Annotated in this window: 54 protein-coding genes and 1 pseudogene (2 of these 55 running past the window's edge); 24 read left to right on the forward strand and 31 right to left on the reverse strand. The window is 52.1% G+C overall.

Annotation, left to right across the window (positions count from 1 at the left end; all coding sequences use genetic code 11):
- Both HND56_06030 and HND56_06035 read right to left on the reverse strand, forming a co-directional pair.
- Positions 1-1,068: the 5' portion of an insulinase family protein gene (locus HND56_06030; GenBank protein ID QKK05270.1), read on the reverse strand. The gene continues 426 nt to the left of window position 1, outside the view; the window shows 1,068 of its 1,494 coding nt (coding positions 1-1,068); the start codon lies at positions 1,066-1,068; its stop codon lies off the left edge, out of view.
- Between the two features lie 15 nt (positions 1,069-1,083).
- On the reverse strand, positions 1,084-2,394 hold the full coding sequence (locus HND56_06035; GenBank protein ID QKK05271.1) for an insulinase family protein: 1,311 nt from the start codon (positions 2,392-2,394) through the stop codon (positions 1,084-1,086).
- Between the two features lie 108 nt (positions 2,395-2,502).
- Between HND56_06035 and HND56_06040 the strand changes: the two genes are divergently transcribed.
- From HND56_06040 to HND56_06075, 8 genes are all read left to right on the forward strand, one after another.
- Complete coding sequence (locus tag HND56_06040) at positions 2,503-2,814, forward strand: chorismate mutase (protein QKK05272.1); 312 nt, start codon at positions 2,503-2,505, stop codon at positions 2,812-2,814.
- A complete protein-coding gene (locus HND56_06045; GenBank protein ID QKK05273.1) occupies positions 2,811-4,091 on the forward strand; it encodes a methyltransferase domain-containing protein in 1,281 nt (426 codons plus the stop codon). Before HND56_06040 ends, HND56_06045 begins: the two co-directional genes overlap by 4 nt.
- A gap of 13 nt (positions 4,092-4,104) precedes the next feature.
- Positions 4,105-4,782: a ribulose-phosphate 3-epimerase gene (locus tag HND56_06050; protein ID QKK06575.1), complete on the forward strand. Its 678-nt coding sequence runs from the start codon at positions 4,105-4,107 to the stop codon at positions 4,780-4,782.
- Positions 4,783-4,852: 70 nt separating this feature from the next.
- Complete coding sequence (locus tag HND56_06055) at positions 4,853-6,478, forward strand: hypothetical protein (GenBank protein QKK05274.1); 1,626 nt, start codon at positions 4,853-4,855, stop codon at positions 6,476-6,478.
- 29 nt (positions 6,479-6,507) lie between these two features.
- The gene (locus tag HND56_06060; GenBank protein QKK05275.1) at positions 6,508-6,990 is read left to right on the forward strand and encodes a hypothetical protein; all 483 of its coding nucleotides are present in this window, start codon (positions 6,508-6,510) and stop codon (positions 6,988-6,990) included.
- A gap of 8 nt (positions 6,991-6,998) precedes the next feature.
- Complete coding sequence (locus HND56_06065; GenBank protein QKK05276.1) at positions 6,999-7,550, forward strand: hypothetical protein; 552 nt, start codon at positions 6,999-7,001, stop codon at positions 7,548-7,550.
- Between the two features lie 455 nt (positions 7,551-8,005).
- Positions 8,006-9,064: a heme A synthase gene (locus HND56_06070; GenBank protein QKK05277.1), complete on the forward strand. Its 1,059-nt coding sequence runs from the start codon at positions 8,006-8,008 to the stop codon at positions 9,062-9,064.
- 4 nt (positions 9,065-9,068) lie between these two features.
- The gene (locus tag HND56_06075; protein ID QKK05278.1) at positions 9,069-9,827 is read left to right on the forward strand and encodes a leucyl/phenylalanyl-tRNA--protein transferase; all 759 of its coding nucleotides are present in this window, start codon (positions 9,069-9,071) and stop codon (positions 9,825-9,827) included.
- Here HND56_06075 and HND56_06080 read toward each other — a convergent pair.
- The 5 genes and pseudogenes from HND56_06080 to HND56_06100 all read right to left on the reverse strand — a co-directional run bounded on the left by HND56_06080 (position 9,782) and on the right by HND56_06100 (position 13,014).
- Positions 9,782-10,129: pseudogene (locus HND56_06080) on the reverse strand (DUF2155 domain-containing protein). The gene HND56_06075 and the pseudogene HND56_06080 overlap by 46 nt on opposite strands.
- A gap of 133 nt (positions 10,130-10,262) precedes the next feature.
- Positions 10,263-10,751, reverse strand: a complete 489-nt coding sequence (mlaD, locus tag HND56_06085; GenBank protein QKK05279.1) for an outer membrane lipid asymmetry maintenance protein MlaD — start codon at positions 10,749-10,751, stop codon at positions 10,263-10,265.
- A gap of 33 nt (positions 10,752-10,784) precedes the next feature.
- The gene (locus tag HND56_06090; protein QKK05280.1) at positions 10,785-11,180 is read right to left on the reverse strand and encodes an NADH:ubiquinone oxidoreductase subunit NDUFA12; all 396 of its coding nucleotides are present in this window, start codon (positions 11,178-11,180) and stop codon (positions 10,785-10,787) included.
- Between the two features lie 58 nt (positions 11,181-11,238).
- Positions 11,239-12,042, reverse strand: coding sequence for a glutamate racemase (murI, locus tag HND56_06095; GenBank protein ID QKK05281.1), 804 nt, complete (start codon positions 12,040-12,042; stop codon positions 11,239-11,241).
- A gap of 102 nt (positions 12,043-12,144) precedes the next feature.
- Entirely contained in the window at positions 12,145-13,014 is an 870-nt protein-coding gene (locus tag HND56_06100; GenBank protein ID QKK05282.1) for a hypothetical protein, read from the reverse strand.
- Positions 13,015-13,995: 981 nt separating this feature from the next.
- Between HND56_06100 and HND56_06105 the strand changes: the two genes are divergently transcribed.
- Positions 13,996-14,778 carry a TIGR02391 family protein gene (locus HND56_06105; GenBank protein QKK06576.1) on the forward strand — a complete coding sequence of 261 codons (783 nt, stop codon included), beginning with the start codon at positions 13,996-13,998 and terminating at the stop codon, positions 14,776-14,778.
- 91 nt (positions 14,779-14,869) lie between these two features.
- Here the strand turns inward: HND56_06105 and addA are convergent, their stop codons facing one another.
- The gene (addA, locus tag HND56_06110) at positions 14,870-18,415 is read right to left on the reverse strand and encodes a double-strand break repair helicase AddA (GenBank protein ID QKK06577.1); all 3,546 of its coding nucleotides are present in this window, start codon (positions 18,413-18,415) and stop codon (positions 14,870-14,872) included.
- A gap of 391 nt (positions 18,416-18,806) precedes the next feature.
- On the opposite strand from addA, the gene HND56_06115 reads away from it, so the two are divergent.
- The gene (locus tag HND56_06115) at positions 18,807-19,259 is read left to right on the forward strand and encodes a response regulator (protein QKK05283.1); all 453 of its coding nucleotides are present in this window, start codon (positions 18,807-18,809) and stop codon (positions 19,257-19,259) included.
- A gap of 183 nt (positions 19,260-19,442) precedes the next feature.
- Positions 19,443-20,444 carry an esterase gene (locus HND56_06120; GenBank protein ID QKK05284.1) on the forward strand — a complete coding sequence of 334 codons (1,002 nt, stop codon included), beginning with the start codon at positions 19,443-19,445 and terminating at the stop codon, positions 20,442-20,444.
- On the opposite strand, the gene HND56_06125 is transcribed toward HND56_06120, so the two are convergent.
- The 7 genes from HND56_06125 to HND56_06155 form a co-directional block, all read right to left on the reverse strand.
- Positions 20,441-20,620, reverse strand: coding sequence for a hypothetical protein (locus HND56_06125; protein QKK05285.1), 180 nt, complete (start codon positions 20,618-20,620; stop codon positions 20,441-20,443). The two genes, HND56_06120 and HND56_06125, sit on opposite strands and share 4 nt — an antisense overlap.
- A gap of 151 nt (positions 20,621-20,771) precedes the next feature.
- A complete protein-coding gene (nusB, locus tag HND56_06130) occupies positions 20,772-21,236 on the reverse strand; it encodes a transcription antitermination factor NusB (GenBank protein QKK05286.1) in 465 nt (154 codons plus the stop codon).
- A complete protein-coding gene (gene nrdR / locus HND56_06135) occupies positions 21,233-21,706 on the reverse strand; it encodes a transcriptional repressor NrdR (protein ID QKK05287.1) in 474 nt (157 codons plus the stop codon). The genes nusB and nrdR overlap by 4 nt, the downstream gene beginning before the upstream one ends.
- Positions 21,707-21,727: 21 nt before the next feature.
- A complete protein-coding gene (locus tag HND56_06140) occupies positions 21,728-23,041 on the reverse strand; it encodes a serine hydroxymethyltransferase (protein ID QKK06578.1) in 1,314 nt (437 codons plus the stop codon).
- Positions 23,042-23,074: 33 nt separating this feature from the next.
- Complete coding sequence (gene rpiB / locus HND56_06145; GenBank protein ID QKK05288.1) at positions 23,075-23,518, reverse strand: ribose 5-phosphate isomerase B; 444 nt, start codon at positions 23,516-23,518, stop codon at positions 23,075-23,077.
- Positions 23,519-23,577: 59 nt separating this feature from the next.
- Positions 23,578-24,273: a DNA replication protein gene (locus tag HND56_06150; GenBank protein ID QKK05289.1), complete on the reverse strand. Its 696-nt coding sequence runs from the start codon at positions 24,271-24,273 to the stop codon at positions 23,578-23,580.
- Between the two features lie 22 nt (positions 24,274-24,295).
- On the reverse strand, positions 24,296-25,612 hold the full coding sequence (locus HND56_06155) for a DUF2066 domain-containing protein (GenBank protein ID QKK05290.1): 1,317 nt from the start codon (positions 25,610-25,612) through the stop codon (positions 24,296-24,298).
- Between the two features lie 477 nt (positions 25,613-26,089).
- On the opposite strand from HND56_06155, the gene HND56_06160 reads away from it, so the two are divergent.
- A complete protein-coding gene (locus HND56_06160) occupies positions 26,090-29,185 on the forward strand; it encodes a response regulator (protein ID QKK05291.1) in 3,096 nt (1,031 codons plus the stop codon).
- 52 nt (positions 29,186-29,237) lie between these two features.
- Here HND56_06160 and HND56_06165 read toward each other — a convergent pair whose 3' ends face one another.
- The 5 genes from HND56_06165 to HND56_06185 all read right to left on the reverse strand — a co-directional run bounded on the left by HND56_06165 (position 29,238) and on the right by HND56_06185 (position 36,045).
- Positions 29,238-31,670, reverse strand: coding sequence for a penicillin-binding protein 1A (locus HND56_06165; protein QKK05292.1), 2,433 nt, complete (start codon positions 31,668-31,670; stop codon positions 29,238-29,240).
- A gap of 54 nt (positions 31,671-31,724) precedes the next feature.
- On the reverse strand, positions 31,725-32,489 hold the full coding sequence (locus tag HND56_06170; GenBank protein ID QKK05293.1) for an ATP-binding cassette domain-containing protein: 765 nt from the start codon (positions 32,487-32,489) through the stop codon (positions 31,725-31,727).
- A 22-nt stretch (positions 32,490-32,511) separates the two neighbouring features.
- The gene (locus HND56_06175; protein ID QKK05294.1) at positions 32,512-33,297 is read right to left on the reverse strand and encodes an ABC transporter permease; all 786 of its coding nucleotides are present in this window, start codon (positions 33,295-33,297) and stop codon (positions 32,512-32,514) included.
- Between the two features lie 108 nt (positions 33,298-33,405).
- Positions 33,406-34,527, reverse strand: coding sequence for an alanine racemase (gene alr / locus HND56_06180; protein QKK05295.1), 1,122 nt, complete (start codon positions 34,525-34,527; stop codon positions 33,406-33,408).
- Between the two features lie 9 nt (positions 34,528-34,536).
- Positions 34,537-36,045: a replicative DNA helicase gene (locus HND56_06185; protein QKK05296.1), complete on the reverse strand. Its 1,509-nt coding sequence runs from the start codon at positions 36,043-36,045 to the stop codon at positions 34,537-34,539.
- A gap of 95 nt (positions 36,046-36,140) precedes the next feature.
- On the opposite strand from HND56_06185, the gene HND56_06190 reads away from it, so the two are divergent.
- From HND56_06190 to HND56_06225, 8 genes are all read left to right on the forward strand, one after another.
- Positions 36,141-36,923: a hypothetical protein gene (locus HND56_06190; GenBank protein ID QKK05297.1), complete on the forward strand. Its 783-nt coding sequence runs from the start codon at positions 36,141-36,143 to the stop codon at positions 36,921-36,923.
- Entirely contained in the window at positions 36,913-37,311 is a 399-nt protein-coding gene (locus HND56_06195; GenBank protein ID QKK05298.1) for a response regulator, read from the forward strand. The genes HND56_06190 and HND56_06195 overlap by 11 nt, the downstream gene beginning before the upstream one ends.
- A 79-nt stretch (positions 37,312-37,390) precedes the next feature.
- Positions 37,391-38,155: an isoprenyl transferase gene (locus HND56_06200; GenBank protein QKK06579.1), complete on the forward strand. Its 765-nt coding sequence runs from the start codon at positions 37,391-37,393 to the stop codon at positions 38,153-38,155.
- Positions 38,156-38,162: 7 nt separating this feature from the next.
- Positions 38,163-38,831: a phosphatidate cytidylyltransferase gene (locus tag HND56_06205; GenBank protein ID QKK05299.1), complete on the forward strand. Its 669-nt coding sequence runs from the start codon at positions 38,163-38,165 to the stop codon at positions 38,829-38,831.
- 2 nt (positions 38,832-38,833) lie between these two features.
- A complete protein-coding gene (locus tag HND56_06210; protein ID QKK05300.1) occupies positions 38,834-40,057 on the forward strand; it encodes a 1-deoxy-D-xylulose-5-phosphate reductoisomerase in 1,224 nt (407 codons plus the stop codon).
- 50 nt (positions 40,058-40,107) lie between these two features.
- Positions 40,108-41,316, forward strand: a complete 1,209-nt coding sequence (gene rseP / locus HND56_06215) for an RIP metalloprotease RseP (GenBank protein QKK06580.1) — start codon at positions 40,108-40,110, stop codon at positions 41,314-41,316.
- A gap of 61 nt (positions 41,317-41,377) precedes the next feature.
- Positions 41,378-42,247 carry an OmpA family protein gene (locus HND56_06220; GenBank protein ID QKK05301.1) on the forward strand — a complete coding sequence of 290 codons (870 nt, stop codon included), beginning with the start codon at positions 41,378-41,380 and terminating at the stop codon, positions 42,245-42,247.
- A gap of 145 nt (positions 42,248-42,392) precedes the next feature.
- Positions 42,393-42,848, forward strand: coding sequence for a hypothetical protein (locus tag HND56_06225; GenBank protein QKK05302.1), 456 nt, complete (start codon positions 42,393-42,395; stop codon positions 42,846-42,848).
- Positions 42,849-42,860: 12 nt separating this feature from the next.
- On the opposite strand, the gene eno is transcribed toward HND56_06225, so the two are convergent.
- The gene (gene eno / locus HND56_06230; protein QKK05303.1) at positions 42,861-44,129 is read right to left on the reverse strand and encodes a phosphopyruvate hydratase; all 1,269 of its coding nucleotides are present in this window, start codon (positions 44,127-44,129) and stop codon (positions 42,861-42,863) included.
- Between the two features lie 189 nt (positions 44,130-44,318).
- On the opposite strand from eno, the gene HND56_06235 reads away from it, so the two are divergent.
- Complete coding sequence (locus HND56_06235) at positions 44,319-45,032, forward strand: hypothetical protein (GenBank protein QKK05304.1); 714 nt, start codon at positions 44,319-44,321, stop codon at positions 45,030-45,032.
- Positions 45,033-45,042: 10 nt separating this feature from the next.
- Positions 45,043-45,813 (forward strand): squalene/phytoene synthase family protein, encoded by a 771-nt coding sequence (locus HND56_06240; GenBank protein ID QKK05305.1) that lies wholly within the window; start codon positions 45,043-45,045, stop codon positions 45,811-45,813.
- 5 nt (positions 45,814-45,818) lie between these two features.
- Here HND56_06240 and HND56_06245 read toward each other — a convergent pair whose 3' ends face one another.
- On the reverse strand, positions 45,819-47,129 hold the full coding sequence (locus tag HND56_06245; GenBank protein QKK05306.1) for an AMIN domain-containing protein: 1,311 nt from the start codon (positions 47,127-47,129) through the stop codon (positions 45,819-45,821).
- 592 nt (positions 47,130-47,721) lie between these two features.
- On the opposite strand from HND56_06245, the gene HND56_06250 reads away from it, so the two are divergent.
- A complete protein-coding gene (locus HND56_06250; protein ID QKK05307.1) occupies positions 47,722-50,133 on the forward strand; it encodes an Rne/Rng family ribonuclease in 2,412 nt (803 codons plus the stop codon).
- A 99-nt stretch (positions 50,134-50,232) separates the two neighbouring features.
- Here HND56_06250 and HND56_06255 read toward each other — a convergent pair whose 3' ends face one another.
- The 9 genes from HND56_06255 to HND56_06295 all read right to left on the reverse strand — a co-directional run bounded on the left by HND56_06255 (position 50,233) and on the right by HND56_06295 (position 57,328).
- Positions 50,233-50,844, reverse strand: a complete 612-nt coding sequence (locus tag HND56_06255; protein QKK05308.1) for a hypothetical protein — start codon at positions 50,842-50,844, stop codon at positions 50,233-50,235.
- Between the two features lie 250 nt (positions 50,845-51,094).
- Positions 51,095-52,735, reverse strand: coding sequence for a flagellar hook protein FlgE (locus tag HND56_06260; protein ID QKK05309.1), 1,641 nt, complete (start codon positions 52,733-52,735; stop codon positions 51,095-51,097).
- 43 nt (positions 52,736-52,778) lie between these two features.
- Positions 52,779-53,465, reverse strand: coding sequence for a flagellar hook capping family protein (locus HND56_06265; protein ID QKK05310.1), 687 nt, complete (start codon positions 53,463-53,465; stop codon positions 52,779-52,781).
- Between the two features lie 17 nt (positions 53,466-53,482).
- The gene (locus HND56_06270) at positions 53,483-54,862 is read right to left on the reverse strand and encodes a flagellar hook-length control protein FliK (protein ID QKK05311.1); all 1,380 of its coding nucleotides are present in this window, start codon (positions 54,860-54,862) and stop codon (positions 53,483-53,485) included.
- 251 nt (positions 54,863-55,113) lie between these two features.
- Entirely contained in the window at positions 55,114-55,515 is a 402-nt protein-coding gene (locus tag HND56_06275) for a hypothetical protein (protein ID QKK05312.1), read from the reverse strand.
- A 15-nt stretch (positions 55,516-55,530) separates the two neighbouring features.
- Positions 55,531-55,989 (reverse strand): hypothetical protein, encoded by a 459-nt coding sequence (locus HND56_06280; GenBank protein ID QKK05313.1) that lies wholly within the window; start codon positions 55,987-55,989, stop codon positions 55,531-55,533.
- 11 nt (positions 55,990-56,000) lie between these two features.
- Positions 56,001-56,423, reverse strand: a complete 423-nt coding sequence (locus tag HND56_06285; GenBank protein QKK05314.1) for a hypothetical protein — start codon at positions 56,421-56,423, stop codon at positions 56,001-56,003.
- 23 nt (positions 56,424-56,446) lie between these two features.
- Positions 56,447-56,875: a hypothetical protein gene (locus HND56_06290; protein ID QKK05315.1), complete on the reverse strand. Its 429-nt coding sequence runs from the start codon at positions 56,873-56,875 to the stop codon at positions 56,447-56,449.
- Between the two features lie 24 nt (positions 56,876-56,899).
- Entirely contained in the window at positions 56,900-57,328 is a 429-nt protein-coding gene (locus HND56_06295) for a hypothetical protein (protein ID QKK05316.1), read from the reverse strand.
- A 71-nt stretch (positions 57,329-57,399) separates the two neighbouring features.
- On the opposite strand from HND56_06295, the gene tsaE reads away from it, so the two are divergent.
- Positions 57,400-57,671: the 5' portion of a tRNA (adenosine(37)-N6)-threonylcarbamoyltransferase complex ATPase subunit type 1 TsaE gene (tsaE, locus tag HND56_06300; GenBank protein ID QKK05317.1), read on the forward strand. It continues 211 nt past the right edge of the window; only the first 272 of its 483 coding nucleotides appear in the window; its start codon is at positions 57,400-57,402; its stop codon lies beyond the right edge, outside the window.

Raw genomic sequence — 57,671 nt, forward strand, 5'->3', positions numbered from 1 at the left:
CAGCCCGTGCTCCTCACGCAATGAGGTCATCAACCGCGAGGCAAAACCGCCGCCTCCCAGAATGTAATTCATCACGCCTGCGGCCATATAATCATCATCCTGCGGCGAAATGCCCTGATGCGCGAATTGGATAATGCTTTGCGGAATTTCCATGTGATAGACATAGGTTTTGCCCAGCGCCTTTTCATTCAGCGCGGATTTATGCTCTTTTTCTTCCGCGGGCGTGCCTTTTTGCAGCCCGCCGAAAATATCATCCAGCTTTGCCGCCAGCTCTTCCGCGCTGATATCTCCTGCGACCGAGATTTGCAGACCTTCGCGCACAAACTGCTTTTGCGCCAGTGCTTTTAAATCAGCCGCTGTGATTTTTTCGACGGTTGCGGGATTGCCTTGCCCGGGGCGTTCATAAGGGTGTCCGGCAAAGATTGTACCATTGAACAGCCGCGCTGTTGTCCAGCCCGGATTGCCGAGATTTTGGCGGATGCTGTTCAGCGTGGCGCGTTTCATCCGCGCCAGCGCATCTTCTTCAAAACGCGGCTGTGTCAGCGCCAGATGCGTCAGCGCAAAGGCTTTATCCTGATATTTTTTCAAGGTTTTTACCGAACCGAAAAAGCGGTCGCGCCCTGCGGAGAAAGACAGGCTGATGACATGATCGGCCAGCTCTTTCTGAAAAGCCTGACTGTCGTAAGATCCCGCGCCTTCATCCAGCATAATCGACATCATATTGGACAATCCGGCAGCGGCAGGGTCTTCCAGCGTCATGCCGCCGGGAAAGGAGAAATCAATGGAAATCACGGGAACGGAGCTGTCATTCACCAGCCATGCTTTCAACCCGCCGGGGCTGGTGACTTCTTCAATCGGTACGCGGCTTTTATGCTGCGGCGTTTCCGCACCGTCTTTCAGCATCTTTGCCAGTTTTGACGGCACGGCGCTTTGCGGCGTTGTCGCGGTTTTTTGCAGGAAAACAAAACCGATAATCAGTGAAAAAATAGCAATACCGACCAGCACCCAGGAAAAGGGGGATTTCTTCCATGCATGCGCCGGATGCGTTTCTGCCGTTTGCGTTGTCATGTCTATCTTGTCCCGTTATTGTGTCGTTTTTTGTGTCTCTGGCAGCAGAATACCGGTAATGGCGGCTTTGCCGTCACCCAATATATCCCGCGCGGCGGCATTTACATCTTCCAATGCGGCATTTTCGATACGCTCCGTCCAGTATTCGACATAGTCCATATCAAACCCTGCCGTCAAAGCCTGCCCGAACACCATCGCCGGATATTGCAAACTGTCCCGCGCATAAACCGCGCTGTTAATCATGCGGTTTTTCGAGGTCGTCAGCTCTTCCTGTGTGACGCCGTTTGCGGCAATCTCGTCAATTTCCGCCAGCAGGGCTTTTTCAACCGTTTCAATCGCGACACCGGGGGCGGGAACGGCATAGAGCACAAAGCTCGACGGGCCGCGCTGCACGGCGTCATAGCCGCTGCCGATGCTGGTGGCGATTTTCATCTCGATCACCAGTTTACGGTAAAGGCGCGAGGTCGTGCCTTCGCCCAGAATATCCGATAACAGCTCCGCCGCTTCCGATCCGTGCGGAGCGCGGTAATAACGGCGATAGGTCGGTGCCTGTACTTTTTCATCTTTCAGCACGATCCTCTGATCCGCCAAAAGCGGCGCGGGTTCAGTCCATACACGCTGATAATCCGCTGTTTCCGGCGGGTTCGACAGCACGCCGTAATAGCTCTCCGCCAGTTTGCGCAGCTCCTCCAATATGATATCGCCCGCAACGATCAAAATCGCATTGGCGGGGCGGTAATTGGCGTGATAAAAATCCAGCGCATCCTGCCGCGTCAGCCCTTCCATTTCATGCCGCCAGCCGATCACCGGAATGCCGTAAGGATGGTTGACGAACAGCGCACTGTTCACGGCCTCACCCAGACGGGCGGAGGGGTTGTTATCCGTACGCTCGCTGCGTTCTTCCAAAATAACCTGCCGCTCCCGCGTCACCGTTTCTTCGGACAATATCAGGTTTTTCATGCGGTCAGCCTCCATCGCCATAATCAGCGGCAGCTTTTCCACCGCGATATTTTGGTAATAAGCGGTGAAATCCTGCGAGGTAAAGGCGTTATCCTGCCCGCCGTGACTTTTGACGATTTTTGAGAAACTGTCGGGTTCAATTGTGTCGGTTCCGGTAAACAGCAAATGTTCCAGAAAATGCGCCACGCCCGATTTGCCGCGTTTTTCATCCGCCGCACCGCTTTTATACCAGACCATATGCGACACAACAGGCGCGCGGTGATTGGGGATCAGCACGACCTGCATACCGTTCTCCAGCGTAAAGCTTTGCGCGCCAAAGCTCTGCGCCTGCGCCGGATTGATGAAAATCAGGCTGCACAAAACCATGCATAGCGTCAGCGCCGTGTAAAAAATCTTTTGACAGTGTACGGGTTGAACCGATAGAAAGAGCATGAAACATGTCCCCTTTAAAAAAACCGTGTAACAGGAACAGTTATGAGCAAAACAGACAGCGCTGTAAAGGAAATTCTGGCTCCGTACCGGAAGGAGATCGACGCGATTGACAAGGAATTGGTCGCGCTGCTGGTGCGCCGCTTCCAAATCGTGCAGGAAGTCGCAGGCATCAAAGGCCGCCACGGCATCCCCTCCGTGCTACCGGATCGCGTTGATGAAGTGCGGAATAACGCCGCCGATATGGCTGCCGCGCAAGGGCTGGACAGAAAATTTGTCTATGACCTTTACACCCAAATCATTGATTACGCCTGCAGTTTTGAGGACGACCTGATGGACGGGAAGGCGCAGCAGTGAAGCAGGGGCTCGCCGCGCGGATCGCCGCTGCACGCGTTTTGGGACGCATCCTTGAACAGGGTCAGACGATTGATGATGCCTTCGCCGCAGAGCAGGGCGGGCAGCTTTCCCCTTCAGATAACGGCTTTATGCGCGCCCTGGTGATGACAACCCTGCGTCATTGCGGACAGATTGACGCAACCCTGCGCCCGTTATTGCCGCGCCCGCCGCATAAAATCAAACCGCCGCATCTTTTGAACATCCTGCGCCTTGGCGTTGTGCAGCTTCTATGTATGGAAGGCGCGGAACATGCCGCCGTTGATCTGTCGGTCGAGGCTGCGGCGAAAAACCGCAAAACCGCCCCCGCGAAAAACATGGTCAATGCCGTGCTGCGCCGCATCCTGCGTGAGGGCATAAAGCTTGATCCCGATACGCAGCGCAATATCCCGCAATGGATGTATAAAAGCTGGCAAAAAGACTACGGCGCGGAGGTGGCGCAAAAAATCGCCGCCGCCGCTTTGGTCGAACCACCCTTGGACATCACGGTCAAAAACGCGGCGGAGCGTGAAAAATGGGCGGAAAAACTCGATGCCGTCATTCTGCCGACAGGCACCTTACGCTGTGCATTGCAAAAAGGCGATATCACCGCCATGCCCGGCTTTGCCGAGGGCGCATGGTGGGTGCAGGATGCCGCTGCGGCCTTGCCCGCGCAGGTGTTGGCGGAAGGCCATGATTTGAAAGATGCACAAGTCATTGATCTTTGCGCCGCGCCCGGCGGTAAAACCATGCAGCTTGCGGCATTGGGCGCAAAAGTCACCGCCGTGGATAAATCAAAAAAACGGCTGGAGATGCTGGGGCAAAATCTGAAACGCACCGGATTATCGGCAAATGTCACGACGGTCGCAGGGGATGTCACGACATGGCAGCCCGCAGAACAGGTTGATTACGTGCTGCTGGATGCACCTTGCAGCGCGACGGGCACGCTCCGCCGCCATCCCGATCTGCTGCATTTAAAGCAGGAAGAAGATATCGCCGGACTGGCCGCGTTGCAGGAACAGGCTTTGCAAAATGCCGTCCGTATGCTGAAACCCGGTGGCACGCTGGTCTATGCCGTTTGCGCCCTGCAAAGCGCCGAAGGCGAGGAACATGACGCACCGCAAGGCACAACACGCGTGGCGATTGACGCTTTCCCGCTTGCGGCGGACAAAGCCGGAAATCTAAGAATTTTCCCCTTCACGGATGCGGGCGCCGCAGGCGGCATGGACGGTTTTTTCATTGCCCGTTTTCGCAAGGATTGATATGATGAAAGCTATGGAACAGGATATCCTCATCGCACCCTCAATTTTATCTGCCGACTTCGCCAAACTGGGCGAGGAAGTCCGCGCCATTGATAAGGCAGGGGCGGATTACATCCATATTGATGTGATGGACGGGCATTTCGTGCCGAATTTGACCATCGGCCCGAATGTGGTGAAGGCACTGCGCCCGCATACGGATAAGGTTTTCGATGTGCATCTGATGATTGCACCGGTTGACCCCTATATCGCCGCTTTTGCCGATGCAGGAGCCGATATTATCTCTTTCCATCCCGAGGCGGGCGCACATATGCACCGCACGATCCAGATGATTCAAAGCCACGGTAAAAAAGTCGGCATCGCGCTGAACCCCGGTACGCCGGTATCCGTGCTGGACCATATTATCGGCGAGATTGATATGGTGCTGATTATGACGGTCAATCCGGGTTTCGGCGGGCAGGCTTTCCTGCCGCTGGTTGATAAAATTCATGCCGTGCGCAAAATGATCACCGCCGCAGGACGCGACGGTCAGGTCGATATTCAGGTTGATGGCGGTATTACGCCCGAAACCGCGCCGCTTGTCATTGCCGCGGGGGCAAATATTCTGGTTGCGGGAACCGCCGTGTTCCGTGACGGGCCGGAACATTACGCCGCCGCAATCTCCGCCTTGCGCAGCAAATCACTCTCTGCGTAAAGCTCTCCTACCTTTTGCCGGAAACCTCCGGCGGCCATGCGAAGAAACGTAACGAACGGGGCCGAAGCCCATGCAGGATGACAGATCAATGCCGCAGGAAACGGGATTCTTCAAGAATCTCTCTGCCTATGCGCATCAGATCAAATGCCGCTCTCCGCTTTACGACATGGCGCTTGGCCGTGCCGCTTCCGTTGATGACGCGCCATTGGTTATTCCCCCCGATCCGTGGTCGGGCGATGCGGGGCGGGGCTATGATATCGTGCAGGGCTTATATCTGTTCGACGGGCAAAGCTTTCGCAGCATTGATGTATTGTGGGAACCGGAAGGCTTCCATGACGGCTGGCTGTCATCCATGCACGGTTTTGACATGCTGCGCGATTTGCGCGCCTTTGGCGGAGAGCGGGCAAGGCAACATGCCCGTTATCTGATTTCCGACTGGCTTGACCATTACAGCCGCTGGCATGCGCTGTCATGGCGGCCTGATATTACGGCGCGGCGGATTGTGCATTGGCTCTCCGCCTATTCCGCCTTTTGCGCCAGCGCGGGCGAGGAATTCCGCCATGCCATGCTGGAAAGCCTGTCCCGCCAGATCAAACATCTGTCCAAACATGCGGGCGAGGGCGATCTGCTTTATACGGCAAAGGCGTTGTTTTACGGCGGTATGGCGATGGGGCAGGAAAAATACTGCCGTCAGGCACTGCATATTCTCGCTGCCGATATCCAGAATGATATCTTAAGCGACGGCGGCCATAAAAGCCGCGCACCGGAACAGCATCTGGTCTTTTTGCAAAATCTGCTGGATATCCGTGCCGCCATCCATCTGGCAGGGCTGTCCGTACCGGATTTTCTGACCCATACCGCAGGAAAAATGGCGGCGGTGCTGCGCAGCTTGCGCCATAATGACGGCGGGCTGGGACTGTTCCACGGTGGCGGCGCGGCAGGCGGCAGCCTCTGTGATATGGTGCTGGCGCAAGCGGGGGCTTCGGGCGGGCGACCGCTGAAATCGCTGGGCGTGACAGGCTATGACCGTATGTCACAGGGGCGCACGACGATCATCATGGATACGGGCAAGCCCTCGGACAGGCAAAACTATGCCGGATTACTGGCTTTTGAAATGAGCGCGGGGCGTGACCGTCTGATCGTCAATTGCGGCGCATGGGCGGGCCATCCGGCATGGCAGCAGGCACTGGCCTCGACGGCGGCGCATTCAACCGTAACGGTGGAGGAAAGCAACGCATTGCCTGCAAAGGGCGCAGAGATACCGCTGAAAAAAATCGCGGTCACAAAAATACGCGAGGATTTAAACGGCACAGGGCTGATTGATGCAACGCATGACGGCTATCTGGAACGCTTCGGCGTCACGCATCGCCGCGTTATGACGTTAAAAAACAACGGTAACCTCTTGCATGGGCAGGATATTTTATCAGGCATGGATGGCGCCAGCTTTGCCGTGCGCTTTCATCTGCACCCCTCCGTCCGTGCCTCCGTCATCGGTGACGGTACGCGGGTCTTGCTGCGCACAGGCACGGGGCAGGGCTGGGAATTTACCTGTAATGGCGGCGTTTTCGGCTTGGAGGAAAGCGTCTATTCCCCCGGCAGACATGCCGACACCCCCCGCAAAACCTTGCAAATCGCCGTTTATGCCCAAATTTTCGGCCAAAAAACAATCGTGGACTGGAACCTGTCCCGTATATAACCCATCCTCTTAATGAGTAAGGCCGTTGGATGATGACTAATAAAAATTGGATATCCAGTATAATACGTTATCGTGTAGCGATATTGCTGATAATCGTTATGGGGATTTCTGCCTATCTTGATGGTTATTTCTATTTTGGTAGCGCACCTCACATCAAGCTGATTAAAGTGATTAATGAACCTATATTTGCGCGTACCAATAAAAAAGCGTTCTCTGGCGTAGATATTTCGAAAGATGTTCAAGAGATCATTAAAATAGGGGCAGATGCCGAAGAGGCCATTAAAATACTTAATAGTGCGGGAGTTGAGTTAAAAAAGATGCAGAAATTTAAGTATAAGATGTTTGGAATCACCGACCAGAGTCTTGATGTTTATAGTGGTAGCCGTCTCGTGAATAATTTCCCATTTTTCTTTTTTTCTTTTATATGCGCGGATAAGTCTTATTTTGACTTGCAGATTAAAGAAGGGCGCGTTTCTGATATCAAAGCCAATATATCAACCGTCTGTATATGAGAGTTTTCATGTTGAAGAATTTATATAAGGCTTGGTTCGGATTGCTGCTTTGTTTCTTTTTGACAGGGTGTATGTCTTCATCTTTCACGCAGTATGAAAGTTCGCGGCTATATTTGTTGCGTAAATATGCAGGGTTCAAAGTTGAAGATAAAAACACACCCCATTTTAAACTGGTATATCGGAATACCGAATACCTAGTTAAAGAGAATGCCAAGAAAAAAGACTTCGCACTGTACAGTCTTGCTATGGGGTATAAGGCCAAAGAGGAAAATGCGGTGACAGTTGGGGCGAAGTGTGAAGGCCCTGTAGAAAAGACAGTTTGGTTTACGGGTTGTTTTCCGCCTCCAGCGATTTTGATGAAGCTGATGTATGTTTATAATACAGCGATTATGGATCAGCCGGACTTCCCTAAAGCGTGGGAATGTATCCGCGATGATAAAATGATGGAAGGCTACGAAAAGGGTATCAAAGAAGAAGAGGAATATGTGCGAAAATCCACAAAAGAGTCTATTGAAAAGTGGAAAGAAAAAAGAAAGAAATCTCTTTTATATAATGACTGATTACAGCTATTGGGTGAAGAGAGGGACAAAATAATATTTCATCCTGCGCACTTTTAAGCCGTATTTGGCGCGAAAAAACTGTTTTTTCCTTACTTTTTTCAGGATGCAGCAAAAATGCCGTTAACCAATTCTATTTATAGGCAAGTAATTGTATTTATTAAATAAAGCGCGCATGTAATGGTTAATAAAGTGTTAATCGCCTGTTTTGGACGGGGTAAAATGCGTATATGTTAACCATATTTAACCCCTGATTAACCATTTCTTAACCAAAACCCCGCTATACTGAAATTATGGATGGAGATTTATTTTAGTGGTTTCTTTTAAATCTCGTTTCATCTGTGCCTCCTCGTAGTCTTTTGCCCGGCCCGTGTGCCGGGCATTTCTTTTGTGCCGTATTTTGGGTTTGAGAACACGGCAGCAGCGGTGTATATCTGTAAGACAAAAGGAAAAAGACAATGGATGTCATCGACTATCAAAAAACCAAACCCGTTGCGCTCTGGCTGTATAGCTGTGCCTTTCTGATCTTCTGCATTGCGGTGGTGGGGGCGATTACGCGACTGACGGGGTCGGGGCTGTCAATTGTCGAATGGCAGCCGGTCACAGGCGTGCTGCCGCCGCATGATGCCGAGTCATGGAACAAGGTTTTCGATCTTTATAAAGAAACGCCGCAATATCAGAAAATCAATGAAGGCATGTCGCTGGAGGAATTTAAATCCATCTTCTTCTGGGAATGGTTTCACCGCCTGCTGGGGCGTGCCGTCGGCGCGGTCTATCTGCTGCCCTTTCTGGTCTTTCTGGCCATGAAACGCATCCCCCGTATTTATTTCCCCAGCTTTGTCGGTTTTTTCCTGCTGGGCGGGGCACAGGGCGTGCTGGGATGGTATATGGTCAAAAGCGGGTTGATTGATATGCCTGCGGTCAGCCATTACCGTCTGGCGGCGCATTTGTCGCTGGCGCTGATTTTGTTTTCGCTGATTTTGAATATGGCTTTAAAGCTTTCGGTGCCGCCGTCGAAAAACCGCGCGATTCTGTTCCCGCTTTATCGCATGGCGCGGCGCGTGATTATACTGCTGGCGCTGACCATTATCTGGGGTGCGCTTGTCGCAGGCTCAAAAGCCGGATTGATCTATAACAGCTTCCCGCTGATGGGCAAATATCCGTGGCCGACGGAGGGGCTGGATATGGCGCCGCTCTGGATCAATATTTTTGAAAACCATGCCACCGTCCAGTTTATTCACCGCGCCTTGGCGGTGCTGACGGCGTTTTCGGTCTTGTTCCTTGTCGGGCGCAGTATGAATTTCCAAAAAAGCCCGCGTGTTTCATGGGCTTTCGGGCTGGCGGGTTTTCTGGTGATTGTGCAATTTACGCTTGGCATGACAACATTGCTGACGCAGCTGATGCTGCCGGTCGCCGTGCTGCATCAGGCCGTGGCGGTCATGCTGCTGGGGTCGCTGATCTGGGTGCTGCATGAATTGCCGCCGGAAGATTACTCGCTGGATAAGAACGACAAATGATGACATGTCCCATAATTTAGACGATATCACACCCGAATTACTGCTTTACGCCTATACGGAAGGCTTGTTTCCGATGGCGGAGGGGGCGGAGAGCAGCAAGATCTACTGGTTTGATCCCGAAATGCGCGGCCAGCTTTCCATCTCCGGTCTGCATGTGCCGAAAAGACTGCAAAAAACCATCCGGCATTACCCTTATGATATACGCGTCAATACGGATTTTGCCGCTGTCATCAAATCTTGCGGCGTGTCAGGGCGCTATCGGCCGGAAAGCTGGATCAATAAGACCATCATTGATCTTTATACGCAGCTGCATGATCTGGGCTTTGCCCATTCCGTCGAGGCATGGGACAGGGAAACGGAGGAGCTGGTCGGCGGTGTTTACGGCGTGGCGCTTGGCGGCGCGTTTTTCGGGGAAAGCATGTTCCACCGCGCCACGGATGCCAGCAAAATCGCTCTGGTTCACCTGACGGCAAGGCTGTGGCGGCAGGGTTACCGGATTTTTGATACGCAATTTGTGAATGATCATCTCGAACAATTCGGCGTTTACGAATTGCCGCGCGCGGAATATAAGGCGCAGCTCGCCGAAGCGCTTAAAAAGCCCTGCGTGTTTTATTCGGATTTAGGCTCTGACGGCGCGGGCGGTTCTTCATCGCTGGCGGAATCGCCTGCGGAATCATCACCGGAGACAACAACCGCGCCTGCGGAGCTGGCTTTGGTATCGGATTTTTTGCAGTCAATCACCCAGACATCAAAGACCGGATGATCCATTGCCGACAGGGCAGGGCTTGAGGCGAACATCCAGCCGCTGAAAACCCAGCGCGTGTTCTTTTTATCATCGCTTTCTTTCGGCTTCTTTTTTGCCGCATCAGGCAGCACATGTTCCCAGATTTGCAAGAAAGCGGCGCTTTCCGGCTGCTTGGTCGGCGGAGTCTTGCGGCAGGCCTGCGGACGGATGAACAATGTTTCCCCGAATTTGACCGTCTGGCCGACAGGCACTTCAAAGGTCGAGGTGCGGGCATAGGTCTTATCAAGGCTGCGCAATACGGCGACATCCATATCCGTCATTTCAACGGGCTGCGGCTGTGCCGGCTGAATTTGCGGCGGCGCGATCCGGTCCTGTTGCTGTGCAAAGACAGGCGCGGCTGTCAGAAACGGCACGGTCAGACACAAAACAGCAAACCATGATGCTTTGCGGTGATTATTCTCCGTCTTCCGGCGCATCATCTGCTGCATCATCCTTTGTTTTGGTCATGCTGAAAATAACCTGCCCAAGCATTTGCTCCAGCCCCGGCGGCGATTGCGTGTATTCGATACGGTCACCTGTTTCCAGATATTCCTCATCGGCGCCGATTTCCAGCGCAACATATTTGCCCCCCATCAGCCCTTCGCTGGACAATGTGGCAGAGGTATCGAGCGGTAGTTTAATACCGTTATCAATGTCCATCTGGACAATCGCTTCATAGCTGTCATTGTCCAGATAAAACCCGGCAACGCGTCCGACTTTGACACCGCTGATTTTGACAAGATTGCCGACATTCAAACCGTCAATCCGTGAAAAACGCGCTTCCACCGCGTATCCTTCCACCGGCGCAAGATCAATGACTTTATAGGCAAAGGTTAAAAACGCCCCTGTGACAGCAAGGACGAGCGCTCCCAAAACGGTTTCAACAAGGTTGTTATTATGCATATTTTTCTCTTCTGCTTTTTAAAATCTTAAAAATTATTTCGGCGGCACCCACGCCGTGTAATCCCCTGTGGCGGCGGCGCGCTTGCTGCCTGTGGCTTCACCTGGCGGCAGATAGGCGTTTTCCGTTCCCGTCCGGTTTTCATGGTGCTTTTGCTGCCATTTTTGACGGTAAGCTGTTTTTTTACGCGGTGCGGGCGGAACTTCATCCGTTTGATGATGCATCCAGCCATGCCATTCGGGCGGGATACTGCTGGCTTCGGGCGTGCCTTTGTAGATGACCCAGCGGCGTTCACGCTTGGTGCCGCGACGCGGTTTACCACGGTAATAAATATTGCCGTGCTGGTCTTCGCCGACACGTTTTCCGCGCCGAAGCGTAAAGAATAAAATCTGTATATTCGACAATACGCTGAAAACAGAAAATTTTGCCATTACTCTTACCCGAGAATCCTTATTTATTGCAGCGTCTATTCTTGCACAACACGCCGCGCTACAAAACTGTTTTTTCAAGCTTTGGCGCTGTGCCGTATATTTCCGTTGCGGTTCTGATATAGTTGTTTGTGATGTCTGTGACAAGAAATTTCGTCATGCCGTCCCGGCCGATGGCTGAATCGATTTCCGGATGGCGTTGAAGATAGTCGACCAGTTTGGCCGGAATGATTTCATCCTGTGAGATTACATGCACATGCGGCGGCAGCAGTTCTTTCAAGTAGGGGCGCAGGAAAGGATAGTGCGTACAGCCCAGTATAAGCGCCTCTATGCCGTGTTCCAGCAGCGGGGCGATGTAATCCGCCAGAATGGATGGAAGCCACTTCTGGCCGTTATTTTCGATCAGCGGCACCAAAAGCGGCGCGGCGGCGGCAAAGATTTCTATTTCAGGGTCAAGTTTCTGCAATTCCATCTGATAGATCTGCGACTGCACCAGCCGTTCGGTAGCCAGAAGGCCGATTTTTTTACAGCCATATTCCAGCGTTGCCTCCAATGTCGGAATCACAACCCCCAATACACGGCGGTCGGGAAAGTTTTCGGCCAGATAACCCTGCTGCAGCCGCCGCAAAGCCGCAGCGCTGGCGGTGTTGCAGGCGACAATCACCAGATTGCAGTCTTCCTTGCGCAGCAGGTGATCAATGGCCTGTTCCGTATAATCATAGATGGCATCATTCGAGCGTCCGCCATAAGGCAGATGCAGTGTATCGCCGAAATATACGAAGTCGTGCCGCGGCAGAACTTGCCGCGCCGCTTTCAAAATCATCAGGCCGCCAAGCCCGGAATCAAAAAAACCGATACGCATCATAACGGGATGATACTAATTGCGGCGAAGCAAAAAGAGAAGGCCTGTTTTTAAAACAGGCCTTCTGATTTCTCTCCAACTTTTAAAGTCGTATATCTTGCTTTTTTATTTTGAATAACTTTTTGTTTTTGCTGCTTTGGCGCGATTTTGAATGTCGTCTGCAGCTTTTTTAACCTGTTTTTGTGCAGCCGTGTTGAACACATCTGCGGCCAGGCCGACAAACATGCGGCGGCTTTTATCCATGATATTGTGGATGAAACCCGAGGTTTCTTGCTTGCCGGTTTCGCTAAGCTGCATGGAGTTTTTCAGTTTTTCACCCCATTTGCGGACGGTTGCTTTCCCTTTCCATGCCACGCCTGTACCGACAGCGGCGGAGGCAACACCTGCAACCATCAGAGCGATCGGATTGACAACGCCGATAGCGGCGGCTGTAACACCAACGATTTGTGTGGCAACGCCCAGAACGGCTGTTCCGGCCAAAGCCGCGCCGCCAAAGGCCGCGACACCGGCAGCTGCGGCAACCGTTACACCTGCGGCAGCGGCAACGCCGCCTGCAATGGCAAGGCCGTTCAGACCCCAGCGCAGGCCGGTTCCGATAACTTTTCCGACAAAGGAGCGACGGTCAGGATTTTTGCGCCATTCTTCGATTTTGCGCTCCATAACCTTGTCCATTTTTTCATTGTAAAGGGCGCGTTTGAAATGCCGGAAGGCGAAAAACGCCGGGATAGCCGTCGGCGCGAACAGCGCCAAGGCAAAGAAACCTGTGAAAATTTGTGTGATGGCGGTGCCGACCATAAAGGGGGCTTTCATCAAAAGGGAGGTACCAAAGCCGATAGCTGTTGCCAGACCGCCCATTTTCGCACCGTCTGTGACTGAATCTTTCACGATCGGATTTTTGCGGTTTTTCCATGCAACTTTTACGCGTTGCTCAAGCTCCCACATAAAGCTCGGATATTCTTTTTTCTCCAGTGCCATGAGTCTAAACTCCCTCATTCAAAATAAGATTACACGCCTTTGTATTCCATCAGCCCGCTTAAATCAACGGATTTCGGTACCTTTTCCGCAATATGACTCACCCTTTTGCAGAATCGGTGCGTTAACTAGTTATTAACATATACAGATATTTCCATAATTTGTCAAGTATTATGGAGGATTGCATGCTTTATCGGAGACACGACAGCTATGAAATAAAGCGTAATTGGCGCAAATGGCATGGCAAATGGCATGATGGTTAACTCTTAAAAATTAAATGGAGGAGTTAGGTATTGTGTCCCCAGCTTTTTCCAAATGGAGGAGTTAGGTATTGTGTCCCCAGCTTTTTCCCTCAGATTTTTCCCCGATTTTTAAAAACAGGATTATTTTCAATATTGCGTTTTTAGGATAAATAAACTAGGTTGAAAACATTCAAAGTAGTAATAATTTCAAGGATGTACCATGCCAGATCCATTGCCAAATCTTCTTTATAATCAAGATAATAACGCCGTTTTTGTTCCCGATCACTTACCTTTAGTTTGTCTAACTTTTTACCTTTTCCTTGATTTTGACGATGAAGAGACGAGAGCAACACAGCTTCAAGATCTTTTTTATAAATACGAAAACTCTGACTTTTTTCAAAAATTGCAATCTGCTCTTGAAGAAGACCCCCAAGCAAAAGAATGTTTAGCTATGGCTCAAGAGGCCATTAAAAAAAAGGAAATTGAGCCTTATGAAAGAGATACAGATTTCCAAAACTACGAAAATGACAATAAGATAAATTTACCAGAGTTTTATACCATTAGCTTTTTAATTTGGGCTGAGAAAACGGGCTTCAATATTCCACAACTTATACTTAAAGAATTACAAAACAAGATTGAAATATACGCCCATAATAGGAGCTATCGCGAAGAGTACAAACTAAACTTCCCCTATATAACTCAAGAAGAGTTCAATTTCAGGGTAAAAGAACCCTTGTGGAACATGACGGATGCCTTACTTTACGTACTTGGATATAAAAGCAACAGAAATGACGATCAGAAAGTTGATTTTTTAAAATATAAAAAACGTGTAAAAAGGCTAACAAAGTATATCTTAGACGCTCGTCAGACAGGTGATTTAAAACTCCACGGATTTGACGATCATTTATACGACCATGATCAAAAAGATATTGAAGAAAAAAGATTAAAGTCTTTCTATAAAAGCCGTGTAAAACCTAAAGAATTTATCACGTTTTTAAGCGGGTTATCTTTGGATTTACCGATTATTGAACAATACATATATCCTGATGAACCCACGGTAGAAGAAGCTTCTCTCCCTAAGCCCTTAGAATTTGAAGCTATACTTCACCCTATTATCATAAAAGGAGCATATAAACAGTATCAAAATGAACACTTCCGAGATGCGGCTCTAAATTCTATTGTGGCTGTTTTCGACTACCTTCGAGAAAAAACAGGGCTTAGGGATGATGGAGACCGACTTGTTAGCAAAGCCTTTGCGTTAGAAAATCCATTTATTATTCTAAGCAATATAGCGACAGAGTCAGGAAGAAACGATCAAAAAGGATTTATGAATATCTTCAAAGGGGCTTATCTAGGGATACGCAATCCAAAGGCGCATACATTAGAAACTAATTTAACAAAAGAAAAAACCGCTCAATACCTTATTTTTGCGAGTTTACTTGCTAGAAGAATTGATGAAGCGACTTTTCCAAAGCAGAATGGAAATCTGGGGACAAAATCTGGGGGCACAGTACTCATTAAATAAAGTGGAAAGTTGTGGTGCTACCGGATTTTGGATTGTCACATCGGGGGCTGTCTAACCCGCAAGAACGGAGGAGGTGTCTTTCAGCAAAATTCTAGGCGGCGATATAGCCCTGCAAAAGTTCCGGCGACAACGGCATCAGGAAAGGGCCGTCCGTCCAGAGCAGGGCGCAGCGTACCGTTTTCCCCGGATAAATATGCTGCAATGTTGTGTAATACATACCCATCTGGCGTAAATAGATTTCCGGCACATGTTTTTCGATTGCCGGCGGCGGACGGTTGGTTTTGTAATCAATCGCGTAAACTTCGCTTTCCGTGACAAACAATCTGTCAATCACCCCCGAGACCGCGAAAAACGCGTCCTGATGGTCTTTGCGGCGCACACGGCCATGGAAGGGAACCTCGGCTTCGGAGCCGGGGCCGAAAATCGGTGCAAATTCGGTATGCTGCAATACGGCCATCACTTCGCGGCAGATATCCGCCTGTTCTGCATCATCCAGATCATGCACGCGGCGCGAAAGGTAACTGCGGGCGGCATTTTCACGCGCCTCACCATCCTGCGGCAAAGCGGGCAGCATTTCCAGTAATTTGTGGGTAATCAAACCGCGGCGAAAGCGGCTTTTATCTTCTTTACCCAGTAAAGGCGAACGCGCGGCGGGTTCATTATCCAATATCCGTGACGGTGCCAGCGGTTTTGACGGCACGGGGTCATCCTCCGGTTTTGTCCGGCACCAATCCGGCACAGTTGTGATCTTGGCAATCCGCGCCTTTTCCGGCGGCGCGGCGGCATCTTCCACAACGGCACTCACATCCCGGTGTTGCAGACGTAAAGCCGGAGACGGCAGGCCGTCAGGCGTTTCCTGCACGGCGGCACCTTTGACATCAAAATCGATTTCCTGTGCAACCGGCTGCAGGGAACGGTAAAGTGCGCTGTACCAGCAATCTTCCGGCAATTTACTCGAGGGTTTCTTTTTATAGCCGCAGATATAGAGTCTGTCCTCGGCGCGGGTCAGGGCAACATAAAGCAGGCGGCGGTATTCTTCTTCCTCCTTGCGGCGCAGCTCGCTGACGCGGGCGGTATAGGTCGGGTCTTCCATTTCCTGACGCGGCGCCCAAAGCGGCAGTGCCGTTTTATGCGGCGGTGCGTGCCACAGCAAGCGGTCACGGTTCTGGGTATTATCTTTGGGATGCGACAGCGTATCGGGCAGGAAAACAACCGGTGCCTGCAGACCTTTCGAGCCGTGCACCGTCATAATCCGCACCTGATCGGCATTTTCATCCTGCTCCTGCTGGCGTTTGATTTCCGTCTTGCCTTTTGAAAACCAGTTCAGAAAGTCCTGCAAGGAAACGATGCGCTGCTGTGCATATTGGAAACAGGCATTCAGCAATTCCTCCATCGGGTCCAGCGCATCATGCCCCAACCGTCCCAGTACCGCATGGCGTCCGCTGACGGGGCTGGCTGGGCAGGGGGCATTCAGCAATCCGGCGAAAAAACCGTAAGGCGGCAATGTTTGCGCCTTGTCGATGCAACGCGCCAGATAACGCGCCACCGTCTCATAATCCGGATGGGTTCTGACGGCCTCGTAAAGCGAGGTTTCGCGGTTGCGGCATAATCTATACAGGTCATCCTCGTCCAGCCCGACCAGCGGTGTTTTCAGAAACGTTGCGAGCGTCAGATCGTCTTCGGGCATCAGACCGAAAGCGGCGGCGGCGATCAAATCCGTCACGGCGAGCTGTTCGTTCAAGACCATACGGTCAACCCCTGCCACAGGAATATTGCGTGATTTCAACGCGCGGACGCATTGATCAACAAAGACGTTCCGCGTGCGCACAAGGATCATCACATCGCCGGGGGTAATCGGACGGCCGCGTGCCGCCAGAATTTCACCATTATCAATCCAGCCGCGCAGCGTATCGGCGATTTTCTCGGCAAGGCGCATGCCCGCATCTTCGGTCTGGCGAATGGCAAGCGGCAACACCCAGCCGTTTTCCGGCGCGGCGGCGTCCTCATCGGCGGAGGTGATGACGGGCCACATTTCAACAAGGCCGGGATGTGCCGCGCGGTGCGGAATGTGACGGATTTCCGCGCCTGTCTGCGTCACAAGACCGCTGCGGTTTTCAGGCAGGGCGAAGAGGGTATCGACGAAATGCAACACTTCCGGTGTGGAGCGGAAAGAGACTTGCAGATCGATCAAGCGCCAATCCTTGTCGGAGGCTTTGGTGCGGTCGCGGAAATAGTCGCGCATCCGTGCAAATTCGGCAGGGTCGGCACGTTGGAAACTGAAAATCGACTGTTTTTCATCTCCGACGACAAATAAGGTGCGCAGACGGTCAGTTTCGGCATCACGTCCTTGCCCCGCGAAAAATTCCTCGGTCAGAGCGGTAATGACCTGCCATTGCTCGGGATTGGTGTCCTGCGCCTCGTCAATCAGGATATGGTCAATGCCGCCATCCAGTTTGAACAAGACCCATGCAGCATCGGATTTTTCGCTGAGCAGGTCACGGGTACGGTAAATCAAATCATCATAATCCAGCAGAGCCAGATCATCTTTTGTCTGCTGATACAGTGCCAGAATATGCGCACCGATCCTGAGAACATCCGCCGTGGCCTGTACCAGTCCGATGGCCTGCAGACGGTGATGCACCTCCAGCACTTTTTCAGCCTCGCGCAGCATGACATCGCCGATATTATCCATTTGCTTCTGCGCGGCCTGTGTACCCATGCGTTTACGGATTTCATGCTTGCCGGTCAAAAACGCGCCCTTATATATATTAAAAGCGCGCCGTGCAGGTTGCGGATTATTGGCGGCAAGCCAGTCCTGCATTTTTTCTGCGGCGTCCAGATCGGATTTGCCGCCGTGAGAGAGTGCGTCACAGGCGGCGCGCAGATCGGGAAGATGCACGGATTGCGCCTGCGCAAAATCGGCCAGAACGGTTTTTTCCGTTTCCCCGGGCGTCAGATCGAGCGCGGCATAGATTTTTTCAATCACGCCGTCATAGCCGCCTTCATGGGTCAGCAGATAAGTCAGGCGGCTGCGATTGCCTGTCAGTTCGGTCAGCAGAGTTTCCATCTGTTCGGCATTCAGAAGCCGCGTTAAATGCGTGAAAGCAGTGGCAAGAGGGCTATCGGGCTCCTGCCGGACGTCGCGGATCATAGCGGATTGACATTTGGCGAGGTAATCCTGCGCCTTTCTTTCATCCATGACTTCAAAATGCGGGGAAAGCTCGGCCTCGATCGGGAAGCGGCTTAAAACCGACTGGCAGAAAGAGTGAATGGTCATGATTTTCATGCCGCCTGCCGTATCCACGACACGGGCGAACAGGCGGCGGGCCACACGTACCATTTCCGGCGACGGCGCATCACCTGTTAATTCCGTCAGTTTCGTTTTCAGCTTTTCCTCTTCCATCACCGCCCATTTTGACAGCACGTCATGGATGCGCAGTGCCATTTCCGCAGCTGCGGCTTTTGTAAATGTGATGCACAGGATTTTCTCGGGCGGCGTCGGGGCGGCAGGATTTTCACCCGTACCGGGCAGCATCAGGCGCAAGACGCGGTCTGTCAGGATTTTGGTTTTGCCGGTTCCGGCAGAGGCGCCGACCCAGACGGTTGCGCCCGGATCGGATGCGGCACGCTGCGGCACATTCGGATCTGTGGCAGCAATGCCGGAATCGCTTGCGGGCAGGGGAGAATGATTCGTATCATGCCGCGCATGGTCGTTTGCCATAATTTATTAGCCTTTTTAAGGATTTACCTTGCAAACAGCATAGCAAAGAACCTGCCTGTTGGGGAGCGGTTTTTCAAAATTCTCCCCTTGCATGGAAAATGGCAGGGCAGAAAAAAATAACGGCTACTCCATTGATAATTATAACGATTATACCCTCATGGAAACATTTTACATATTTTTGTTTGACAATTATTACGGAAAATGGTTAACTGAATATTAAGGGATATGTAACAAATCGTTAACCAAGTTTAACAAAAAGTTACAAGACAGGGTTTGGAGTTAATTCAAGTAATAGGGGAATAAAACAATGGCACGCATCTTGGTCGCAGAACATAATGAAGAAATCGCAGCTTACCTGGCATCATCTTTGAAGGACGGCGGACATAACGTCATCCTGACAGATAATTCGCTGGACGCGTGGAGAACATCAGGCCAATTCGAATTTGACGTGCTGATTGTCGATATCGTTATGCCGGGCATGGACGGTTTTGTGCTGGCGCAAAAAGCGCTGCAAGCCAATCCTTACCTGCATGTTATCTTCATCACGGGATTTGCAGCTGTTGCAATGGATACATATAACTCACCGGATTACTCGCCGCAGCCGGTTACGACGGCACCCTTCCACCTGAAGGATATCTCGGCACGGGTCCGTTACCTGATGGGCGATCTGACGGCACTGCCGAAAGCCGATCCGGAAATGTACGCGAGCGGCACGGAAAATATCGTTTACGCAGACTTTAAAAGCAGAAAGCGCTCGTAAATCAGGCAAAAGTTTTTTTAAGGCAAACCTGCTACGGAACAATAGCGATTGAAGTAGTGGTTTAGTACTCCAAAACTCTGGAAAAGGTGTCAGGAAACTGACACCTTTTTTTTCTGTGCCCTTGTTTCATGCCTGTTCTGCGCGGTAAACTGAAACCGTAATCTGGTCAAAGGATGCACGGTTTTGAAATATTTTCTGCTTTGTGCCGTTTTCATCACGGCTTTGTGTCTGCAAATAGCGCCTGCTGCGGCTTTTGGCGGCAAAAAGGATGAGGGGGCGCTGGAACAGGCTGTGATCGAACATGGCGGCTATCAGCGCATATACTGGATATACGATCCGCGTAGCGGAAAAGAGCGGGCGGCGGCAGGCAAGCGTCCGCTCATCCTTGCGCTGCATGGCGGCGGCGGGAAAGCAGAGAAGTTTCATACCTCTTTTGGTGATGCGACGTCTATGCGGACGCTTGCTGACCGCGAGGATGTCCTGATCGTCTATCCGCAGGGCTATAAGCGTCAATGGAATGACGGGCGCGGAGTCGACCAGATTCCGGCGCAGAAGTTGCAAATGGATGATATCGGATTCCTGTCTGCCTTGATCGACCTGATGATCGCAAATCGCGATGCTGATCCGTTGCGCGTCTATGCGACAGGGATTTCCAATGGCGGCTTCATGTCCAACCGCGCAGCCTGCGAATTATCCAAAAAAATAGCTGCGGTCGGTATTGTGACAGCGGGGATGCCTATCAGGCTGGCGCCGTTGTGTAAGCCGGAAGCTCCGGTGGCCGTCTTGATTATGAATGGCACACAAGATCCTTTTTGTCCTTTTAACGGTGGCATGGTCGGTCGCAAAAAAAAGCCGCGGGGAGAGATGATGTCAACGCTGGACAGTTTTTATTTCTGGCTGAAACAGGCGGGATACAAGGAGGCTGCGCCGTTGATCCGTCCGAAAGCATTGCCGGATAAAGATAAAACAGACGACACCCGTGTGTTTAAACAAAGTTTTCGTGGTGATGCGGGACAGGAGGTTATGCTGTATACGGTTGAAGGTGGCGGGCATACGTGGCCGGGCGGCAAGCAATATTTGCCGAAATTCCTGATCGGCAAAGTGAACCGCGATATTGACGGTATAAATGAAATCTGGGATTTCTTTGCCCGCAATCCGAAGAAAGCGATCAAAAAGAAGGATTAGCGCTGAATCTGGATCAGCATGCCGGAGGTGTTTTTCCCTGCGCCGAATCCGCCGTAGCGGTACATGCTGCAACGCCAATTTGTTGCGGGATATTCTGCAATCATTGCTTGGGAAATTTTGAGGGTTTTGTGAAGTGATTGTTTTTTATTGTTTTTTACGGGAAAAATTTTCTGCATCAGGTTCTCTTTCGTTTTTCTGCGGCGGCTTCTGCCTTCTATCCGCTTTTCCTTTGATGATGCGTTTATACACAATCCTGCCCCGCAAGTCAAGACATAATGTAAATACATATTAACCGGATGCGACTTAAGCCTGCGTTTAGGCCGGAGCTTAACGAAGTGTTTTGGCAAGCCGGTCAAGCACGGCATTGACAAGTTTTTTCTCGCTTTTGTCAAAGAAGGCTTCGGTTACATTCAGGTAATCGGAAATGATGATACCGACATCAATATCGTGATGCGCCAATATCTCGTAAGTTCCTGCACACAGGATGTGCAGCAGCAGCTTATCCAGCTTTTCCGGTGTTTTGCCGTCCAATGCGCCTGCGACCATATTGTCAATATCTGCGCGGCGTTCCGCATAGCCTGTTACGATGGATTCCAGCAGTTCCTGATCGGCAGGGACGAAGAGATCCTCATCCATCTTATAGCCGAGCCGATGGGTGTTATATTCGCTTAAAACGGCTTTGATATCCTGTTCCTGATGGAATGCCTGATACAAAACCTGTACAGCGGCGAGCCGTGCTGCGGAACGGCGGGCTTTCTTCGAGCCCTCATTTAATTTGACGTCACGTTTCACGACGCATTCGCTTTCTGAAGTTTTTCATTAAGATTACTGACAAAGGTATTGAAATCAGAGACTTCTCTGAAATCCTTGTAGATCGAAGCATAGCGGACATAAGCAACGGAATCAAGCTGCGCGAGTTCGGCCATGACCTGTTCGCCGATCATCAGGCTGGTGACATCAGATTCACCGGATTCTTCCAGACGACGGACGATATTGCTGACTGCGCATTCGATTTCGATACTGCCGACAGGGCGTTTTTGCAGCGGCAGACGCAAGGAGCGGATCAGCTTGTCGCGGTCAAAACTCTCGCGGCGTCCGTCCTGTTTTGAAACCGTCAATTCGCGCAACTGCACACGTTCAAAGGTCGTGAAACGTGTGTTGCATTCACCGCAGGTGCGGCGGCGGCGGATGGCGGCGCTTTCTTCGGCCGGTCGTGAATCCTTGACCTGTGTATCATTATGTCCGCAGAAGGGGCATTTCATGGTGCTTATCCTCTTTGTTGTTTATACCAGATCCTGATAAATCGGGAAGCGTGCGCAGAGCTCCGTCACGCGGGCAGCAACGGATTTTTCAACCGCTTCATTACCGTCAAGGCCGTTTTTGGCAAGGCCGTCGAGTACTTCCAGAATCATCTCGCCGACAAGGCGGAATTCGGCAATGCCGAAGCCGCGTGTGGTTGCCGCCGGGCTGCCCAGACGGATACCGGAGGTCACCATCGGCTTTTGTGGGTCATTCGGCACGGCGTTTTTGTTACAGGTCAGATGGGCGCGTTCAAGGCTGATTTCCGCATCGCGGCCTGTCAGGCCTTTCGGACGCATATCCACCAGAACCATATGGCAGTCGGTACCGCCCGAGACGATATCGAGACCGCCGCTTTTCAGCGTTTCCGCCAGAATACGGGCATTATCCAAAACGGCTTGCGCGTAATCCTTGAAGGCAGGTTGCAAAGCCTCAAAGAAGGCGACGGCCTTTGCGGCAATCACATGTTCCAACGGGCCGCCTTGCAGACCGGGGAAGACTGCGGAGTTGATTTTTTTGCCGATGGCCTCGTCTTGCGACAGGATAATGCCGCCGCGCGGGCCGCGCAGGGTTTTATGCGTGGTCGAGGTTACGACATGGGCATGCGGCACCGGATTCGGATAGAGCCCTGCGGCAATCAGACCCGCGTAATGCGCCATATCCACCATCAGATAAGCGCCGACTTCATCAGCGATTTCGCGCATGCGTTTAAAATCAATCACGCGCGGATAAGCCGAAGCGCCTGCAATAATCATTTTCGGCTGATGTTCCAGTGCCTGTGCGTGCAGCGCATCGTAATCAATCAGATGATCATCATCGCGCACGCCGTATTGAACGGCTTTGAACCATTTTCCCGACATATTCGGTGCCGCGCCATGTGTCAGATGGCCGCCGCAGGCCAGCGACATGCCCAGAATGGTATCTCCGGGGGACAGCAGCGCCAGCATCACGGCCTGATTGGCCTGTGCGCCGGAATGCGGCTGTACATTGGCGAAATTGGCACCGAAGAGTTCACAGATACGCTCAATCGCCAGCGTTTCGGTTTCATCAACAAATTCACAGCCGCCGTAATAGCGCTTGCCGGGATAGCCTTCGGCATATTTATTGGTCAACACGCTGCCTTGTGCTTCCAGCACGGCGCGGGAGACGATGTTTTCAGAGGCGATCAGCTCAATCTGGTTTTGCTGGCGGTGCAGCTCATGTGCGATGGCTTTGTGAACGGCAGGATCCGTTTGTTCCAGTTTGCTTGCAAAAAACATGTGTTTCTCCTGTTCTGCGCTGTGTTGCGGCTTTGTCATGGACATATGGATGGCTCCTTCTATTCCCGTGGTTTAAGACATTTTTGCAACGCGCCCTGCATGGCGGCCGCCTTCAAATTCCGTATTCAGAAAAACGCGGGTAATATCTTCCGCCGTAATCGTTCCTGTGACGCGCTCGCCCAGCGCCAGAATATTCGCATTATTGTGTTCGCGGGCAAGGCGGGCGGTGGTCGTATCGTGGCAGAGCGCCGCGCGCACAGCCTTATTACGGTTGGCGGCGATACTGATACCGATTCCGGTGCCGCAAACAATGATGCCGTAATCCGCATCGCCGCCCGTGACAGCTTCCGCAGCCTTACTGCCGAAGTCGGGATAGTCGACGGAGGTTTCGGCATCATGCGTACCAAGATCGGACACGTCATAGCCGTCCTTTTGCAAAAATGCGATAAGGTGGGTTTTTAATTGAAAACCGCCATGGTCTGAGGCGATTGCAATACGCGGTTTTGGATGCGACACGTTCTGCTCCCATCAATAAATAGAGTAATGCGTCTGTGTTGCATACTAGATATAGTGTTTTATAAGGGAAGTTCAATCGTTTTTTTGCCTTCATCGAGAATTTCCCGCGCCAGCGGGATCGAAACAGGGCGTTTTTGCGCCAAAGCGGCGGTATCAAGCGCGGCGGCAAGGCTTTGGACGGCGCTGCAGTTGCGTTCCGTCCTTTTCAGAACATATTCCGTGACCTCGGGGGAAATTTTTGTCTGACGGTCGGAGAAATATTTCACAAACAGCGTTTTTAAAAGTGAATCATCCGGCGGCAGCAGATTGACCGCGGCAAAGGTTTTTAGGCGTGACAACAGATCGGGCAGGGGGCAGTCCCATCCGGCGATATCCGTTGTCGCCGTGAGGAAAAAGCGTCCCTTTTCAATGCCGTGGATATTATAAAGATGAAACAGCGCCTTGGCACAGTCATCATCCTGCAAGGCCGTATCGGCATTATCCAGCGCGAAACAGCGGGCCGGTTCTGCGGCAGTGCTGAAAATCTCGTCCTTGTGCAAAATGGCGGGGGTTAACAATACGGCATTGGTTTGCGCCGCCCAGAGAGACAGCAAATGACTTTTGCCGGAGGATTCGGGGCCGTAGAGAATCGCGCCTGCGGCCTCCCAATCCGGCCAGCGGGCCAGATAGTCCAGCGCCGTACGGTTGCAGTCCGACGGCAGCAAAGCGCCGCTTTCTTCCGTTCCGGCAAGATCAAAGAAAAGTTGCTGTTTCATACCCGTCACACCGGTTCCGGTATTATTGTTGAGGAACAAGCTGATAGGGCGGCACGTTTTCCACCGGCATCTGCTGCGGAACGGTTTCCGGCTGTACAGGCGGCGCATAGAATTGCGGTGTGACATGCAGCCCGTAGACGCGTTCTTCGGCGCGGTCGTAAGGAGAGCTGACAGGGACGGCAAGCTCCAGCCCTTGTTGGACAAAGGCGCGGCGCAGCTGGTCTTCCGATCCGCGGAAACTGATTTTTGTTCGTGCCGAATTGCGTCCGAGTGACAGGACTTCAATATCCTCGACGCTAAAGGTTTCTTCAACACGTTTCTGGATGGCCAGCCATTCCCCCATATTGGTAAAGGCGATATCGGCAACAATCGGCTCCTTGCCTCCGGTTTTCTGCACAGGTTCCGCCGGTGTTCCGCTATGAAAAAATCCGGCAAGACCCGTTTGCGGCGCAACAGGTTTCGCCGCGGCTGTTTTGGCTGTCTGTTGCCAGCGGTCTTCCAGATAGAAAACGGTTTTTGCAATACCGTCGGTGAAGAGAGCGCCTTCCAAATTTTCGCCGTTATCCAGATTAACGGTGCGCTTATGCGCCATTTCGTCACCGTCCAGCGCGTAAAGATGCAGCAATCCGTAGCGGAAAGAGGGGTCTTCGACTTCAAAAATCGCCATCACCGCATCGGTTGCCTGATAGCGCTGCATCAGCCTGTCAATCGCATCACGGTTATGGCGGACCATATCGGATTCTGCGGCAAGGCGGAGATCCGTGCTGTCGCCTGCAGGAACCCGCACAGGTACAAAGCTGCGGCTGTGATCATGTGTCTGCCACGCTGTCAGCCAGGGATTGCGCGCACCCCAGAAAACGCTGCCGGTTGTGATATCGCTGTAACGGATGACAGGCAGAATCAGAACCGTGTCAGGCATGCTGGTTACCAATTCGCCGTAAACACGGGACTGGAAAAACTTTTTGGTGATCTCGGGACGGAAATAGAAAGTCAGTGTTGCGATATAGCGCACATCGGACACGGCCTCCTCATTTATTTCGAAAGATTCAATCAATGTGCTGATTGTTTGTTCATCCGCATCATCCAGCACAGCCTTGCGCCGTGTCTGATCAGGAACCAGCCTTTCGCTGAGCATTTCAAAAGCCGTCTTTCGCGCATTGCGCAGGGCGGCGGCGCGGGCGGCGGCGGCATCCTCTGCCGTTTCATCAACGGCAACGCCGGTTACGGCAAAAACACCGGCTTCCGCGTCCGTATCGCGGGCGGCGGCATGCGATGCTGTCATCAAAAGCGCGGCGGCCATAAAAATGGCGGCGAAAAATAAATAACGGAAAGAGAACATCGTTCAAACTTACCTTTCATCCTGCTGATACAGTTCCGGCGGAATGAATTAATACGTGACATTCCTGCCTGTACAATAATAAAATGTTTCTTGAAGGTATCACAACCTTAATTCGGCAGAGCCTGTCTCTGCTGCTTGAGGACTATACAAGAGGGAAAGGGCAAAAACAATGCACATCAAGAAAACAGATAAAGCGGCACAGCAAGCCTGGCAGGGATGGGTGAGCTTTACCAAAGCCATGACCATCGCGACCGGCGGTTCGGTTCTGCTGCTTATTCTTTTGGCGCTTATTTTCACTTAAAAAAACATTTGTCCGGTCAGCCCTTATGGGGCGGTGCGGGGAATTCCCACTTTATTTCCATCAGGTTTCAGTAATAATCAATGCGTTTTTGGACCGTTTACATTTTTGCAGTTTTACTCTTTGGCGCGGCGGCCATTTTTAATGCCGCGCCCGCTGTCGCGCAGGGCCTGCCGAAAATGCTGATTATTAACGGCAATGCAACCTCCTATAAGATCATGCCCTTTATTTATCATGCGGAAGGGGTGGAAGGGCAAGCGCCTGACTTCAAGAAAATATCTGACCTTTACCTGCACGGGAATACGCAGGCGCTTAATTTTGAGCGTTTTTTGCATTTCGGTTATGAAGAAAAGCCGTACTGGCTTCTGTTCCGCATCTCCAATCTTGCGTCAAATAAAAAGAACTGGATACTGGATCTTGGACGGCACAGTAGCGGCGCCTACGGTTTTGCTGACCGCATCATGTTTTTTGCACAGGACGAAACCTCCCCTGTCGTGCAGGACGGACGCATTTCTGGTTTCAAAATACAGCATGAGTTGCAGCGCAAAAACGCTGTGCCTGTGACCGTGCTACCGGGGCAACAGCGTATATTCGCCTTTTATATTGAACCCGCGCCGGGCATCCCGGCTGTGATGACGCCGGTACTCTATGAGGCTGACATTTGGGCCGAAAAGGTTGAAACAAAGCTTGGGCGGTCTCTGAATTTTGTGCATTTCGGCATTCTGGGATTGATCTTCTGCTTTTTCGGCGTTTTCTATTTTCACCGCAATATCTCATTGCTGATTTTCCCGGGCTATCTTGTCAGTAATTATCTGCTGTTTATCTCCACCGACCAGTTGATTTCTTTTGATCATGCGATTGATATCGGGCTGGTGCCGCTGTTCCATATGTTAACGCTGTGCTGTGCCTTGATGCTGTCTTTGACATGCCTTTTGCGGCGGGATAAGCAAATTCAGCGTGTTTTGTTCAGTCTGGTCGTCTGTTTTGCCTTGCTCAGCGGGTTGTTCTTTTTCTTTCCCGCCGTGCGCGATTTACTGTTTGGCGGGTTGATGCTGCGCTATATGGGGATTGCCAGCATTCTGCTGATTATCGGCTTGTCGGTTCTGGCGCGGCTGCGCAGCGGGCAGGGCCATCATTCCGCCTATATTCTGGCATGGCTTATTCTGCTGTTCGGGGCGATATATCAGGATATGGCGCTGGCGCGCGCCATTCCCGCGACGCCGCTGAACATGAACGGTTATTGGATTGCTTTTGTGCCGCATCTGCTGCTGCTCTCCTTTGCGGCCGTGCGCAGCTATTACATTTCCGCCGTCGTGCAGAAACAGCTTGATTACGAGGAAGAGCATGAAAAGAAAATGTATGAGGAGCTGCGCCGTGCCAAAGAAAGCGCCGATCAGGAGCGTCTGATCAATGTTCTGAGTAAAGAGCGTGAAATGCTGGCCGAGCTGCGGGAGAGGGAAGCGGAACAAAAGCTGGAACTGCAGCAGGCAAAAGAAACCGCGGATCATGCCAATAATGCCAAATCGGCCTTTCTCGCCATTGTCAGCCATGAAATCCGCACGCCGATGACCGGCATTATGGGGATGCTGAAGCTGCTGTTGGACACGCCGCTGGATAAAAAGCAGAAGGAATATGCCGAGACCATCCAGTATTCCGGCGAGACACTGCTGGCGCTGCTGAACGATGTTCTCGACTTCTCCAAAATTGAAGAAGGGCGTATGGAAATCGAACGGGTTGATTTCGACCTGCATAAACTGATTAAAAGCGCGGTGATGCTGATGGCCGGGCGCGCGGATGAGAAAAATATCAAGCTGGAATATAATATCTCCCCGAATGTGTCGCCCGCCTTGCGCGGTGATCCGACCCGCATTCGTCAGGTGCTGTTGAATCTGATCGGGAATGCCGTCAAATTCACCGAGAAAGGCGGCATTACCGTTACCGTGCGTATGGCGGAGAACTCCATACCCAACAAGCCGCAAGTCTATTTTGCCGTGCAGGATACCGGTATCGGTATTTCAAAAGAAGGCAAGAAGAAGCTCTTTACGCCCTTTGTGCAAGCCGATAACAGTATTGCGCGGCGCTTTGGCGGAACGGGTCTGGGGCTGACCATTTGTAAAAAGCTGGTTGATGCCATGGGCGGTGAAATTCATGTTGATAGTGAGCTGGGCAAAGGTACGGTCTTCCATTTCACACTTATTCTGCCGCCCGCACATGACCAAAGCATCGCCGCACCGGAGCGGGAGGAAGAAGATCAGAAGGCCGCCGCCGCACGTCCGCTGAATATTATGGTTGTTGATGATAACGCCGTGAACCAGAAGGTCGTGAAAGGGCTGCTGGATAAATACGGGCATAATGTCCGCACTTTCTCGCAGGCACAGAAAGCCATTGATGTGCTGACCAATCAGCCCGATATTCATATCGTCTTTATGGATATGCAGATGCCGGAAATGGACGGGGTCACGGCAACGCAGAAAATCCGCGCCATGAGTGAGGCGCATATGAAATCCGTGCCGATCATTGCCATGACAGGGAATGTCATGGATGAAGACATCCAGCGCTGTAAAGCGGCGGGTATGAACGGCTATCTGGCCAAGCCGATTGACGAAGAGAAAATGAATAAGCTGATCGCCCAGATCGCCCAGAAAGTGTACAGCAATGGTGCACCGAATGTGACACCATCTGCGCCCGCATCTGCGGCTCCGCCACAAGCGGCCCCCGCACCCAAATCGGCTGAAAAACCTGCGACTGCGCCGCAGCAGGCACAACAGCCGCCTGCTCAAGCTGCTCCGCAACCCGTGGTAGCGCCGCAAGAACCGCCGAAACCGGCAGAGGCTCCTGCGCCTGCTCAACCGGCTGCACAGCCCGCGCCGGCGGCTCCGGCAGCAGAAGAAGCCGCACCAAGCGGTGCCGCCCTGCCGGACAAGCCTGACCTTTATGATAAGGCCATGATGGAAAGCCTGCGCAGCGCGTTAGATGCGGGTGATTTTGAATCCATGATGAAAGATCTGTACGACAAATCAGATGAACTGATCGTCAGCCTCAATAAGGCGCTGGCGGATAAAGACGCGAAAGCGCTGTTTGGTTTCGGTCATGATTTAAAGGGTATGACGGCCAATTTCGGTATGAGCGGGCTGTCTAAAATCGCCGCTGCCATCGAGGCGGGCGGACGCGCCGAAGAGCCGAATATGGAAGAGCTGGCCAAGCTGGTCGCACAGCTGGAGCCGCAATATAAAGAGCTGCGCAGCATTCTTGATAAATGGCTGCCGATTGGCTAAACCCTGAAGGGTTTTCAGCCGCTCAATCTCTTGTAAAAAAAATCTCGTGATATTAATAAAGGCCGCCGGTGCCGGTGCTGATGCTGGAACTTTCATCCTGCGCTTCGATCGGCACAAGTTTTTCACCATCAAAAATGACGGGGCGGCTGGACGGCTCGGTGCCGTGCAGGAATGCCTCCCAGATCACATGTTCATCTTCCGCCTCGGCACGGGTGCCATCCGCACGGTTGATCTGGACAAGGCGGATACCTTGCGGTACGCGGAACGGTACGGCAGGTTTGTCTTTGAGTGCCGTTTCCATGAATTCCTTGAAAACCGGAACGGCGACACGCGATCCTGTTTCTTCACGCCCCATCGGACGGGGGGTGTCAAAACCGATATAAACCCCGACGACCAGATCAGGCGTATAGCCGATAAACCATGTATCCTTGGCTTCATTTGTCGTGCCTGTTTTTCCGGCCATCGGGCGGTTCATGCTTTTCAGGCGGATGGCCGTACCGCGCTGAACCGTGCCTTCCATGATCGATACGATCTGATAGGCGTGGCGCGGGTCGAGAATCTGTTCGCGGATATCGGGCAGGGCGGGAACATCCTGTGCATTCCAAGGAATCAGCGGACCGCAACCTTCACAGGGGCGGGCATCGTTTTTCGCAATCGTGTGGCCTGTTCTGTCCTGAATACGGTCAATGATACTGGGATAAATGCGTTTGCCGCCGTTCACAAAGCTGGAATAGCCGCGCACCATGCGCAAAAGCGTTGTCTCGCCTGCGCCAAGTGCCATGGACAGGACAGGATCAAGATCATCAATGATGCCCAGACGGTGTGACATTTCCGCAATTTTTTCCATACCCAGCTGATGCGCAAGCCGTACCGTCATCAGGTTTCGGGATTTTTCAATCCCGACGCGTAGCGGGGTCGGGCCGTAAAATTCATGGCTGTAATTGCTGGGGCGCCATTTGCCCAGCCCTGCACCCTGATCCAGTACGAAAGGCGCATCCAGTACCAGCGTGGCAGGTGTATAGCCTGTTTCCAGCGCCGTTGTGTACACAACAGGTTTGAACGCACTGCCGGGTTGACGCTGCGCCTGTGTGGCGCGGTTGAATTCGCTGATTTCATAGCTGAAGCCGCCCACCATTGCCAGCACACGGCCCGTATGCGGGTCAATCGCCACCAAAGCGCCTTGCACTTCGGGAATCTGGCGGTAATGATGGATTTTGCCGTCTTTATCATCCGCAGGCTCGGTCAGAATGACATCGCCGGGCTTTAAAACCTGCGTGACGGAAGTGATTTCCGGCCCGCGTGAGAAGCTGGATAAACGCTCGCGCGCCCAGGTCACATTTTCAAGCGGAATGGTGCCTTTTGTACCGTCACTAAAGCCGATCTGTGCGCGGCTTTTATTGGAATCCAGCACGACAGCCAGACGCCAGTCTTCTGCGCCGACGGGCTGCGTGATTTCCATCAATTGCTGTTGCCAGTTTTCCAGCGAAGCCATTTTTGCAATATGCTCGCGATGGCGGCCATGTCTGCGGTCATAGGCAACAAGGCCGTGCCGCAGTGCTTGTGATGCGGCTTTCTGTAATTCAGGTATCAGGGAGGTATGCACGACCAGACCGCCTTTATACAGCGTATCTTCACCATATGTTTCGATCAGGTGGCGGCGGGCTTCCTCGGCAAAGTAAGAGGCGTTGGTATAAATTTCCTCATTTTCCTGTGCGACGGTTTTCAGCGGTTTTTCCTGCAATGCCGTCAATTCTTCCGGCGGGATATGGCCGTCCTCGCTCATCCGTGACATGACCCAGTTCCGCCGCTCGAAGGCGGCATCATAATGGCGTGTGGGGTGGTAGTTATTCGGGGCTTTCGGGAGCGTGGCAAGATAGGCCGCTTCCTCGATTGTGACCTTGTCGATGGTTTTGCCGAAATAATACAGAGCAGCAGCGGCAACGCCGTAAGTGCCGGCGCCCATATAGATTTCATTCAGATAGAGTTCGAGAATCTGTTCTTTGCTAAAGGCGCGTTCAATCCGGAAGGAGAGGATCATTTCCTTGATTTTGCGTTCATAAGAGACTTCATTGGTCAGCAAAAAGTTTTTGGCAACCTGCTGCGTAATTGTCGAGGCACCGACGGGGCGGCGCTTGCCGTGATTGCGTATATTGGTGTGAATGGCGCGGGCAATGCCCAGCGCGTCAATACCGGGATGGGTATAAAAATTCTTGTCCTCGGCAGAGATAAATGCCTGTTTGACATGATCGGGGATTTCGCGCAGCGGCAGAAAAATCCGCTTTTCTTCGGAAAATTCCGCCATTAAACGCCCGTCGGACGTATGGACGCGCGTGATGATCGGCGGTTCGTAATTGGCCAACTGGTCAAAATCGGGCAGGTCGCCACCGTAATAAAACAGAACCCAGACAAAAATACCGATGCCGCCGATCAGTGCAATCAGGCCAAGCGAAAAAAGAGCAATTAAACCGCGAAAGAACAGCGACATTTTTAAAACCGTTATTTTTATTTTGTATTCGCCCTACCGGAAGGCGAAGCGTTCTTAAACCGCCAGCTGGATCGGCCCTTCGGCGCGGCCGTTGATAAACTGGTCTACATATTCATTGCCGGAATGTTCGATATCGTCCGCTGCGCCGCGCCAGATAATGCTGCCCTCATAGATCATGGCGATATCATCGGCAATTTTGCGGGCACTGGCCATATCATGGGTGATTGTCAGGGTTGTTGCCCCCAGTTCCTTGGTGGCTTTGACAATCAGCTCATTAATGACATCGGCCATAATCGGATCAAGCCCTGTGGTCGGCTCGTCAAAAAAGATAATTTCGGGATTGGTCGCAACGGCACGCGCCAGCGAAACGCGTTTCTGCATACCGCCGGATAATTCCGCAGGGAATAGCGGCGCAATGCGCTCCCCCAGTCCGACGGAGCGCAATTTTTCAATCGCGATGTCATAAGCTTCTTTTTTGGAATATTTGCCGGATTGCAACAGGCCGAAGGCGACATTGTGCCAGACGGGCAGACTGTCAAACAACGCGCCGCCCTGAAACAGCATACCGAATTTATTCATCAGATGATCGCGCTTATGCACCGGCATGAAGGTAATGTTCTGGCCATCGACACTGATTTCGCCGCGGTCAGGCATAATCAGCCCCAGAATACATTTTAGCAGCACGGATTTACCGGAACCGGAACCGCCGATAATCACAATGGATTCACCTTTTTTCACATCCAGCGATGCGCCGCGCAGCACTCGGTTGCTTCCGAATGCTTTATGCACGTTCTTCAATCGCAGTTTGTAATGATCCATCTGTCAGCTTTGCCTTTTATTTCTACGAGAAGAACAGTTTTGTCAGTACGAAGTTGAAAATCAAAATCAGGATCGAGGAGGAGACGACCGCATTCGTCGTCGCGCTACCGACGCCTTGTGCGCCGCGTCCTGAATTAAACCCGTGGTAGCAGCCCATCAGCGTCACAATAAAACCGAAAACCGAGGATTTAATCAGACCGGAGATCACATCCATCGATTCAAGATATTCCCATGTATTGCGCAGATAGTTCTCGGGCCCGAAATCCAGAGAATACACCCCGACGACATAGCCGCCGAAAACGCCGATCACATCGCCGATCAGCACCAGTGCGGGCAGGGTTAGCACACCTGCGACAAGGCGGGGGGCGATCAGATATTTATAGGGATTGGTGGACAGCGTTGTCAGCGCATCAATCTGCTCGGTCACGCGCATCGTGCCGATCTCTGCCGCAATCGCCGCACCGACACGGCCTGCCACCATTAATCCGGCCAGAACAGGCGCAAGCTCCCGCGTCATGGACAGAACCACGACCGTCGCAACAGCGCTTTCCGCATTAAAACGGGAAAATCCGGTATAGCTTTGCAGTGCCAGCACCATCCCCGTAAACAGGGCGGTCATGCCGACAACAGGCAGGGAATAATAGCCGATTTGTACCAGCTGCCTGAGCCAGAGCCGCAGATAGAACGGTGCGGCAAAGGAATGGTATGTTCCCTTACCGGCAAAAGAGGACAGACGCCCGACGGCGCTTAAAAACGCCATTGTCGTTTGTCCGACAGTCCTGAACGGTTTAAAAAGAGTTGCCAGCATACTGCTTCCCGTATTTTCTTCTGCTTGTTTTGTTTTGGCTCAATAGTTCTTTTTAAGGGGCTTCACTCTGTTTTTCCAGCGTTTTTTTTGAAAAACGGCAGATAAAAATTATATTTCATTATAGCGGCGCGGCGCAATCTTGCCGAGCCCTGTTAAAATCTCGTAACCGATGGTTCCCGCATCCGCCGCCAGCGCGTCTGCTGTCTGGTGACGCCCCAAGATTTCAACCCTATCGCCGCACTTGGTTTGCTCTGCTGCGGCGCTGATATCCACCGTGACAAGATCCATGGACACACGCCCGACAACCGGAGATTTGATCCCGTGGCAATAGACAAAGGCGTTGCCGTCCTGTTCACGGCTGCTGAAGCTGCGCAGATAACCATGCGCATAGCCCAGCGGAATGGTGGCGAGAATGGTCTCATCCTTTGCGCTGTGCCATGTCGCGCCGTAACCGACGGCATCGCCTTTTTTCAGCGTTTGAATCTGCAGGATCGGCGCGGTCAGAAAGAGGCAAGGCTGCATTTCCGGCTGGCGGGGGCTGACTTGCAGCCCGTAAAGCGCCGCACCGGGACGCACCAGATCGCAATGGAATTTCGGATCATAAAATATGCCTGCGGAATTGGCGAAGCAGCCGGGCAAATCGCGCAACTGCGTTTTGGCGTGATAGAAATTCTGCCACTGCACTTCATTCATCGCGTGATCGGGGGTGTCGGCGCAGGCCAGATGGCTCATCACATACAGAAAGCGGATGGCGGAAAAACCTGCACGTTGCTGCTGGAACTGCCGGAATTCTTCGGGCGAAAGGCCAAGACGGTGCATGCCCGTATCCACATGCAGAATTGCAGGCTGCAGACTATCCGTTTCCGCTGCGGCGCTTTGCCACAAATGCACCTCATGCAGCGTATTAAGAACGGGGATTAAATTATTATGAATATAGGGTTTTAATGCGCTAGATGTCTGTGCGCCGCCAAAGCCGTGCAGCACGGCAACCGGCCAGTCAGGGAAAGCCTGACGGAATTCCAGCGCCTCATCCAATGTGGCGACAAAAAAGAAGCGGCAGCCTTCCTGATGAAAAGCGCGGCTGCATTCCAGCATGCCAAGTCCGTAGGCATCATCTTTTACCACGGCGGCGGCGGTTGCTCCTTCGGCCAGATGGCTGCTGATGATGCGGTAATTCGCGGCAACGGCTTTCATATCTATGTTGAGAGAAAGGGCAGGATTCTCCGTCATCACGGCCTCCTAGCGGGACGAATCATGGACTGTGTCGAGATCCGAGAAACGGGTATATTGACCTTCAAAGAACAGCCTGACTGTGCCGATCGGACCATGACGCTGTTTGGCGACGATACATTCGGCAATATTGTGCATTTCCGTGCAGCGCGCCATCCAATCATCGTGGCGGTCATTGAATTTTTCATCGCTTTCTTCCGGCCGGCGGGCAGGCTGGTCCCGTTCCAGATAATATTCTTCACGGTAAAGGAACATGACGACATCGGCATCCTGCTCGATTGAGCCTGATTCGCGCAGATCGGAGAGCTGCGGGCGTTTATTTTCACGCGATTCGACCGCACGGCTTAACTGCGACAGGGCCACAACGGGCACATGCAGTTCTTTGGCAATCGCTTTCAGCCCGCGGGTGATTTCGGAAACTTCCTGTACGCGGTTGTCTCCGCCGCGCCCGCTGCCGGACAATAACTGCAGATAATCAATGATAATCAGACCGAGATTTTCCGTCCGTTTCAAACGTCGCGCCCGCGTGCGCACCGCGCTGATGGTCAGGGCAGGGGTGTCGTCAACAAAAAGCGGCACGGTCGAGAGCAACCGGCTGGCTTCGATAAATTTCTGGAAATCGCTATCCATCAAATCGCCGCGGCGGATTTTATCCGAGGGTACTTCGGCAATATCGGCAAGAATACGTGCCGCCAGCTGTTCGGCTGACATCTCAAGCGAGAAAACGGCGGCGACGGCGCCTTCCTGACCATTGGTCTCCAGATAGCGGCGGGCGGCGTTAAAGGCGATATTCACGCCCATCACGGTTTTCCCCATTGAAGGACGTCCGGCGACAATCAGCAGATCCGAATTGTGTAATCCGCCCAGCTTGGCATCAATATCGCTCAAACCCGTTGTCACACCGGTGATTTTACCCTGATTTTTATAGGCTTTTTCCGCCGATTTGATCGCCTCGGTCAAAGAGGTGGAAAATTTCACAAATCCGCCGCGCGCTTCACCTTCCGCTGCCAGATTGAAAAGCTGCTGCTCTGCCTGTTCGATCTGGGTGGAAGCGGGGAGGTCGATATTCGGGCTCATCGCCTGATCGGACACTTCTTCGCCAAGCGCAATCAAGGCGCGGCGCAGATGCAGTTCGTAAATCGTGCGGCCGTAATCCCAGACATTGACGACATTGACGACGTTCCGCGCCAGTTCCGCCAGATAATCGCCGCCGCCGACATGTTCCAGCTCTTCATCTTTGTGGAAATATTCCTTCAGCGTGACAGGGCTTGCTTCCTGTCCGCGATCGGTCATTTTGCCAATAACCTCATAAATGCGGCCATGGGCGGGATTGTAGAAATGTTCGGGATGCAGAAAGTCGCTGACTTTCTCAAGAGCGCTGTTATTAACCAGCAACGCGCCGAGCAATGCCTGCTCGGCCTCCATATTATGCGGCATGACGCGGTAACCGCCACTGGCTTGTTCGCCTGCGGGCCCCGTATCTCTTTCGCTTTCGATCGGTTGAATCTGTCCTGTCATAGCGAAGGAGAGTAACAAATCTTGGAAACAAACGAAAGAGTTTTGTCCGCCTTCGCAGTCGTGATAAACTGCTTTTTGAAAGGATTTGAAAACGCATGATCGTTCAATGCCCTGAATGTCATACAAAATACCGTCTGTCGGCCTATTTGCTGGGCCGCAAAGGGCGTGATGTGCGTTGCAGCAGCTGCCGTCATGTCTGGTTTCGTGCGGCGACAAAAGCCGAGCTTGATGCCGAGGCGGAGGAGGCCGTTCTGGTTTTCGAGGAAGCTGACCGTCACCTGACGGTGCAGGAACTGGAAGAAGAGATTGCCAGCCACCATGAGGATGAGCCGGAAGGGGCGGAAACTGATGAGGCCCCGCCGGAAGAGACGGAAGGCGCGAATGACAATGCCATGGAATGGCGCTTTATCGCCGCATCTTTTGCCGCATTTCTGTTTTTGACCCTGCTGATCGGCCTTGTCTTTCCCGAACGGGTTATCCAGCATTTTCCGCAGACATTCCCTGTGTACCGGGCCATAGGCTTTGTCGGTTTTCCGCTGGCATTGCAGGCAAAGGAAGCATCTTACCGGGAGGGGCCGGGGGGGCGGAACATGCTGTTCGTCGCGCTGGAAATGACGAATACGGCAGATGAGGAACAGATGGAGCCGCCCTTGGCTGTGACTCTGCTGGATCAGGACAGGCGCGTATTAAAAATATGGGAGGTCCCCGCGCGCGGACAGGCTGTTGCGCCCGAGAGCGCAAAGACGGAACTGAAATTTTCGCTGGCTGATGCACCGCCTGGCGGTAAAACCGTGGTGATCCGTCGCGATTTACATCATTTATACGGCATCCTTGATAAAAGCCGACCGGAAGAAAAGGCGGATAATCATGGCCACTGACGGTAAAGATGCGCGCATACTGGTGGTGGATGATGAGCCTTCGGTGCGGGAATTTGTCGAGCGCGCCTTGCGCCATTACGGCTATGACGTGACGTCAGCCGCCGATGGCAATGCCGCCATCGCCGCCTTGTCGGACGGCACGGTTTTTGACATGCTGCTGACCGATATTGTCATGCCCGATCTGGACGGTGTGGCGCTTGCGTTGAAGGTCGCCAATGACTGGCCGGACACCAAAATCGTGATGATGAGCGGCTATACCCAACAAAGGCAGCGCGCCCATAATCTGGAAGAGCTGGTCGAGGCCATTATCAGCAAACCGTTCAGTATCGAGGATTTATGCGAGCAGATTGATGATGTCCTCAGCGGAAAAAGCAAAAATCCCGCCTGACAAAGCCGAAAAAATGTGATATTCCTGCCTGACCTTATAAGGAAAACAGGCAAGCAGCAAAGAAGTGACGCCCGAAATCATGCAGCAGCAGGACAGTCAAAATCCGCAAACACATGCCGTTCCCCGCCATGTCGCCTTTATCATGGATGGTAACGGACGCTGGGCTAAAGCCCGCGGCCTGCCGCGCGTGGAAGGTCACCGCCGCGGTTCCAATGCTGCGCGCGATACGGTGAAGGCGGCGCATAAGCGCGGCATCCGCTATGTGACCTTTTTTGCCTTTTCGGCGGAAAACTGGTCCCGCCCCGCGGCGGAAGTCAAAGAACTGATGAATATGATGCGCCATTATCTGAAACATGATGTGGAAGAGCTGCAAAAATACAATGCCCGCCTGCATGTGATCGGTGACCGCACCCGTTTGCCGCAGGATATCGTGGCGGAAATCGAAAAATGGGAAGAAACCACCAAAGACAATAACGAGATTGATGTCATCATGGCACTTAGCTATGGCGGGCGGCAAGAGCTGATCCGTGCCGTTCATAATATTGCCCAAGCTGCGCAGCAAGGCGAAATATCTCTTGAAGAAATAGATGAGGAATTGATATCCAAACATCTGATGACAAAAGATATTCCTGATCCTGATCTTCTTATTCGTACCAGCGGTGAGCAGCGTATCAGTAACTTCCTGCTGTGGCAGATTGCCTATACGGAATTCTATTTCACCGAAACGGCCTGGCCGGATTTTGCGGAAAAGGAGCTGGATAAAGCCCTTGAATCCTATGCCGGACGCGACCGCCGCTATGGCGGGTTGCCTGATGCAGAGCCGCGTCAGGCTTCAGGGGGCTGATTTATCCATGAGCAGCCTTGCAAAACGCGTCATTTCAGCATGTGTCATGCTTCCCCTCGTTCTTGCCGCGATGTGGTATGGCGGTTGGGGATTTCTGATTTTTATCTTTGTGCTGACTGTGGCCGCTGTTTTTGAATGGGGGCGGATGGCACTGTCGGGAGATAAAAAAGCAAAGGATTTTGTTATTTTATCAGCGGGTTATCTGTACATTCTTTTTGCAGCCAGTGCGATGATTTTCCTGCGCCTGAAGAATGAAAACGGTTTTGCGCTGACTTTGCTGGTCTTTGGCATGATCTGGGCAACGGATATTTGCGCCTATTTCTCCGGAAAAACCATCGGCGGGCCGAAAATGGCACCGAAAATCAGCCCCAATAAAACATGGGCGGGGATGATCGGCGGTATGCTCGGTTCTGCCGGCGTGGCGGCACTGTTTACGCTGGATGCCTACAGACCCGCGGCTTTGGATGATTGGAGCCTGTTATGCATGTTAATTCTGGGCGCCTGTTTTGCCGTGATCGGGCAGGCGGGTGATTTACTGGTATCCGCGATGAAACGCAAATACGGCGTAAAGGATACCGGGCATTTGATTCCCGGACATGGCGGTGTGCTTGACAGGATTGACGCGCTGCTGCTGGCCGCACCTGTATTTTCGGCCATTTTGATCTTTGGGGGGTAACCATGCCGCAGCTACAGCAAAACAGGCGACCGGCAGCGCAACCCGTACCGGCACACAGAAAAATAACGGTTCTTGGTGCCACGGGCTCGGTCGGTACAAATACACTTGACCTACTGGCTTCCGATAAAGAGAGTTTCAGCATCTGCGCATTGACGGGCGGGGGCAATGCCGCGCTTTTGGCTGCGCAGGCGCGGCAATTCCGTCCGGATTTTGTCGCTCTGGCAGATGCCGGCGGATACGAAACATTGAAAGATGCGCTGGCAGGAACAGGTATTGCCTGCGGTGCAGGCGAAAATGCCGTGATGGAAGCCGCCGCGATGGCAGCGGATGTGACGGTTGCGGCGATTTCAGGATTTGCAGGGCTGAAACCGGCACTGGCGGCAATAGAGCAGGGCAATATTCTGGCACTGGCAAATAAAGAGTCCCTCGTTTGTGCGGGGGCCTATATGACCGTTGCGGCGCAAAAAGCCGGCTGCGATATTCTGCCGGTGGATAGCGAGCATAATGCGATTTTCCAGGTTCTGGACAGCAAGACTCCCGAAAGCGTCAAAAGGCTGATTTTAACGGCCTCCGGCGGGCCTTTCTTGCATAAGAGCCGCGCGGAAATTACAGATGTTACCCCCGCCGAAGCTGTGGCGCATCCGAACTGGTCAATGGGGGCGAAAATCTCCGTTGATAGCGCAACGATGATGAATAAAGCGCTGGAAGTCATTGAAGCGCATTATCTTTTTAATGTTCCGCAAGAAAAAATAGATGTGCTGATGCATCCGCAATCCATCGTCCATTCCATGGTTGAATATATTGACGGCTCTATTCTGGCGCAGCTGGGAGCCTCGGATATGCGTACGCCGATTGCCTATGCGCTGGCATGGCCGGAACGCATGACAACGACAGGGGAGAGCCTTGATTTGACAAAACCGCAAAATTTGGAATTTTTACCGCCCGATGTTGCGCGTTTCCCCGCATTGGCTCTGGTGCGGGAGGTTTTGCAGGCCGGCGGCGCAATGCCGACAGTGTTTAACAGTGCAAATGAAGTGGCCGTTGCCGCATTTTTGGATGGCGCAATCGGCTTTACCGCGATAGAGTCTCTTGTCTCCGCAGCTGTTGAAAATGCTGCAGGCCGGATTCCAAGCCCGGAAAATCTGGATGATATTTTCGCTGTAGACCAAGAAATCCGTGCCTTTACGCGTGAGCGGATTGCGCAGATGCCCAAAACACGGTTATAATAAAAGTATAAAGATACAACAGAAGAACAAGGATAAGAATCGCTATGGATATGCTGACAAACCTGCTGGAAACGCCTTACGCGTTTTTAAGAGATTACGGGGGACCGTTCGTTCTGGTCATTAGTATTCTTGTCTTTGTGCATGAATGGGGCCATTACATCATCGCCCGCTGGTGCGGTGTAAGGATCGAAAAATTTTCCATCGGCTTCGGACCGGAGATTTTCGGCTGGACCGACCGTCATGGTACGCGCTGGAAGTTCAGCTGGATTCCGCTTGGCGGCTATGTCCAGATGTTCGGCGATTCAGACCCTGCCAGCAGCCACCATGATGACGAAGTCTATGATGAAAACGGCAAAACCCGCAAAATGACCAAAGCGGAGAAGAAGGTCGCTTTCTATACGCAGGATCTCTGGAAACGCGCGGCGATTGTGTTCGCAGGCCCTGCGATTAACTATATTTTCGCGATTATTCTGCTGACCGGATTGTTTATGTTTCATGGCCAGCCTTACACGCCGCCGATTGCCGCAACACTGGTTGAGGGCGCACCGGCCGAGATCGCGGGCGTGCAGCCGGATGACAAGATCATCGCCTTGAATGGCGAGAAAATGCAGCGTTTTGAGGATCTGGTACGCGTGACATCCGTCAATCTTGATACGCCGATGGATGTGACATTGCTGCGCTCCAACGGTGACGGTACATGGAATGAAGACTCGCCGGTGACGCTGAAAATAACGCCGACCGTCTATGAAGTGGAAGATAATTTCGGCTTCCGTCACGAAATCGGGCGCATCGGTATTTTCAGCCCGACCGGGCAAAGCGGCCTTGAAAAGCACAATGTCTTTACGGCTTTTGGCGCATCGGTTTATGAAAGCTGGCGCTTGACCGCGCTGACGCTGAAAGGCGTGTGGCAAATGATCTCAGGCACAAGGAATGCCGAAGAGCTTGGCGGTATTTTGCGCATGGGTGCTTATGCGGGTGAATTCGCGCAGGCGGGAATTGTCTCATTCATTACCTTTGCCGCATTGCTGTCGATTAATCTGGGCTTGATCAATCTGTTCCCGATCCCGCTTTTGGATGGCGGCCACCTTGTTTTTTATGCCTTCGAGGCTGTGAAAGGCAAACCGCTTTCCGCCAAAGTGCAGGAATATGCGCTGAGAACGGGGCTGGTGATGGTGCTGGGGATTATGCTTTTCGCCACATGGAATGATTTATCGCAGCTCAAGTTCTTTGAATATATCGGAAGTTTTCTTTCTTCTTGACAATTCAAAGCGATAATGCTCTTTTTTAAGAAACGCCCTTATATGGCGAAGGGGGAGGAGCATGCATATTGTGTCAGGATTATCATCCGTAAAAACTGCCGTTATCACTGTTTTGGCTGTGTTTATCATAGCCGGATGTGCCGCGCAGGGGACACGTTATCTGAGTGTTGAGAAGATGACGCCGCCGGAAAATACTTATCAGCGCACATTATTTCAGCAATATCTGGATTTGGCACGTGAGCAGGCCGCACGCGCCGATTATGCGGATTCCGATGCCTTTGCCCGCCGCGCCGCCGCTGTTGTGGACGGTATGACCGTGCTGCCGGAAGAGATTTCCGCCCGTCAACTGCCGGAAAAAAGCGTCAAAGTACTGACATCCGCCCGCAAACGGCTGATGCGTGCCTTCGGCCATCCCGATGGCCGTGTGCGTGTGCCTTATGCCTTGGCGACGGCACAGACGCAGTTTGACTGCTGGATGGAATTGCAGGAAGAAGGTTACACGCCCGACGAGATTGCCGTCTGCCGCAATCACTTCTTTGCCGCGCTCAGCAGCGTAGAGTGCGATCTGTTTCCTTCTTTTGGCCGCAGAGAATGGGTGATTTATTTCGGCGATAAAAAGGACAATCTGGATGATGCCGCTTTCACAACTATCGCCGTTATTCAGCAATTGGCACAAATTTACGAAGACACGACATTCATCATCAACGCCCATGCAGACGATATGGCCGGAAACTATGACAGCAATCAGCAGCTATCGCAGCGACGCGCCGATACGGTGATTAATACGCTGGTTGACGGCGGTCTGCATGAAAACCGTATCGTAACCGTCAAAAGCTGGGGGAAAGGGCGTCCTGCAATCATGACCGAAGACGGTACTGCACGTCCGGAAAATGACCGCGTGACCGTGCTGATGGCCGATCCGATGGAATAATTTTCCATCAAACCGTTTTTTGCCCTTATTTTTATCAAAAACATGTAAAAAACCGCGGAAATCCGCGGTTTTCTTCACAGAATCTTTATCTTCGGGTGCTATACTGGAAAGATAAGTACCATTTCCAGAAGAAGGGCGCTCCAACATGCCGCATTTGCGCAAATTCCGCAATTGTTTCTGTGCTTTGCTGTTGCTTGCAATGGCATCGGTCAGTACGGTTGCGCGCGCAGAGGGAATGAAGGCTGCCAAAATCAATGATACGGCGTGGACGACGGAAGATGACAGCATTTCCGTTGTGTTTAAGCCCTGCCGTGAAAATGCGGAAATGCTGTGCGGTTATCTGAAAACGGCCTCACCGGAAGCGGTCAAGCGCTTTGGTCTTTCAGCGCCGCCGGAAAAGCTGGGCGGGTTGTGCATTATTGAAGGATTGCGCCCGGAAAGCGGCAGCCGGTTCAGCGGCGGACGTTTCGTCAATACGCAGGATGACAATGTGCGGGCGGCGCGTGTTTCTCTGCAACATGCCCCCGGGGCGAGCTTGAAGGTCGTCGCGGCGCGCTGGATCTTCTCGCGCACACTGCTCTTTAAACCCAATCCCTATTAAAAGCTTTTACGCTTATTTCAGAACGGTTTTTCCGGCGTAACGTGCGGAATGTCCGAGGCTTTCCTCAATGCGGATCAATTGGTTATATTTCGCTGTCCGGTCGGAACGGGCGAGGGATCCTGTCTTGATCTGTCCGGCATTGGTCGCGACAACCAGATCGGCAATAGTGCTGTCTTCCGTCTCACCTGATCTGTGCGAGACGACAACGCCGAAACCGGCGCGTTTTGCCGTTTCAATCGCCGCCATGGACTCGCTTAACGTGCCGCATTGATTGACTTTGACCAGAATGGCGTTTCCGGCCTTGGTATCAATACCCTGCTGCAGGCGTTTTACATTGGTGACATAGAGGTCATCCCCGACCAGCTGGACGGTTTTACCCAGCTGTGATGTAATATTTTCCCAGCCTTCCCAATCGTCTTCGGCCATGCCGTCCTCGATGGATTTGATCGGGTATTTTTTGCACAGGTCAACATAGTATTTCACCATTTCATCCGAAGACAGCTGCTTGCCTTCGATATGGTATTTGCCGTCATGATAGAATTCGGTAGAGGCGGGATCAAGCGCCAGCACGATATCTTCGCCCGGCTTATAACCCGCCTGTTCGATCGCGGCGGTAATCATATCCAGCGCTTCGACCGCTGATCCGATATTCGGAGCAAAACCGCCTTCATCGCCGACATTGGTGTTCAATCCGGCATCGGAGAGACGTTTTTTCAGCGCATGAAAGATTTCCGCGCCCATGCGTACGGCTTCGGCGACTGTCGGTGCCGCAACAGGCATAATCATAAATTCCTGAATATCGATCGGGTTATCGGCATGTGCGCCGCCATTGATGATATTCATCATCGGCACAGGCAGCAGATGCGCAAAATTACCGCCCAGATAGCGGTAAAGCGGCAGACCGTGATAATCGGCAGCCGCTTTTGCCACGGCAAGGCTGGTGCCTAAAATGGCGTTTGCGCCAAGGCGGCTTTTGTTTTCCGTCCCGTCCAGGGCAATCAGCGCCTGATCGATCGCCAGCTGGTTGACCGGATCCATACCGCAGATCGTATCGGCGATATGGGTGTTGACGGCCTCGACCGCCTGCAGCACGCCTTTGCCGCCATAGCGTTTTTTATCGCCGTCACGTTTTTCCACGGCTTCATGCGCGCCGGTTGATGCGCCTGACGGCACGGCGGCACGCCCGAAAGCGCCGCTATCCAGTAATACATCGACTTCCACCGTCGGATTACCGCGGCTGTCCAGAATTTCACGTCCTGTAATGCTGATAATTTGGCTCATAACATCCCTCTCTTAAAATAGCTGAAACCATCTGTTAGCAACATATCTCCGGAAGGGGGCAGGAAACAAGTCTATTTTTAGGGCTCGGCGGAAAAAAACAAAAAAGACTTAAGCATTTGTTTGCACTTTTAATGTTAATCTGGCTAAATAGAACTGTGGAGTGAATATACGCGTAGGAGCAATGATCACATGTTCAAGTCAAGTTTTTCCCGTTTTTTCAGCATGATCGGCATAGGCACTTGCCTGCTGGCAGCTGCCCCGACAGCCGCAAAAGCGGATGTTTACGTCTATACCGACCCCGATTACAAATACATGTTCTCGGTTCCCGATAGCTGGGCAATGACAACGCCGCGTACGCCGCATACGCGTGTGCGCTTTACAGGCCCCGTGCCGGATGATCTTGCTTATTGTGAAATTGCCGCCCAGCGGGACGGGCGTTTCCAGATTTATCCGAAACGCCATATGGGAACGGCTGTGAACGAGAATTTTGACGCGGCTTTCTGGACGGACGAGGTCCGCCGCCGTTTTGACAATCCGCATATTCTTCATGTCCGCTATCCGGCGGGAATCGATAAAGCCGATTCCTCGATGGCGCAACTCGCTTATGACTGGCCGGTTACGGAAAGAACGCCCTCTGCCGCAGGCAATGGCGATGAAGAGACAATCCGTATGCGCGGCATTATCCTGACAGGCGTTTACGGCGATACCCGCTATACGATGACATGCGGCGCACGTCTTGAAAAATACCACCGCTGGAGCAAGCTGTTCGGCAGTATCGTGTCCTCCGTTACATTGGATGACCGTTACAATATGTTCCCGACAGGTTATTACCGCGACTTCCTGAGTGATAAATACAAGAAAATCATTCCGCATCCGGGCCTCGGAACTTCCGTCCGGCGCTAACGGAAAAAAGATGTTCAAATTTTCTTATTGTGCAGATTTACTGCGCCGGAGCGATCCGGCGCAGTTTTCTCTGTGTTTGTTTACGCCCTTTCCCGGACGGGAAGGGCTGTTTAACCTTTATGCACTGCTGCATGAAATCCGGCGCATTCCGCATCAGGCAACAGATCCCGCTGCTGCACAAATCCGTTTGAAATGGTGGCATGACCGGATTGATGATCTTTACAACGAGACTGTTCCGGCAGGGCATCCTGTGCTGGAGGCTTTTCTCCTGACCAAGCCGCGGCAGGGAAAAGAGGCTTTGCAAAATTATATCATGGCCGTGCAGGAGATGCTTTTTACGGAAGATGCTCCAGCGCTGTTTCAAACGGCGGAAGAGTTGAAACGCCTGTCCGACAGGCTCGCCTGTTACATTCTCGATATTCCCGTTGACGAGCGTGCTGATCCGGCGGTCTTTGCGGCGGCAGATCTGTTGCTGGGGGTGACGCGCCGCCTTGCCGAACAGAAAGAACCTGAGCTGCCGCCGGAATTCTGGCAGGATAAAGATGCGGTCAGAAAAAAAATACAGGACGTAAAGCAATCCGCGGGCACCGCCCGCAATGCACAGAAAAAAATATCCCGCAGCAAAAAAGGGCGCGCGGTTTATTTGTCACAAGCGCTTGCCATGCAGCAATTGCAGCAAATCGAAAAAACGGGATATGATTTGCGGGATAACCGTTTGACGGCTTTGCCGCCTTTTAGCACATTACGCTTGCTGCTGCGGGTCGGATTAGGGCAATTTTAGCCGGATCAATGTAAAGCCGCTTTTTCAAGTTTTTGGAAATAGCTGTCCACACCGTCAAGAATGGCGGTAGCGATTTTTTGCTGATGCGCGGCGGAACTCAGTAATATGGCCTCGCCGCGGTTGCTGACAAAACCGGCTTCCAAAAGGACGGAAGGGGTATCGGGCGCTGTCAGCACAGCAAAACCGGCAGAGCGGTGCGGTCGGCCCAGCAGGCGAATCTTGCTTTTGCGGAACCCTTTTAGCAGCGTTTCCGCCAAGACATTGGAATGGTTCATCGTATCGCGCATCGCCAGATCAATCAGAATATTGGCGATATCCTTATCCTGCTGCGATAAGTCAATTCCGGCAATTCGCTCGGAAAAGTTGGCATTTTCGGCCAGTTTTGCGGTTTCCTTATCCGATGCCTGACGGGACAGCGTATAAAGAGAACTGCCGCGCACATCCCTGCGGCCGATCTTATCGGCATGGATGGAGATAAAAAGCTCTGCGCCTGCTTTACGGGCAATGCTGACGCGTTCGCGCAAGGGGACAAACACATCACGGTTGCGCGTCAAATGGACTTGATAACGTCCGGTACTCTCGAGTGTTTTTTTGATCTGCCGCGCCAGTGACAGCGTAATATGTTTCTCGTAAATCTTGCCGTTCACGGCACCGGGATCCTTGCCGCCGTGTCCGGGGTCAATCACGATCGTGTAACGCCGGATGACCGGTTTGCGGCTGGGCAGGGCGATGATCGCAATCTCCGCATGTTCTTCCGGCGGCGGATTATCGGCGATGATTTCTGCGATGCTTTCAGGGGGCGGTTCCGCAAGAGGCGTTGCGGGCGTCGCCTGCGGGCGCGGCGCCATTGCTTTTTCCATACCCGCATCAGCGGCCGGTGGTGAGGCGCGCAGTATAAAAGCCGTATTACCCCCCGTTTTCCGGCGTTGCCAGACGGCACCGATATTTTCAGAAAAAACCGCGGGAGAGGCATCAATCACATCCACGACAATCCGGGCGGGGAGGCCGTCCTTACCCGGCAGAAAAAAAGCCTGCTTGATCGTCAGGCGCTTTTTTAGCTCGAAAACAATGCGGCCGGTGCCTTCTTCGGGCGTGCCGAAACGAAAGGCTGATACGGGAGCACGGTTTTCCGGCTTGAAGGCATCCGTTTTGAAAGCTGCGCCGGGAATATCAAGGACAAGCCGTTTCGGGTCATCTAAAAAGAACGCGTCAAAATCGCTGTCCGCAGCCAGTTCGGTCACGATCCGGAAACTGGCGGGATCGGGTTTGCCAAAGCGGATGTTATCAACATCCACAGCCTGCGCGGTTGCGGGCATAAAACCCGTTAAAACCGCGCAGAAAGCGCAAAATACCAAGAATATGCCATATGTCCCCAAGTGTCGCATTTTTGCATTATAGGAGATATTTTGATTGTATCAAAGGCGGAATTCATGTATTCTGCCCGATAGGATTTAAGGCTGTCTCTTTTATCCGCGTCCCCCCGCCAACAGCAATGCAAGCAGGGTTCCGCGAAAGAGTTATATCTATAAAAGCGACAGTAAACAGGCCATATTTGAACATATGGCAAAAGTAAGTAGGTTCAGGCTGGCTGGAAACAGTGTTTTGAAAGTTTTTTCAAATGAACATCTCCGGCCCAGAAAGTTTTTAGGATTTTGCGTATCATGGTTCAACATCAACACCTTACAAGCGAACGGCGAATGCAGACGCAGACAAGGTGCCTTGCGAACATCATCGAACAGCAATATGTGCCGGAAAGGACAATTTCCGGGGCTTCCGCCAACTTTATGTCAAGCCTGAAAATGTAAATAACCGAAGCCTTTTAAAGAGTGTCTTTAAAGCCGGTTTCGCGTCTGCGGGAACATGTCCGTTCCGTAAAAGCAGGCGTACACATTATAAGGATTGACGCCCATGACAAGACGTATGCTGATAGATGCGACCCACAAAGAAGAAACGCGGGTCGCGATCGTTGCCGGCGATAACCGGCTGGAAGATTTTGATTACGAAAGCGCATCGCGCAAACAGCTCAAAGGAAATATTTATCTGGTGAAAGTAACGCGGGTTGAACCCTCGTTGCAGGCCGCTTTCGTCGATTTTGGCGGAAACCGTCACGGTTTTCTGCCGTTTCCCGAAATTCATCCCGATTATTACCGTATTCCGATTGAAGACCGTCAGGAACTTCTGGAAGAAGAAAAACGGATTACGGAAGAACATGCGGCGGAAATAGACGCCCAGGCCGAAGCGGAGGCCGAAGAGCAGGAACGCCGCGCCAGTAAAAAATCCGGCAAAAAAGGTGATGATAACGACCATGACGAGGAAACCGGCCGCGGCGTGCAAACCGTCGGCGGCGAGGATGACGAGGCCGAAGAGGAGGAGATCATCCCCTCGCAAATGAAAATCAATATCAAACGCCGCTATAAGATTCAGGAAGTGATTAAACGCGGTCAGGTGATGCTGATCCAGATCAACAAAGAAGAGCGCGGCAATAAAGGCGCGGCGGTATCCACCTATATCTCGCTGCCCGGACGTTACTGCGTGCTGATGCCTAATTCGCCGCGCGGCGGCGGAGTCAGCCGTAAGGTCGGTAATATGAAGGACCGCAAAAAACTGAAAAAGATTCTCGGCGATCTGGACATTCCGGAAGGCATGTCGGTTATTCTGCGGACGGCGGGAGTCGAGCGCAGCAAGGCCGAAATCAAACGCGATCTGGATTACCTGCTGAAGCTGTGGAACGATATCCGCGAATTGACACTGCAATCTACGGCGCCCGCAATGGTGCATGAGGAAGGCAATCTGATCAAGCGCGCCGTACGCGATTTGTACAAACGCGATCTGGATGAAATTCTGGTCGCGGGTGAAGAGGCCTATGAAACAGCGAAAAAGCTGATGAAATCCCTGATACCCAGCCATGCGCGCCGCGTAAAACTGGATAAGGAAGAAACACCGCTTTTCGCCCGTTACAATGTCGAACACCAGATTGATGAAACCTATGGCACGACTGTGCGTTTGCGCTCGGGCGGCTATCTTGTCATTAATCCGACAGAGGCGCTTGTCTCCATTGATATTAACTCCGGTAAAGCGACAAAAGGCCGCCATATCGAAGAAACCGCGCTGAAAACCAATCTTGAAGCCGCCGAAGAAATCGCACGCCAATTGCGTTTGCGCGATCTGGGTGGGCTGGTTGTGATTGACTTCATTGATATGGAAGAAAACCGCAACAACCGTACGGTCGAGCGTAAATTGAAAGAATCAATGCAAGGTGACCGCGCCCGCATCCAGATCAGCCGTATTTCGGCCTTTGGATTGCTGGAACTGTCGCGTCAGCGTTTGCGCCCGTCACTGGTGGAAAGCAACTTTATGACCTGTCCGCATTGCGCGGGCAGTGCCGTTGTCCGTACGGTGGAAAGTGCCTCTGTGATGGTTTTGCGCCATCTGGAAGAAGCATTGCTGCGCGGCAAACCGAAAGACATGGTTGTTCGTGTGACGCCGGATGTGGCCTTGTATCTACTGAACCAGAAACGCGCCCGTCTTTATGATCTTGAAACGCGTTACGGCATTAATGTCACGATCGAATCCGACCATGAAGTCGCATCGCATCAGGACTTTACGCTGGAGGTTATTGCAGCATCCGGTAAACGTCTTGAAGTGCAAATGCCGCAGCATGCGCCGTTGCCGCCGCCGCCGCAAAATGACCGGCAGCAAGGAAATAATAACCGCCGTGGTGACGGCGATTCCTCCTCTCAGGATGAAGAAGGCGGCGGACGTAAACGCAGCCGCGGCGGCCGTCGGGGAGGGCGTAGACGCCGTGGTGGCCGTGGTCGTGACAATGCGCAGCAGCAAAATGAAAACGGGCAGGAAGAGAACGTAAAAGAAGACAATAATAACCAGCCTGGCAAAGAAGCTGAAACCGCGCAAGACACGCCGGAAACAACGGAAAAGCCGCAGAAAAAAGCGCCGGCAAGACGCAGAAAACCCGCCGCCAAAAAAGCGGAGAGTGAAAACACTGCGGCAGAAGTAAAAGACGCACCGGAGTCCCAAACCGCAGACAAAGAAGCGGAGAAGGCACCGGCGGAAGAAAAGCCGAAAACAGCTGCCAAAGCGGCGCCGAAAAAACGTGCGCCGCGTAAAAAAGCCGCACCGAAACAGACAGCCGCTGAAAAGAAAGCCGATACGGAAGAGAAAGCCACCGGCAGCAATAACGATAATATCGTTGTACCGCTTGAAAAACCGGAAGCTGCCGCACCGGCAAAAGAGGAGGCGCAACAAGGCGATACGCCTCCTGAAAAAAAGAAAAAAGGCTGGTGGCAAAAGCTGAAGGAATAGCTGCGTCTCCCGCCAAGTAAAGACAAAATGAAAGCCGCTCCGGTTTGGGGCGGCTTTTTCGTGATAATCCTATACCGTTTTATCTGATTTTGTTAGTTATTAATTTTTATGGAAATAGCAGAAAGCGCAATAGGCTAGAAACAGGTAGGCCTTAAAGAAAAAGACGATCGCCCCCACATACGCGATACTACCGAGTAAATAAATTACGAAAACGATTGCTGTCTGGGCAACAAAGCTTTGGGCCGCTCTGTAAATATCACCGAACCCACCTATGAGTATCACATCAGGACTAACCATCAACCAAAACATGATGCCCATCAGTATGAAGTATCTACACACATCAGTTAAGGTGATATCTTGATATAATGTTTGTTTTTTTTTAGGCTGGCCGAAGTGTCTAATATAATTGTTCTGGCTGAAATCCATATTCCAACCAAACCAAAAGAAATAAAACGGCAAAGCCAATAGAAGCGGTAATACGCCAAAATTAAAACAATACTGAAAAGTCTCCAGCAGATTTTCATCAAAATCACTTTCCATTAAAAACGGGAATAGATGGTATTTGACGTGCCAAAAACTTATAACGAAAGCAATACCATTAAATGCGAGAGCCATTATCAGCATATGCACGCAAAGTTTATACGCCATGTAGACATCAGGTGACTTGATTTCAGATCGGGATAAATTCGCGGGGTAAGCGATCTCATCCAACAGAGTGCCTGTAAGTTGCCGCTCTTCTTCGGGAGGCAAAGTTAATATTTTGCTACACAGTTTGTAAATCAAAGTTTTTTTGCTCAAAATTAATCAATGAAGCCAGTATTATATAATTATAGCCCATAATTTCTTTATTCTAGCCCCATTGCAGACTTAATAAAGAAAAAACACCCCGGACATTCTTGCCCGGGGTGCTTTTTTCTCGTCGTCTATATATGTTGCCTTTATTTATTACCTTTTATAGGTCTTATCTAAGGCGCAACAGTTCCTCTGTCATCTGGTCGGTTGTCGAGATCACCCGCGTATTTGCGGAATAAGCCCGCTGCGTGACGATCATCTTGGAAAATTCTTCCGCGATATCGACATTGGAGGCTTCCAGTGCGCCGCCTTCAACATCACCCGCGCCGCCCGTTCCGGCTTCGCGGAGGTTGAAGCCGCCGGAGATATCCGATTCACGGAAAGCCGTTCCGGTGACTTCCTGCAAGCCGTTCGGGTTCGGGAAAGTTGCCAGCGGCAGTTTGTAAACCTGGCGGCTTTGGCCGTTGCTGAACTGGATGGAGACGATGCCTTCGTCATCAATGCTGACACCGGAACGCAAGCCCAGCTCCGACCCGTTCTGCTGTGCAAAGCGCACATCATAAGGGCTGGAGAATTGCGTCATTGTTGCAATATCCAGATCAATATCCTGCAAGGCCGAACCGTTTCCAAAATCGATCCCCGTCATCGACAGCAGTACCTCGCCATTTGCATCCGGCGTCGCGTTTAGCTGACCGGCACCGTCGAAATTGATGGAACCGCTGGTCAGGGTCAACCCGCCCGGTGTCTGGATTTCCACATGCCACCAGCCTTCGGTATTCGGTGTGGTGGCCGTCGCAGCCAGAGCCGTCGGCGCAGCAGGAGCGGCTGTTGCACCGATGGCGCCTGCAAGGCCAAGCCCGTCAGTCAGCGGTGTACCTGCGCCCTCAGCCAGCGTCAGCGTATCACCGATATTGCGGGCTTTGATCTGCAGCTGTCCGTTGGCATCCAATGTTGCGAAGGCGACAGGGTTACCGCCGACATCCGTAATGCTGTTGATATCGGACAGCAGTTTGGCCAGATTTCCATCCAGAGTGATTGTGACCGGACCGGTGGCGCCAACGGTAATGTCAAACTGATCGGTTGCCAGAATGTTGGGGTCGTTGGACAAGTCACCGGCAATGGCGGTCAGGTCAACGGTGCCTGTGACATTCGCTGTGGGTGTTATATGTTTCTGCATATTGATAACCAGATCCTGCGGTGTGCCGAGGCTGTCAAAGACCCTGATGCTGCGGGAGAAGTCAGGCGTGAAGCCCGGTGCCACCGGATAGGCTGACTGCGTTTCGGTCGCATCAAGGTTAACGCCAAGCGCTGCCTGCGTGGTCGGGTTGGCAACGCTGCCGACCGAGGCAACATCGACCGGAACCAGCGAGGTAATATTTGCCTGACCGGCGGGCAAAGCGCCGTTCTGATCCAGCGGCCAGCCCATCAGGAAAAAGCCGGAAGAGTTTTGCAAAATGCCGTTTTCATCTTCTGAAAAAGACCCTGCGCGGGTAAAGAGCGTTTCGCCTGTTGCCGCAAGCGAGTCCTGCACCACGAAAAAGCCGTTGCCGGAAATCGCCACATCGGTTGTCGAGTTGCTTTGTTGCAGAATACCCTGCTGATCGACCCGTGCCGTTTGCACTGCGCGTACCGAGCCCGGCGTATAAGCCGTTGAGCGGCCCGTCGTTGTCACAAGGCTGGAAAACAGCGCATCGGTCCGCTTGTAACCGGTGGTGCTGACATTGGCGATATTGTTCGAGATCATCGAGATTGACTGCCCTTGTGCCGCCAGTCCCGAAACTGCTGTAAATAACGATCCGAAAATACTCATTTTTACTCTCCTTCTTCTGATGTTCTAATGCTTTGTTATCCGTTTAAATTGATGTGCCGGGCTGCGTTGCTTTCCGCACATCGGTAATCGAGACTTTTTCACCGCCCGCAACAATCAGGATGACATCTCCGTTCACACCGGATTCAATCCCTGTCACACGGCTGGGAACGGTTGTCGTCACGTCCACCGGCTTGCCTTCCGCATCCGTAGAGGTAACGCTGATACGGTATTTTCCTGCGGGCAGGGGCGTTCCGTCAGGTGCAAGGCCGTTCCATGTATAGTCATGTTTGCCGAATTCGCTTTCCCCCGAGACACTTAGAACCGTGTCGCCATCCTCGTTCAGGATGTTGATCTGCGTGCTGACGGCATTCTCGCCGACGGCATAGCCCAGCGTTGTGGCATTCTCGCCATCAAACATGAAATTTTCGCCCAGTCTTTCAACGTCAAGACCGATAAAGCCCAAGCCGATACTGGTAATGTTCAAGACATTCAGCGCCAGCATCTGTTCCATCATTTCATTGGCTTTGATCTGCTGTTCCACGCCTGAAAAGGCAACCAGCTGATTGGTAAATTCCGCAGAATCCATCGGATCCAGCGGGTCCTGATTTTGCAGCTGTGTTGTCAAAAGCAACAGAAACTGGTCAAAATCCTTATTCAGGGTCGCAGCATCGGCTTTTGCGGCTGATGCCGCCGCTGCCCCTGCTGTTGCTCCGCTTACACTGTCCACCATACTCTCATCTCCTTTTTTTATATAAGTATGTTTACGCTGTCCTTTTTCAGGACATAGTCATTTGCATGCGCGGCGTTCATCATGCCTGCGGCCTGTTCTGCCGCCGTCATGTCACCGTCTTCTCCCTGCATGTAAAAATGGAATTTCTGTCCGCTGTCACGCTCCGCCTCCGCTTTTTCAAACTGATCCTGCCCGGAGGCGAGGTCAAAGCTGAGGGCGTTATCGCCAAGGTCGATACCGGCCTCTTTCAGGGCTTTTTCCAGCGCCTGTGAATCCTTGCTGAGCATCTGATAGGTTTCCGGTTTTTCCACCAGCAGATGCGCCTTCATCGCGCCTTCTTTCCCGAAGATCATTGTCACGGCAACACGCCCCATGGCGGCAGGCTCCAATTGCAGGGTCATTTGCTGGATACGGTCCGCCGCATTGCGCTGCATCGTCAAAAAGACCTTATGCATGGCAGGAGACTGAAAACTTCCGGCAGCCTTTGCCGTGGCGAATTGCGGTAGGCCGGATTGCTGTGCGAGTTTGCCGTCCTGCCCCAGCAAAGATTGGCCATCGGGACCTGCCTGCGTTCCTGCGCCTTGTTGCGGGAAGCCGCCATCAGGGCTGTCACCCGCAAAGCCGCTGCCGTCACCAAAAGCGTTCGTGCCTGTCTGCCCTGCATTGGCGGCTTGCTGCTGTGCTGGTGTTTGTTGTTGTACCTGCTGCTGTTGCGGCTGTGCCTGTTGTTGCGCATTTATTTGCTGCGCCGGAGCGGGGCGGGGCTGTTCTTTTGCCGCATCACCGTCTTTTGCTTGAACCGCCTGCTGTGTTTGCGGGGTTTGCTGTTCCTCTTGCGCCAACAGCAAAGCCGCAGGCTGTGACAACTGGATACCTGTCGGAGGTGTTTGTGCCGCCGGTGTTTGGGGGCGGGCGTTCTGTGCCTGCAGTAATTGCGCCAATGCGGCAACAATCTGTCCCTGAGGATCGTTTGCGGCAATATTTTCCAGTCCCAGCCCCTCTGTCTCGATCCCAAGGGAGAGCAGGATCTCTTTCAAAGCATCCGTATCGCCGGCCTGTGCTTGTTCCAGCAGGGCAGGATCAATCTCCGTGCCTTGTGCCAGCTTTTCCAGCAAGGCTTCAATGGCTGTACCTTTAACATCCGTGTCTTTGACAACAATGTCTTGTGCTGTGTCCTGAGGATGCTCCGGTTTTGCCGTCTCGGCTGTTTTGGCGGCTTGCTCCGTTTTGACCGGAGGTTCTTCTTTCTGCCGCGGCGTTTCGGTCAGGGCGGCAGTAAATTCCTTTTTATTGCAGGCAGCGTTTTCCGCACATGCCTCTCCCTTCCGACCGGCGCCGAAATTCTGCGGCGCTCTGGCCTGCGGGGGAAGGTTAATGATGCTGTCTACTGCGGTCATTGTCTCTGTCCTGTTTCAACTGATCCGCCATGTAAAAATACGCATGACGGTTTTTTCCACAGAAATACTCTGCAAGCAGCGTGCCAGTTTATTTAAGATATTGATTAATAATGATATTTATTTCGGGATGGAGAGGGAAAACCGCCGAAAAGATGACTTTCCAGCAAAAAGGCAAAAATGCGCCAAAGACTCTTCCACCGCGGGCGGCAAAAGATTCCGCATCTTTTCGATAAGACTCGGATTTAGGGATTTTAGTGACGAGGCGGCAACCGTTCTTCGACACGGCGCACATTGCTGCGCGGACGTGATGTTTCTCCCCGTTTTTCCACGGTTTCACGGTCACGGGCGCGTAAAAAGACCAAAGCCTTGTTCAAAGAAACACCTGCTTTCAGCTTTAGTTCTGCCCGGTCTGTTATGCCGTAGCGACTGCTGACATTCGTTTTCATGGCACTAATATGGAGGTAAAGGTCATATTGGTTATCTTTCACGCGTTTTGCGTAATACTGGCAATAATAGCTCTCCTTTTCAAAGGCCGCGACTTTGCGTCCGCAACGTGCATTCAGCTCTTTTGCTTCCATGTAATCCGGCAAGGCCGTGATTTTACGCGGATAGTCGCTGTTTTCGTTAAAAAGGTCTTTAATAAAGCCGAACATTTTTTACCTTCCGGTTTAATGAATAAAAGGGTTTGAGATTGATAGTCTTTTTTGCGCATAATGCACATTATTACGCCCGCGTTTGCGTGCAATTTTCTTTTCACATTTCTTTTGCGGCAGTTTTTCCAGTTTTTTTCTCAGGCGTTCCTCAGCTTCCGCATCATATTTCTTAATGATATCGACAGCATCCGCAAAGCCGACACGGCTTTGCAATACAACTTCTCCGACATCGGTTATTTCACCATCCATGATCGTCGCCGTCCCGCAGTAAGAAAACTTGATATCGTAGTAATGCCCGTCTGTCCGGGCAGCATAAAACTGCGTTTTGTAGCTGTCGCGTCCCGTAAACCATGTCGCAACATTTTGACCGCAGAGCCGGTTGACCTGATAAGCGCCGTCACAGCTTTCTTCGATTGCCGTGAATTTTCGCGGATAGCTTTTTTTATTAAACAGCGATTTGATATAACCGAACATTACGTCTCTTCCTAATGCCGCATCGGATTTGATGCGGTCAGGCGGTTCTGCACAAGACGCACATTATCATCGCTCCGCGCTTTTTCAATTTGCTGCTGCCGCGCACTGTATTCCAGATGTTTGTTATCATGCATGCGGCGGTCGGTTTCTTTATTGTCGTATTTGCGGAGATCGGCTATCGCCTCGGCAAGGCTGAGGCGGCCGCGCACCGTAATCGTATTGCCGTCCATATCTTCGCGATGATAGGCGCATTTTAAGCTATAGCTTTTATCTTTATTACGCTCGGCATAAAATTTGACCGTATATTCCATGCTTTCCCAGCGGACATAAGCCCCCATATCACTAATCTCATGACCTTTCATCCTTTGCGGCAAAGCCGTAATTTTTTCCGGCTCCGCTTTTTTGTTGAACATTTTTTTGACAAAACCAAACATGTTTTTTCCTCTGCTTAAAAAAATTAATGCCCCATCGGGTTGGCAAGTGTCAGGCGCTGCTGTACGCGCCGGACGTTGTTTTTGCCCCGTTTGGGTGCGATATAGCTTTTTTCAAATGCCGCATGATCGCTTGCCGGCAAATGCCCCAGACGGTTTTGTGTTTCGCGGTCATCATGCGCTCTGACAACGCCGATCGCCTCGCTTAGCGGGATTTCACAGCGCAGCATCGCTTTGCCGCTGTCACCGTCATGGTCATTATACTTCACATAGACGTTATATTTCTTGTTTTCAACGCGGCGCGCATAAAGCTGATAGCTATAGGAAAAAGTACTGTAGCGTGTAACATCACGACCGCATAATTCATTGACCTTGTATCCCGGCCCTTTGGAGGGAAGGGAGACAATCGTGCGCGGTGTCGCGTTGCAGTTAAAGATGTCTTTCAAAAAATTCACAATCTTGCTTTCATCTGTTTTAAATCAATGCCCGCGCGGGTTGGAAACCGTCAGTCTTTGCTGGACGCGGCGAACATTATTGCGTTGGCGCGCGGGGTCCACAAACCGTTTTTCAAAAGCGGGATGATCGCTTTTCGGCATATGCCGCACCCGGCGGTAGGTTTCTTTATCATCATAGCTACGGATAATTTCCATTGCCTCGGCAAGCGGCACACTGCAGCGGATCATGGCTTTGCCTTCATCCGATGAGCCGTACCAATATTTGACCATGATGTCGTAATCCATATCCTTTGTGCGTTTGGCATAGATTTGGCAATTATAATCCAAAAAGGAATATGCCGTCACACTCTGCCCGCAGATCTGATTAATATGCCGTCCCTCTACTTGCTGGGGAAGGGATGCAATCGTGCGCGGCATCGCATTGCAGTTAAAGATGTCTTTAAGCCAATTCATAAAGCATTCCGTTTCGGCCGTGTCTCATGTATATTTGTTGTGTTACCATACTATAGAAAGACAGGGCTATTATGTCAATAAAAAACGGGGCTATTTACACCGATTTATCCTTGGACGCACTTGGCGGAATTGCCGCAGCACTGGCGGATTTTGTGCAAAAAGGAGATGTTATTTTACTGGAAGGTAATCTGGGCGTAGGCAAAACGGAATTTGCCCGGATTTTTCTGCGTCATTTGACCGGAAATGACGGGCTGGCCGTGCCAAGCCCGACCTTTACGCTGGTGCAGCAATATGACACGCCGAAAGGCGAAGTGTGGCATTTTGACCTTTACCGGCTGGAAGA

The organism is Pseudomonadota bacterium (genome assembly GCA_013285465.1).
Lineage (GTDB): Bacteria > Pseudomonadota > Alphaproteobacteria > Micavibrionales > CSBR16-224 > CSBR16-224.

What these genes read in the sequence shown, in the direction of transcription:
- HND56_06035 (QKK05271.1), bottom strand. Translation starts at nt 2,394, where the DNA reads ATGGTTTTGTGCAGCCTGATTTTCATCAATCCGGCGCAGGCGCAGAGC.
- HND56_06040 (QKK05272.1), top strand. Translation starts at nt 2,503, where the DNA reads ATGAGCAAAACAGACAGCGCTGTAAAGGAAATTCTGGCTCCGTACCGG.
- HND56_06050 (QKK06575.1), top strand. Translation starts at nt 4,105, where the DNA reads ATGGAACAGGATATCCTCATCGCACCCTCAATTTTATCTGCCGACTTC.
- HND56_06055 (QKK05274.1), top strand. Translation starts at nt 4,853, where the DNA reads ATGCAGGATGACAGATCAATGCCGCAGGAAACGGGATTCTTCAAGAAT.
- HND56_06060 (QKK05275.1), top strand. Translation starts at nt 6,508, where the DNA reads ATGATGACTAATAAAAATTGGATATCCAGTATAATACGTTATCGTGTA.
- HND56_06065 (QKK05276.1), top strand. Translation starts at nt 6,999, where the DNA reads ATGTTGAAGAATTTATATAAGGCTTGGTTCGGATTGCTGCTTTGTTTC.
- HND56_06070 (QKK05277.1), top strand. Translation starts at nt 8,006, where the DNA reads ATGGATGTCATCGACTATCAAAAAACCAAACCCGTTGCGCTCTGGCTG.
- HND56_06075 (QKK05278.1), top strand. Translation starts at nt 9,069, where the DNA reads ATGTCCCATAATTTAGACGATATCACACCCGAATTACTGCTTTACGCC.
- mlaD (QKK05279.1), bottom strand. Translation starts at nt 10,751, where the DNA reads ATGCATAATAACAACCTTGTTGAAACCGTTTTGGGAGCGCTCGTCCTT.
- HND56_06090 (QKK05280.1), bottom strand. Translation starts at nt 11,180, where the DNA reads ATGGCAAAATTTTCTGTTTTCAGCGTATTGTCGAATATACAGATTTTA.
- murI (QKK05281.1), bottom strand. Translation starts at nt 12,042, where the DNA reads ATGATGCGTATCGGTTTTTTTGATTCCGGGCTTGGCGGCCTGATGATT.
- HND56_06100 (QKK05282.1), bottom strand. Translation starts at nt 13,014, where the DNA reads ATGGCACTGGAGAAAAAAGAATATCCGAGCTTTATGTGGGAGCTTGAG.
- HND56_06105 (QKK06576.1), top strand. Translation starts at nt 13,996, where the DNA reads ATGACGGATGCCTTACTTTACGTACTTGGATATAAAAGCAACAGAAAT.
- HND56_06115 (QKK05283.1), top strand. Translation starts at nt 18,807, where the DNA reads ATGGCACGCATCTTGGTCGCAGAACATAATGAAGAAATCGCAGCTTAC.
- HND56_06125 (QKK05285.1), bottom strand. Translation starts at nt 20,620, where the DNA reads ATGCAGAAAATTTTTCCCGTAAAAAACAATAAAAAACAATCACTTCAC.
- nrdR (QKK05287.1), bottom strand. Translation starts at nt 21,706, where the DNA reads ATGAAATGCCCCTTCTGCGGACATAATGATACACAGGTCAAGGATTCA.
- HND56_06140 (QKK06578.1), bottom strand. Translation starts at nt 23,041, where the DNA reads ATGACAAAGCCGCAACACAGCGCAGAACAGGAGAAACACATGTTTTTT.
- HND56_06150 (QKK05289.1), bottom strand. Translation starts at nt 24,273, where the DNA reads ATGAAACAGCAACTTTTCTTTGATCTTGCCGGAACGGAAGAAAGCGGC.
- HND56_06155 (QKK05290.1), bottom strand. Translation starts at nt 25,612, where the DNA reads ATGTTCTCTTTCCGTTATTTATTTTTCGCCGCCATTTTTATGGCCGCC.
- HND56_06160 (QKK05291.1), top strand. Translation starts at nt 26,090, where the DNA reads ATGCTGATTATTAACGGCAATGCAACCTCCTATAAGATCATGCCCTTT.
- HND56_06165 (QKK05292.1), bottom strand. Translation starts at nt 31,670, where the DNA reads ATGTCGCTGTTCTTTCGCGGTTTAATTGCTCTTTTTTCGCTTGGCCTG.
- HND56_06170 (QKK05293.1), bottom strand. Translation starts at nt 32,489, where the DNA reads ATGGATCATTACAAACTGCGATTGAAGAACGTGCATAAAGCATTCGGA.
- HND56_06175 (QKK05294.1), bottom strand. Translation starts at nt 33,297, where the DNA reads ATGCTGGCAACTCTTTTTAAACCGTTCAGGACTGTCGGACAAACGACA.
- alr (QKK05295.1), bottom strand. Translation starts at nt 34,527, where the DNA reads ATGACGGAGAATCCTGCCCTTTCTCTCAACATAGATATGAAAGCCGTT.
- HND56_06185 (QKK05296.1), bottom strand. Translation starts at nt 36,045, where the DNA reads ATGACAGGACAGATTCAACCGATCGAAAGCGAAAGAGATACGGGGCCC.
- HND56_06190 (QKK05297.1), top strand. Translation starts at nt 36,141, where the DNA reads ATGATCGTTCAATGCCCTGAATGTCATACAAAATACCGTCTGTCGGCC.
- HND56_06195 (QKK05298.1), top strand. Translation starts at nt 36,913, where the DNA reads ATGGCCACTGACGGTAAAGATGCGCGCATACTGGTGGTGGATGATGAG.
- HND56_06200 (QKK06579.1), top strand. Translation starts at nt 37,391, where the DNA reads ATGCAGCAGCAGGACAGTCAAAATCCGCAAACACATGCCGTTCCCCGC.
- HND56_06205 (QKK05299.1), top strand. Translation starts at nt 38,163, where the DNA reads ATGAGCAGCCTTGCAAAACGCGTCATTTCAGCATGTGTCATGCTTCCC.
- HND56_06210 (QKK05300.1), top strand. Translation starts at nt 38,834, where the DNA reads ATGCCGCAGCTACAGCAAAACAGGCGACCGGCAGCGCAACCCGTACCG.
- rseP (QKK06580.1), top strand. Translation starts at nt 40,108, where the DNA reads ATGCTGACAAACCTGCTGGAAACGCCTTACGCGTTTTTAAGAGATTAC.
- HND56_06220 (QKK05301.1), top strand. Translation starts at nt 41,378, where the DNA reads ATGCATATTGTGTCAGGATTATCATCCGTAAAAACTGCCGTTATCACT.
- HND56_06225 (QKK05302.1), top strand. Translation starts at nt 42,393, where the DNA reads ATGCCGCATTTGCGCAAATTCCGCAATTGTTTCTGTGCTTTGCTGTTG.
- eno (QKK05303.1), bottom strand. Translation starts at nt 44,129, where the DNA reads ATGAGCCAAATTATCAGCATTACAGGACGTGAAATTCTGGACAGCCGC.
- HND56_06235 (QKK05304.1), top strand. Translation starts at nt 44,319, where the DNA reads ATGTTCAAGTCAAGTTTTTCCCGTTTTTTCAGCATGATCGGCATAGGC.
- HND56_06240 (QKK05305.1), top strand. Translation starts at nt 45,043, where the DNA reads ATGTTCAAATTTTCTTATTGTGCAGATTTACTGCGCCGGAGCGATCCG.
- HND56_06245 (QKK05306.1), bottom strand. Translation starts at nt 47,129, where the DNA reads ATGCCCGCAACCGCGCAGGCTGTGGATGTTGATAACATCCGCTTTGGC.
- HND56_06250 (QKK05307.1), top strand. Translation starts at nt 47,722, where the DNA reads ATGACAAGACGTATGCTGATAGATGCGACCCACAAAGAAGAAACGCGG.
- HND56_06260 (QKK05309.1), bottom strand. Translation starts at nt 52,735, where the DNA reads ATGAGTATTTTCGGATCGTTATTTACAGCAGTTTCGGGACTGGCGGCA.
- HND56_06265 (QKK05310.1), bottom strand. Translation starts at nt 53,465, where the DNA reads ATGGTGGACAGTGTAAGCGGAGCAACAGCAGGGGCAGCGGCGGCATCA.
- HND56_06270 (QKK05311.1), bottom strand. Translation starts at nt 54,862, where the DNA reads ATGACCGCAGTAGACAGCATCATTAACCTTCCCCCGCAGGCCAGAGCG.
- HND56_06275 (QKK05312.1), bottom strand. Translation starts at nt 55,515, where the DNA reads ATGTTCGGCTTTATTAAAGACCTTTTTAACGAAAACAGCGACTATCCG.
- HND56_06280 (QKK05313.1), bottom strand. Translation starts at nt 55,989, where the DNA reads ATGTTCGGTTATATCAAATCGCTGTTTAATAAAAAAAGCTATCCGCGA.
- HND56_06285 (QKK05314.1), bottom strand. Translation starts at nt 56,423, where the DNA reads ATGTTTGGTTTTGTCAAAAAAATGTTCAACAAAAAAGCGGAGCCGGAA.
- HND56_06295 (QKK05316.1), bottom strand. Translation starts at nt 57,328, where the DNA reads ATGAATTGGCTTAAAGACATCTTTAACTGCAATGCGATGCCGCGCACG.